Raw genomic sequence first — 57046 nt, 5'->3', positions numbered from 1 at the left:
TGCGACGCCGCCTGCACAGGGTCGGTCCCGCCGCCTGAGCGATCGCGGGCTCGCCGTGGCCTTCACCTCGCCCGCGCTGCTGCTGTTGCTCGCCATGTCGGTGTTCCCGTTGCTGTGGGCGTTGTACCTGTCTTTCACCGACTACTCGGCCACCCGCGGGGGGCCGGCCGAGTTCATCGGGTTCGGCAACTACACCGCCATCCTGGCTTCGGAGCAGGTCCACCAGAGGGCCTTGACGACGTTGATCTACGTGGTCGGCGCGGTCACCCTGCAGACCGTGCTCGGTTTCGCCATCGCCTACCTGATCTCACGGCGCACGCACGGGCGAGGACTGCTGACCACTCTGTTCCTGGTTCCGATGATGTTGTCGCCGGTCGTGGTCGGGTTGTTCTGGCGATTCATGCTCGACGCGCAATTCGGCGTGATCAACAGCATGCTCGGCTCGCTCGGCCTGGGGCAGGTGGAATGGCTCACCGGGCAGCGAACGGCACTGATTTCCCTGATCCTGGTCGACACCTGGCAGTGGACGCCGTTCATCATGCTCATCGCGCTCGCGGGCCTCACCGCGGTTCCCCAGTACTTGTACGAGGCCGCCTCGATCGATCGGGCGTCCGAGTGGTTCCGGTTCCGCACCATCACCCTTCCGCTGGTGTGGCCGCTGCTCCTCATCGCCGTGTTGTTCAGAGCCATCGAGGCCTTCCGGCTGTTCGACCTCGTCTACATCCTGACCAGCGGAGGCCCGGGGGTCTCCACCGAGACGTTGTCGTTCCACGTCTACAAGGTCGCGTTCCTGGGCTTCAACACCGGAACCGCCTCGGCGTACGGGATCCTGATGATCCTCGTCGTCATCGTCCTCACACAGCTCTACCTGCGCTACTTGAACAAGCTCAAGGAGGACTGATGGCAGTCTCCGTCGACGAGGCCGTGTCCACACGTCCTGCCCGGGATCGCACGTCCCCCGCGCGCCGCTTCGGCGGCCGGGGCCGCTCCGCGCTGGAGGTCGTGCTGCTGACCGTGCTGGCCGTCGTGATGCTCTTCCCGGTGCTGTGGATGATCGAGACGTCCATCAAGGAGAACCGGGACGTCTACGCCATCCCGGCCAAGTTCTTCGACTTCAAGGTCACCATGGACCATTTCAAGGACGTGTTCGTCGCCTCCGGCGGCGGTCCTTCGACCCTGTCCGTCTCGTTCCTCAACTCCGTCGTGGTCGCCGGGGCCTCCACGGCGCTGGCCACCGTGCTGGGGGTCCCGGCGGCCTGGGCCTACTCACGCTTCGCCATGAAGGCCAAGAAGGACCAACTGTTCTTCATCCTGTCCACGCGCTTCATGCCGCCTGTGGTGGTCGTGATCCCGATCTTCCTCATGTATCGCCAAGTCGGACTCATCGACACCAAGCTCGGCCTGATCCTCATCTACGCCGCGTTCAACGTCCCGTTCACGATCTGGATGATGAAGGGGTTCGTCGACGAGGTGCCCGCGGAGTACGAGGATGCCGCCATGCTCGACGGCTACACCCGCTTGCAGGCGTTCTGGCGATTCACCCTTCCCCTGCTCCTGCCCGGCATCGCCGCGACGGCGGTCTTCGCACTCATCTTCTCGTGGAACGAGTTCGTGTTCGCCATCTTCCTGACCTCCAGCGACACCGTGCGGACGGCCCCACCCGCCATCGCCGGCCTCATCGGTGGAACCACTGTGGACTGGGGCCTCGTGGCCGCCGCCTCCGTGGTGTTCGCCCTACCGGTGCTCGTCTTCGCCTACCTGGTGCGCAAGCACCTCGTCGCCGGTGTGACGCTCGGGGCGGTGCGACGCTGATGGCGGGGATCGAGGTGACCGCCCTGCACAAGCGCTACCCGGACGGGACGGTCGCAGTTGATCACGTGGACCTGTCCATCGGCGACGGCGAGCTGTTCGTGATGCTCGGCCCTTCGGGTTGCGGCAAGACGACCACGCTGCGGGCCATAGCCGGCCTGGAGAGGCAGACGACGGGCGACATCCGCATCGGCGACACGCTGGTCAACGACCTGCCGCCCGCCGAGCGCGACATCGCCATGGTGTTCCAGTTCTACGCTCTCTACCCGCATCTGAGAACCCGCGACAACCTGGCGTTCCCCCTGCGGGCCGAGGGACTGCCCAAGGCGGAGGTGCACGAGCGGGTCGACGAGGCCGCCCGGCTGATGCGGCTCGGTCCGCTCCTGGACCGGCGGCCGCGCCGGCTGTCCGGCGGGGAGCAGCAGCGCGTCGCGCTTGCTCGCGCCCTGGTACGACGACCGCGCGCATTCCTCATGGACGAACCTCTCACCAATCTGGACGCGGAGCTGAGGGCGGACATGCGCACGGAGATCAAGCACCTGCAGGGGGAGCTGGGGACGACGATGGTCTACGTCACCCACGACCAAGTCGAGGCGATGTCGCTCGGTCACAGAATCGCCATCCTCAACAAGGGCCGCGTCGAGCAGATCGGCACGCCGCTGGAAGTCTACGACCGCCCGGCGAGTCTCTTCTGCGCCGCATTCATCGGCTCCCCGCCGATGAACCTGATCGAGGTGGAGGTAGCCGACGGGAAGCTGCGCAGTCAGGGCGGACTGGTCCTCACGCCACCGCCAGGCCTGCCGCGCGACCGTCGCATGGTCGCAGGCGTCCGGCCGGAGGCGCTGGAAGTCACAGAACCAGGGGCGGAACGTTCGGTCCCGGCCCGCGTGGTCTCGGCGGAGTGGCTGGGCGACGAAATCATCTACGTGGTCGACCACGGAGGTCAGCGCGACGTACGGGTTCGGATGCCGCCGACTGTCCGTTTCGCCGCTGACGCACCGGTCGGGCTGCGGCACACCGGCGGGACCCCGGCGGTCTACGACGTGAGCACGGAAGAGCTGGTGGCCTGATGGGAACCGTGGCAGTGCATGGGCTGTGCAAGTCCTTCGGTAATGTCCAGGCCCTGGACGGGGTGACGCTGGACGTGCCGGACGGATCGTTCTTCGTCGTGCTCGGACCCTCCGGGGCAGGCAAGACGACGACCCTGCGAGCGATCGCCGGCCTTGAGAAGCTCGACGCCGGGTCGGTGCATCTGGACGGGAGGGACGCGACCGGTGACGCCCCGGCCGCACGCGACCTGGCCATGGTCTTCCAGAACTACGCCCTCTACCCGCGACACACGGCGTACGAGAACATCGCTTCGCCGCTGCGGGCACGCCGCTGTTCTTCGAGCGAGATCGCCGCTGCCGTCGAGCAGATGTCGAGCCTGCTGCACATCGAACGTCTGCTGCAGCGTCGTCCGGCGCAGTTGTCGGGCGGTGAGATGCAGCGTGTCGCCCTGGCCCGGGCGCTGGTCCGTCGCCCACGCGCGTTTCTCATGGACGAGCCGCTGACGAACCTCGACCTCAAGCTCCGCGTCGAGATGCGCACCGAGCTCACCCGCATCCACCGCAGCCTCGGAGCAACCTTCGTCTACGTGACCAACGACCAGGTCGAGGCCCTGTCCATGGCCGACCAGGTCGCGGTCCTCAAGGAGGGGAAGGTGCAACAGGTCGGAACGCCGACCGAGGTGTACGAGCGTCCAGCCAACCAGTGGGTCGCGGGATTCGTCGGGAGCCCGCCGATAAGCCTGCTCGCCTGCCACGCCGAGGGAGATCGTCTGGTCGGGGCGGAAGGCTGGACCCTGCCGCGGCCCCGCTGGACCACGGCTGAGGACGGTCGTCCGCTGCTGCTGGGCCTGCGCGCGGAGGACCTGTCCGTCGAGCAGCGTGGGGACGCGTCGTTGTCGGGTGAGCTCTACGGCCTTGAGCCGCTCGGTGACCGAACGGTGGTCGACGTCCGAGTGGGGACGGAGATCCTCAAGGTCAAGGCACGAACCACCGTTAACGGTACGCCGGGCGAGCGGCTGCTTGTCACGGTCGACCTGGACCGTGCGCACCTGTTCGATGCGGGCACCGGGCTGGCACTGTCCGAGGCCGGGAGGTAACCGCGCAGGGCGGCGACGTCAACATGCGCCGGCACGTGGCAAGCGAGCCTCGGCGGACTGTCACCGGTGAGCACGGGCCTGACGACGCTGAAGCAGCCATGGCCGCGAGAAGGCGATCGGTGGCGCGGGGCGTCGCCCTCCAGCCAGGGCCACGTTCGACCCGCTCGGCAACATCGAGCCCGACGAGGTCGAGTGACCCGTTTGTCGACGCGCGAGGCGCGATCGCTGAGGTCACGCCGGACATCACCAAGAACATCACAGGAGGCGACGCAATGAGTGACCCGATGAACGTCCTGGCCCCCGAGCACCGGCGGCTCCGGATCGGCGACGCCTGGCGCGAGGCCGCCGGCGGAGCCACCTTTGTCGTCGAGGACCCGGCCACCGGCAAGACCATCGCCGAGGTGGCGGACGCCGACGTCGTTGACGGGCTTGCCGCTCTGGACGTGGCGAGCAAGGCAATGGCGGAGTGGGCGGCGACCCCGCCGCGAAAACGGTCAGAGTTGCTGACCGCGACGTACCGGGCACTGACCGAGCGTTCCGAGGAGGTCGCCCGGCTGATAACGGTCGAGATGGGCAAGCCGCTCGCCGAGGCTCGGGGAGAGGTGGCCTACGGCGCCGAGTTCTTCCGTTGGTTCGCCGAGGAGGCGGTGCGCGTCGAGGGGCGCTACAACACCGCTCCCGCTGGTGGATATCGCATCCTCACCGTGCCGAAGCCGGTCGGACCGTGCGTCTTCGTGACGCCCTGGAACTTCCCGTTGGCCATGGGTGCCCGCAAGATCGCTCCTGCGCTGGCGGCGGGGTGCACGACCATCACCAAGCCGGCCGCCCAGACGCCACTCACCATGCTGTTCCTGGCCCGCATCATGGAGGAGGTCGGCGTTCCCCCGGGCGCCGTCAACGTCGTGACAACCAAGCGTGCCGGCGAGGTGGTCTCAGCACTGCTGGCCGACCGCCGGACCCGCAAGCTTTCGTTCACCGGGTCGACCGAAGTCGGGCGCGTGCTGCTACGACAGGCGGCGGACAACGTGCTGCGCACCTCCATGGAACTGGGCGGCAACGCGGCCTTGATCGTGTGTGCCGACGCGGACCTGGACGTCGCGCTCGACGGTGCCATGGTGGCCAAGATGCGTAACCTCGGGGAATCCTGCATCGCGGCCAACCGCATCTACGTCGAGGAGCCGGTGCGCGAGGAGTTCACGGCGCGCTTCGCCGAGCGGATGGGCGCGCTCTCGGTGGGCCATGGTCTCGACGACGGCGTGGACGTCGGGGCGTTGATCGACGAGGCCTCGGTCACGAAGATCGACGAGCTCGTCGCCGACGCGGTCAATCGCGGCGCCCGTGTCCTGGTGGGCGGCGAGCGTCCAGATGGGCCAGGCTACTTCTACCCGCCCACGGTCCTCGTCGACGTGCCCGAGGACGCGCGGATGCTGGAGGCGGAAATCTTCGGCCCGGTGGCGCCGATCATCTCGTTCACGTCCGACGACGAGGTAATGGCGAAGGCCAACGACACCGAGCACGGTCTGGTCGGATACGTCTTCACCCGTGACCTCCAGCGGGCGCTCCGGTTCACCGAGGGGCTGGAGACGGGGATGGTCGGCATCAACCGTGGTCTGATCTCGGACCCGTCAGCTCCGTTCGGAGGCGTGAAGCAGTCCGGGATCGGCAAGGAGGGATCGCACGAGGGCATCCTTGAGTACCTCGACGTCACCTACGCGGCGATCGACCTACCGTGACCGGCCTGCTGCTCCTGGTGCCCGCCGAGGATCACCGCGCCCTGTGCACACATGACCTGACCGGCCTCCACCCGTGGGGCGGGACCCGGGCCATGGCCGGTACGGATCCGCCGGCATCCGGGCACGACCGAGTCTGGGAGCCCGGCGCGCGCCTGCGCCACCCGGCAGCCAACCTTGCCGACGCCGTCCCGGTCTCGCAGGTGACCTACGTCCGCCCAGCAAATCACCGCCGACGTTCCAGAGAGGCACTGACATGCTTGAGACCGTCCGCGGACCACGCCAGCTGATAGTGGGCGAAGGGGTCGCGCAGAACATCCCACGAGTGGTGGCCGAGTGTGGCTCGCGAGTCCTCATCGTGACCGACCGGGTTATTCTGGGGCAGCCGGGCGTGGCCGAGATCGTGGCCGCCGTGCGGGAGAAGGTCGAAGTCGTCGGGGTGTTCGCCGACGCGACTCCGGACGTGCCACTCGCCGATGTCGCCCTGGCCGTCTCGGCCGCCGCAGAGGTGGACGCCGACGTAATCCTCGCCATCGGGGGTGGCACGGTGATCGACCTCGCCAAAATCGTCGGCGTCATCCGGTGCCACGGTGGGACGCCGCGCGACTTCTACGGCGAGTCGAAGGTGCCGGGGCCGACGATTCCTCTCGTCGCGGTCCCGACGACGTCAGGCACCGGCTCCGAGCTCACGCCCGTCTCGGTGCTGACCGACCCGGACCGCGAGCTGAAGGTGGGGGTCTCCAGCGTCCACATCGTGCCCGACTTCGCCATCGTCGACCCCGAGCTCACCTACACCTGCCCTGCGACCGTCACTGCCCACTCAGGCATCGACGCGTTCTGTCACGCGGTGGAGAGCTACACCGCGCGACCCCGGGCCCACGGACCGCGCGATCCGGTGGAGCAGGTCTTCCTCGGCCGCAACCCGATCACCGATCACTACGCGCTCCTGGCCGCGGAGCGGATCGCCCGCAGCTTGCCCCATGTCGTCAGGGACGGAGGCGACAAGGACGCGCGCGCGGACATGTCCTATGGGTCCATGCTGGCCGGGCTCGCATTTTCCCACGCAGGAAACGCGGCTCCGCACGCCCTCCAGTACCCCATCGGCGCAGCCACCCACACACCGCACGGCCTGGGCGTCGGGCTGCTGCTGCCCTACGCGCTGGACGCGGCCAGGGATGCCATCGGTGACCGGTTGGCCATCCTCGCCGGGGTGTGCGGGCTCGACGTGACCGACGCCTCGGATGCCGAGGCCGCGGATACGTTCCTCACCTGGCTCGACGGGCTCCTTGCCGACATCGGCATCCCTACTACCTTGGCGGACATTGGCGTGGCACGCGCCGACCTCCCACGCTTCGCGGAGATGGCCAGTGGTGTCACCCGCTTGATCCAGAACCATCCAGGCCCGACCGACACCGCCAGCCTGACCGCGATCCTCGAAGCGGCCTGGCTCGGGGACCGGACCCGACACGTCCTGACTCCGGAGCAGAGACAGTGACGGACCTTTCAACGAGCAACCATGGCGCGGATAACATCCCTTGACCAGTCCCGTTTTACGTCCGATTGACGAGCTGTCACCCCGGATGGTCTGTGGTCCGGGAGGGTTTGATGCGGTTCCCAATGGACCTGTGATGATCGTTCGGTAATGAGTGAATCCGCGATGGAGCCGCCGCGGACAGCTCGACGACCACGTCACGGCGCCTGGCCGGCAGATTGGCCAGGCGCCGCTGGTATCGTCGACCGCTTGCTCGTTTCCCGATCCGTCCGGCTCCCGGGCACCGAGCACACAGCACGCGCTCGGCACCGGAGGCGGTGACGGCCGTACCGCGGATCCGCGGTCATGTCGAGACGACCGTTAGATGGCCGTGCGCGACCATTGCTGGTTGGTGCCGGTGTTGCACGGATACTGCTTGAGGATCACGCCGTCGGCGGTCGAGGCGGCCGGTACGTCCACGCATTTGCCGCTGTGCCGTGCCCGGAGCTGGAAGTAGCCGCCGTTGGCGACCATCTGGAACTGCTGGTTCATGCCGCTGCCACAGGTGTACTGGATGAGCTCGGCACCGTCGGCGGTTGAAGCGCTCACCACATCGAGGCACTTTCCGCTGTGCTGGCTGACGATGCGCCAGTAGCCGCTGCCGGCGTCCTGGAACTGCCACTGCTGCCAGGCGTTGCCGTTGTAGGTGTACTGGCCGACACGCGCGCCGTTGTCGGTGTTCGGCTGCTGGACGTCCATGGCCTTGCCGCTGTGACGCACGTTGATCCGGTAGGTGGAGTCGCCGCCGCCGATGGTGTCGCCCCAGGCATATCGGATCCGGTCAGCGCCGGAGGTGTTGCGGACGGTCAAGTTGAGATTGGTGCCGCTGCCGCTCAGGGCGTACATCGAGTACCAGTCGTAGCCGATGTTGCCCGGCTTGCCGCCGAGGGCGGGCCAGTAGGTGCCGCCCATGTGGTTGTCACGCATGACCTGGGCCATGGCGCGGATGTGGCGCACGAAGTTGTCGGTGCTGTTCGCGTCGCCGTAGTTGAGGCCGGTCGACATCGGCGCGCCGAACTCGGTGGCGACCGCGCGGGAGGCGCAGTTGCCCAGACGCGTCTGAATGTGGCTTCGGAAGGCGTCGTAGGTCATCGCGCTGTAGAAGAAGGCGTAGTGGTGGAAGGACAGCAGCGTCGAGTTGAAGCGGCTGTCGTTGCAGATGTCCCGCAAGTCCTGGCTGTAGCCGGTGCCGCCGATGAGCACCCGGTTCGCGGGAGCCGAGTAGTGGTAGTCCAGCCAGTTGGCGGCGATGTTGCGCCATTCGGCCGAGCTATAGCCGTGCGGCTCGTTCATCGGCTCGAAGTAGACGTTGCTGTTGGAGCCGTACGTGTTGGTCACGCTGGACCACATCGAGTTCCACGCCGCCAGGTTGGTGATACGGCCGCCGGAGGCGGCGCCGTCCTCCCAGTAGGCGAGGATGACCTTCCAGCCGCGGGCCGTGGCGGCGTCGATGGCTCCGCGGTAGGCGTTCCACCAAGTGGTGTTGGCCACTGTGTGCGTGTTGATGGGCAGCCGGACGGTGTTGATCCCCATGGTGGAGGCCATGTCGTCGTAGAGGGCGTTGGCCTTGGCGCGTACTGTCGCGTTGCTGTCGGACTGGCTCAGGCCCTGCACGACAAGCGTGCCGGTGCTGAAGTTGTCACCCAGCACGGCCCAGTTCATGCCCCGGAATTGGCTGGTGGCGGCATTGGCCGGCGGCGTGGAGACCACGAGGCTCGCCGCCGTGGCGAGCGCGGTCGCCACCAGGGCGACCAGCAACCGGCGTAACGAACGGGTGCTCCGCGATGGTCCTGATGTCAGAGTCATGAATGTCCAATCACTAGACGGATCCGCGGTCATGTCGAGACGACCGTTAGATGGCCGTGCGCGACCATTGCTGGTTGGTGCCGGTGTTGCACGGATACTGCTTGAGGATCACGCCGTCGGCGGTCGAGGCGGCCGGTACGTCCACGCATTTGCCGCTGTGCCGTGCCCGGAGCTGGAAGTAGCCGCCGTTGGCGACCATCTGGAACTGCTGGTTAGTGCCGCTGCCACAGGTGTACTGGATGAGCTCGGCACCGTCGGCGGTTGAAGCGCTCACCACATCGAGGCACTTTCCGCTGTGCTGGCTGACGATGCGCCAGTAGCCGCTGCCGGCGTCCTGGAACTGCCACTGCTGCCAGGCGTTGCCGTTGTAGGTGTACTGGCCGACACGCGCGCCGTTGTCGGTGTAGCCGTCCGAGTTGAAGCTGATCTTCTGAGCCCGCGTGGTGCGCGTGGTGCCGCAGCCCTGGCCGGCCCCGCCGCGGCAAGGCTGAGCGGCCGCCGCGCCGTTGCCAGGCTCTTTCGTAAGAACATCGGGGTTCCTTTTCGGGGGAACTGCGCGGTCTTCGCAGAGAACTGTTAGCGCTAACATTGCACAGCACAAAAAGCCGAGCCGTGCATGAGTGTTATTGCCTTCATCGCCCGCGTCAAGAAGTGGTAATCCAGGAATCGTCATGTTAACGTTCGCGCAAATTTGCGACCCCCGTCACCCGGTAACCCTCCGCGACAGAGCCTGCACCATCCGTCCCGCGCTTCACCGCCCAGGAGGCCATCCGTGAACAGACAGCCGAAGGTCAGACGCTGGCTGGCCAAATTAAGCCTCGTGGCGCTCGCTGCCGCCGGCACCGCGGTGGCCGTCGCACCACCCGCACAGGCCGCCCCCGGCTACGTCTACACCACGTTCAAGGGAGACGCCGCCGCCGACCAGGAGCTCTGGGTCTACTCATCGAGCAACGGCACGAACTTCAGCGTGCTGGCCGACACCAACTACCGCGGCCCGACCGGCGTACTGCGCGACCCCAGCATCATCCAGCACAACGGGCTCTACTACATCGCCCACACCGTCCAGTCCTGGACCACGAACTCCACCCACTTCAACATCGCCTCCAGCCCCGACCTGATCAACTGGACGCACGTCACCAGCGTCAACTCCGGCGTCGCCAACACCCGATTCACCTGGGCCCCCGAGTTCTACGTCGAGGGCAGCACGGTGGGGCTCATCGTGAGCATCTCCCAGACGACCTGCTCCAACTGTTTCCGGCCCTACATCTTCACCGCCCAGAACAGTTCGCTGACCTCCTGGAGCGGGCCAGTACAGATGGGCGGCCTCGGCTACAACTACATCGACACCTACGTGGTGAAGTCAGGCAGCACCTACCACGCCTTCACCAAGAACGAAACGTCCAAGTACATCGAGCACTGGACCAGCACGAGCCTCACCAGCGGCTGGAGCAACCAGGGCCAGCTGTGGAGCTCGGGCTACGAGGGGCCCGCCGTGCTGCGGATGAGCGACGGCTCCTGGCGCATCTGGATCGACAAGTACACCAACGGCGGCATCTGGACGGCCACCAGCTCCAACCTGAACTCTTGGTCTGGCCTCAGCCAGATCACCTGCCCCGGCTGCCGCCACGGAACGATCCTGCCGGTAGCCGACGTGCCCAGCTCGGCGCCGGTCTACCGGATCAACGTGCGCCACAGTGGCAAGGCCATGGACGTCCAGCAGCCGAACACCGACAACGGCGCGCGTGTCGGCCAGTACACCTACAACGGCAACGCCTGGCAGCAGTGGCAGTTCCAGGACGCCGGCAGCGGCTACTGGCGCATCGTCAGCCAGCACAGCGGAAAGTGCCTCGATGTGGTGAGCGCTTCAACCGCCGACGGTGCCGAGCTCATCCAGTACACCTGTGGCAGCGGCACTAACCAGCAGTTCCAGATGGTCGCCAACGGCGGCTACTTCCAGCTCCGGGCACGGCACAGCGGCAAATGCGTGGACGTACCGGCCGCCTCGACCGCCGACGGCGTGATCCTCAAGCAGTATCCGTGCAACACCGGCACCAACCAGCAGTGGAGCCGCACCCAGGTCTGAGCCCTGACCGGCAAGCCGAGCGCTGCCGTCCTGCAGGGCCGCCCCAGCGCGGCGATCACCAGATCGAGGAACTCCTGGCCCGTCACGGCCGGTGCCGCCGGCAGGTGCCAGGCCTGGCCGTCGGCGCGTGTGTCGCGGCCGAGCGTCACCAGGCCCCTGGCGATGTCGGGCAGGCGGCCGAGCGTGTGAGGCTGGTCGAGCGCCCCGACCCAGCGGATGGGCTTGCCTGCCAGCGCCGCCGCGAACACCGCCGTGCCGGCGATGGTGTTGAGGCCGCCGGGACCGTGGTAGTCGGATGCCCCGCCCAACCAAAGCCGTCTATAACCTCTTCGGCGACAAGGCCGGTCTGCTGCGTGCGATGTTCCTGGAGGGATTCGACCGGCTCGCCGACGGCGCCCCGGAGGCCGACCTGACGGCGCTCGGACTCGCCTACCGGACCTCAGCCTTGGACAACCCGCATCTGTACCAGCTGATGTTCGGCCGCCCCATCGCCGAATTCCAGCCAGACCAAGCGGCCCTGGACCAGATCCAAGGCACGTTCGACACGCTGGTACGGGCCGTCACGAGATGCGTCGACGCGGGCCGGTTCGCCCCCGCCGACCCCCACGACATCGCCGTTCACCTCAACGCCCTGGTGCACGGCCTGGCCGGCCTTGAACTCCTCGGCTCGCTCGGCCCCCGCCCCCAGGCCGACCACCACTGGCGCCTCGCCCTGGAGGCGGCTTTCCGCGGCCATCGCGCCGCTGCCCCGTAGCCGCGGCACCGGTTGCCTCCACATCCTTCAAGTGCGAACAACGAAGGAGATCAAGGCGATGGCCGCAGACAAGCCACCTGCGCCACCAACTCCGACGCCCGGCGGCTGTTCCCCGGACGCCGGGCCGGCCAGCCCCTCAACCCCGTAACTACGCCCGAGCGGCCGGAGAAGCCGTCTCACCTCGCTTTACGCGAGCTCACCAACAGATCCACTCAACGTGGGTCTTGGGCTCATATGGGCTGGCCCCTGGAGGCATCTCTGGCGCCGCTTGCACCAGGTCCGATCCGAGGGTGACGGACGACATCAAAGGACTGTCTGGGCCGATGGGAGAGAGCCCATGTCGCGGATGATCCCGGCCAGGGCGCGGATGGGCTCGCTCTCCGCCTCGCTCCGCCACACCAGTGCGTACGGCAGCGGCTCCAGATCGGTGACCGGCAGATAGGCGATGTCCGGCCGTGACCAGTAGCGGGCGACGTGGGCAGGGAAGAGCACCACTAGCCCGTCCATGCTGGCGAGGGTCATTGCCTCTTCCGCATCTCGCACCACGGGGCCGCGCTCGATCTGACGGCCCCGCCGGGTGAGGCGCGGGGCGTAGGCGTCGTACCAGTAGCCGGGGCCGGTGTCGGCGTGCGGGTGCTGGAAGTCGGAGATCGTCTCCAGCGAGACCGACGAGCGCGGGGCGAGCTGGTGGTCGGCGGCGACGGCCAGCACGCGCTGCTCGGCGAACAGGACCGGCCCCACGGTGAGGTCGGGTTCGTCGATGGGGAGCCAGGTCACCAGGGCGTCAATGTCGCCGCGACGCAGCGCGGGAAAGGCTTGGCCCAGCTGTGTGCTGTGGATGCGCAGCTTCCACTGCGGGTGGCGGAGACGGAAGACGTCCCAGTAGGGGCGCAGGTCGTAGGCGTTGAGCGGCAGCATGCCGACGCGCAGCGTGCCGGTGATGCCCTGGGCGGCGAGCTGGGCGCGTTCCACGCTGTCCTTCAGCCCGGCGTAGAGGGGCCGGAGGTCGTCCTGGAGCTGCCGCCCGACCTGCGTCAGCCGGACCGTGCGGTTGTTGCGTTCGAACAGCGGAGCGCCGACCTGGCGTTCCTGCTTCTGGATCGCCTGGGTGACGCGGGCGGGCGACAGGCACAGCCGGGTGGCGGTGCGGCCGAAGTGCAGTTCCTCGGCCAGGGTCAGGAAGATCTCGATGTCCCGCAGTTCCACGCCTGACCTGCTCCGTTCACTCCTACTGAAGGTGATCTTTCGGGGTTTGTCGTTGTTCCGGGTGTTCACCGTACTTGATCCTCGATGCGTACCGATTCGGCTGGTCGAGGGAGCTTGCGGATGGACGTCCTTGTCTGCGGTGCCGGTGTCGCCGGCCCCGCGCTGGCGTACTGGCTGCTCCACCACGGGTTGACCCCGACCGTGGTGGAGCGTGCCCCGCGGGTGCGAACGGGCGGGTACGCGGCGGGTCTGCGCGGTGAGGCGCTGGACGTGTTGGACCGGATGGCCCTGCTGGACCAGGCTGAAGCTCTGGATCTTCGTCTGGGCGACACGGCGACGGCGGACGGTGACCTGGAGATCCTCAGGGACGACCTGGCCGGCCTGCTGTACCAGGCCACCCGCCGGGAGGTCGAGTACGTCTTCGGCGACTCGATCGCCACCCTGGAGCAGACCGCCGACGACGTACGGGTCACCTTCGACCGGGGCCGGGCGCGCCGCTTCGACCTGGTGGCCGGCGCCGACGGGCTGCACTCGCGCACCCGCTCGCTGGTCTTCGGGCCGCACGAGCGCTTCGTCCGGCACCTGGGCGTCTATACGGCAGTCTTCGGTCTACCCGGCCGTCTCGGAGCCGGTGCCCGGGTCCACCACGTACCGGGCAAGGCGGCCGAGGTGATCGGAACCCGCGACGGCGCCCGGACGCGTGCGGTCCTGCACTTCGCCTCCGGGCCGCTGGCCTACGACCGCGATGACGCCGGGCAGCACAAGCGCATCGTGGCCGAGCGGTTCGCCGGAGAAGGCCCGCCGGTCCGGCACCTGCTGGAGGAGATGTGGGAGGCGGAGGACCTCTTCTTCGAGGCGAACGCCCAGGTTGAGATGGACCGCTGGTTCTCGGGCCGGGTGGTGCTCCTCGGGGACGCCGGCTACTGCGCTGCCCCGGCCTCGGGTCGCGGTGCCTCCCAGGCATTGATCGGCGCGTACGTCCTGGCCGGCGAGCTGGCCGCCGGCGGCGACCACGCGCAGGCGTTCGCCGCGTACGAGCGGGAGATGCGCGGATTCGTCGCCGAGCACCAGCACATGGGGCGCGAAGGCACCGACCAGTTCTTCCTGGGCGCGCGTCCGGATCGCACGCCGGCGGCCCGCCCGCACCTCGTAAGGCTCAGGGACTACGTTCCGGGCTTCGCCGCGGAGCGGCCGTCACCGTGACGGACTCCTCCCTGACCTGGCGACAGCCCCGGTGATCAACTATGACGGCAAGGAGAAATGATCATGACAATGGGCAGAAGCGGCTTCTCTGAGCAAGGGCTGCGCAGGCTGCGTGAGGTCATGGCCCGCCACGTCGACTCCGGGAAGATCCCAGGCCTGGTCGCCTTGGTAAGCCGCGGCGAGGAGACGTACGTCGAGACGCTCGGCACGATGCGGCACGACGGCGGCGCGCCGATGCGGCGCGACACCATCTTCCGGATGGCCTCCACGTCCAAGCCCGTGTCGATCGCGGCGGCGGTGGTGCTGCTGGACGAGTGCCGGCTGCGGCTGGACGACGTGGTCGACCCGTGGCTGCCCGAGCTGGCCGGCCGCCGGGTGCTCACCCGCATCGACGCCGAGCTGGACGACACCGTGCCCGCCCGCCGCCCGATCACCGTCCGCGACGTGCTGACCTCCACCTTCGGTCTCGGCATGGACATGACCGCGCTGGGCACCCCGATCCTGAACGCCATCTTCGAGCGGGGCCTGACCCCGAACCTGCCGACCGAGGTGCCCGAGCAGGACGAGTGGATGCGCCGCCTGGGCGAGCTGCCGCTGATGTACCACCCCGGCGAGCAGTGGCAGTACCAGATCAGCAGCGACCTGGTCGGCGTGCTCGTCTCTCGGGTCACCGGCCAGACCTTCGAGGACTTCCTGCGCGAGCGCATCTTCGAGCCCCTCGGCATGACCGACACCGGCTTCCACGTGCCCGCCGACCAGATCGACCGGCTGCCCACCCTCTACGCGCCCGACCCCGCCACGGGCGAGTTCCTCGCCTGGGACGAGCCCAAGAACGGCCGCTGGAGCCGTCCCCCCGCCTTTCAGGGCGGCGGCGGAGGCCTGGTTTCCACCGCCGACGACTACCACGCCTACTTCCGGATGCTGCTCAACGGCGGCGTGCACAACGGCCGGCGCATCCTGTCCCGGCCGGCCGTGCAGCTGATGACCACCAACCGCCTCACCCCCGAGCAGAACGCCGCCCGCACCGCCCTGGCCACCAACGCCGTGCACATCTCCTTCGGCCAGGGCCAGCAGGGCGGCTGGGGCATGGGCATGGCGGTGCGCACCTACCGCGGCGACTACGCCCCGATCGGCCAGTTCGGCTGGGACGGCGGCAGCGGCACCTCCGCCTACGCCGACCCGGCCAACCAGCTCACCGGCATCCTGCTCTGCCAGCTCGGCTACACCGTCCCCAACCCGGCCCACCTGATGAACGACTTCTGGGCCACCGTCTACCAGGCCCTCGACAACTGATGCAAGGAGCTCGACGACCGATGCTAGGAGCAAGTGACATGCGTGTCTGGTTCATCACGGGTGCCTCCAGGGGACTGGGCAGGGCGTTCGCGGAGGCGGCCCTGAGCAGGGGAGATCGCGTCGTGGCCGCTGCCCGCGACGTGGCGCCGCTGGCGGACCTGAAGGCCCGCCACCCCGATACCCTGGCGTGCGTCCCGCTCGACGTCTCCGACCGCGCCGCGGTGCACGAGGGCGTGGAGCGGGCGGTGGCCGCGTTCGGCAGACTCGACCTCGTGGTCAACAACGCCGGCGCGATGTTGTACGGCATGGTCGAAGAGGCGACGGAGACCCAGATCCGCGCCCACTTCGACGTCAACGTCCTGGGCCAGATCTGGGTCACCCAGGCCGTGCTGCCCCACCTGCGCGCCCAGGGCTCGGGCCACATCCTCCTGGTGACGACGATGGGCACGGGCGGCGGGATGGCCTCGGCCGGCCTGTACGCGGCCGGTAAATCGGCCATCGACTCCCTCGGCCAGGCGCTGGCCATGGAGGTCGAGCCCTTCGGCATCAAGGTCACCATCGTCCAGCCGGGCGGCTACGACACCGGCCTGTTCACGACCGGCACGACGGCCACCACGTCCAACCCGGCGTACGACCCGCTGCGCGCGAAACTGGCCGAGATGTGGGGCGACGAGGCGGGGCCCGCTCCGAGCACGGCCGCGCCGGTCGTCATGCAACTCGTGGACCTGCCCCACCCGCCCCTGCGGCTGATCGTCGGCGGCCAGTCCTTCGACCTGGTTCAGCAGATGAACCAGGCCAGGACCGAGGAGTACCGCGCCTGGGAACACCTCAGCCGCCTGGCCCCCGGCTGACGGCTCCGTCCCGGTTCACGCGTCCCGGCGCAACGAACGACACGATCGAAAGGTCATTGATGATGAAGCACGGGAATGCCGACGTGATCATCGTGGGGGCCGGCCCGACCGGTCTCATGCTGGCCGCCGAACTGCGCCTGGCCGGAGTGCGGCCGCTGGTACTGGAACGGCAGCCGCGGCCCCGCGACACCCCCAAGGCCGGCGGCCTGGGCGGCCAGATCCTGGAACTGCTGCGCCACCGAGGTCTGCTGCGACGTCTCCAAGCCGCCTGCACCGGCCCGATGCCCGCTCCCCGGTTCCCGTTCGGCGGGGTGCACCTGGATTTCACCCACCTGCCGGATCCCCCGATGCACGCCCTGCCGCTGCCGCAGCACCTGCTGGAGCGGCTGCTCGGCGAACGCGCCGGCGAACTCGGCGTCGACCTCCGCCGCGGACACGAAGTGACCGCGGTGAACCAGGACGACGCCGCGGTCACCGTTGACGTGCGCGGCCCGAACGGCCCCTACCAAATGAGCGCCCGCTACCTCGTGGGGTGCGACGGCGCGCGCAGCCGCGTCCGCGACTGGGCCGGCATCCCGTTCCCCGGCACCACCTATCCCGAGGTCAACCGGCTGGCCCAGGTCACCCTGCCCGACACGGTCACCGTTCTCGGCAACGGCGATCTCGACGTCCCCGGCTTCGGCACCATCCGCGCCGGATTCACCCGCACCGACCAGGGCCTGCTCGGCGTCGGCTCCTCGCCCGGCACCCAGTCCGTCTCCCTCTACACCATCGAGGACGAGAGCACCGAATACGACGACGACGTCCCGATGACCCTGACCGAACTGCGGGACAGCATCCACCGCGTGCTCGGCGCCCACCTGCCCCTGGCCGGATCGAGCCGGCTGTCGCGCTTCACCTTCAAGGCCCGCCAGGCCGAACGGTACCGCGAAGGGCGGATCCTGCTGGCCGGTGACGCGGCGCACCTGTTCCCCGCCACCGGAGTGGCGCTCAACGCCGGCATGCTGGACGCGGTCAACCTGGCCTGGAAACTGGCCGCCGACCTCCACGGCACGGCCCCGGCCGGCTTGCTGGACACCTACCACGCCGAACGCCACCACGCCGGCGCCCGCACCATGCTGCACACCCGCGCCCAGGTGGCCTTGCGCCGCGGGCACGACGCGGCCGCTCAAGCGCTCCGGGAGGTCTTCACCGAACTGCTCGCCGACGAGCAGCCGCTGCTCCGCATGGGAGCCTTCGTCGCCGGCACCGACATCCGCTACCCGATGCCCGGCGCCGGCCATCATCCGCTGGCCGGCACTTTCGTCCCCGACCTCACCCTGTACACCGGTCAAGGCATCACCAGCGTCGCCGAGCTCATGCACACCGCCCGGCCCGTCCTGCTCGACCTGGCCGGCCGCCCAGAGCTCCGCCAGATCGCCCGGGACTGGCAGCATCTCCTCGACGTCCACACCGCCAAGACCGACGACCGACCGGCCGACGCACTGCTGATCCGCCCGGACGGCCACGTCGCCTGGGCCGCCGGCCTCGACGACTCCGCGGACAGCGCCACGCCCCCGCTGCGTGCGGCACTCTCCGCCTGGTTCGGAACGCCGTCAGGCATCTGAGAGAGACATGACAAGCAGACTCACCGAGTTGACCATCGACTGCCACGATCCAGAGAGACTCGCGGCCTTTGGTGCGGACGTCGTCCTCGACTCCCAGAACATGTGCGCGGAGTCGCCGTACCTCGACATCGTGGCGGCGATCGGCGGCTACGTCCGCTGGTGTAACGCCCGGGCCGAAGATCGGCTTCGCCACCAGCTCACCCATCCGAAGCCGGATCAGTTGCCCGGCCAAGGTTGCGTGACGGGCCACTGGTTGGTTACGAGATGGTCAGCCGGATGGCCAGGGACGGGCAGATGCCGGCGGCCTCACGAATGTCCTCCTGCAGCCCTGGTTGCGGGCTGTCGTGGAGGAGCGTGACGATGCCGTCCTCGTCACGCTGGTCGAACGTGTCAGGGGCGATAAGGACGCATTGTCCCGAGCCGATGCATGCGTCTTGATCGACGGTGACCTTCATATGTTCTCTCCTTCTCGGATTCACCAGGTGACGGGCAGTTCGCGGACGCCGTAGAAGACGGCGTGGTGTTTGAACGTCAGGCGTTCCAGCGGCACGGCCAGGGCCAGCGTCGGGATACGCCGGTAGAGGGTGCCGACCCTGCGCTCGGTGCTGGCCGCGTACGTCGATCACTACAACGGTCACCGGCCGCACCAATCCCGCACGCAGCGGCCACCCGATCACGACGAGCGGACCGTCGTACCGCTGGAAGGCCGGATCGAACGCCGAAAGGTGCTCGACGAGTTGATCAACGAGTACCATCGAGCCGCGTAGCTGCTCCGGAGAACGCCCAGCTCAAGCCCTATGCAATGAATTGTGAAGCGGTACAGGGCGAAGCTCGCAGGTGCGAAGAGATATTTCCTGCCTGGTCCCAGAACTTTGCCTGCGCCCCTGTTGTCGGTTGATGGCGTCAGGCGTTGCCTGGCACTTGATGGCAAAACCGATCAAGAAAGGGCAGGACAATGAGACATCATCAAGATCGCGTCCTGGTGTACAAGCGGTGCGGATGCGTCGATGCGACCCCCGGCAAGCAACTCGGCCGGCGCTGCATGCACCTGGACGATGACGAACACGGCAGTCGGTACTTCGCGGTGCAGGTGCGCGGTCCGGCCGGACGTCGCGAGCGGTTCCGGCGTGGTGGGTTCGCCACCCCTGAGCAGGCCCACCACGCGGGTGGTGAGGCGATCGTCGCCGATCAGGACAGTGGGCCGGGTGCGGGATACACGGTGGCGCGATGGCTGCGCTGCTGGCTGCAGACGCAGCAAGGACTTCGGCCCAGCACCCGCGAAGGCTACGCCGATCACATACATCGCCGCCAACCCGGCACGCATGATCCGGCTGCCCACATCCTCTCGACCGTATCCGCAGGTGTGGACCGACCGGCGAGTGGCGGCCTGGCGGCGCGAGGGCGAACACCCGACGGTGGCGGTGTGGACCGCCGACCAACTGGCCGAGTTCCTCGCCTTCGCCCGACACGATCGGCTGTACCTGCTGTGGCAGTTGATCGCGCTGCGCGGGCTACGCCGTGGAGAGGCGACCGGGCTACGCTGGATCGACCTGGACCTGGACCGGCGGGAACTGGCCGTCAGCCGGGACGTGACCGCCTCGGCGGGCTGATCCACGAGTACGCGCAGGTCGCATAGGGCGGCCGAGTTCTTGGCACCCACACGGCCGTGATCAGTTCAGCAACGAGTGATGAACAGCCCCGCTTGATCCTTCGCTACGTCACGGCTTCACCTCCTGCTCTGCTGGGCACACGAAAGCCGGAGGCTACTCGAGCCCAGTCATTCGACTGATGAACCGCCCCCGCCGGACCTCCAAGCTTGGAAGGCGAAGGGCCAACGCCCATGCCCCAGTGGCCGATGGCCACCTGCACCCGATTCGATGCGACAAGCAGGAGAGCGATGAGCGACTTTCAGACGATCGCCGACCGCGTTGAGATCGAAGCACTGCGCGGCGAGTTCACCGACGGAACGATGATGCGCGATTACGACCACATCGCATCTTTGTTCACCCCGGACGGTGCACTGCGGATGCCCAACATCCCGGCCGAACTGATCGGTCAGGAGGCGATCCGCGCCTATGGCCGGAACGTGCCGGAGTTCGTGGAATTCCTCGTACAGAACACCCACCCAGGCACCATCCAGATCAACGGCGACACCGCTACCGGCCGGGCATACATATCAGAGATCGGACGCGCCTTCGACGGCCGCTCCTCAATGATGTACGCCATCTACCACGACCGCTACCAGCGCACCCCGGATGGCTGGAAATTCGCCGAACGCCTCTACGAAGTCCGCTACGAGGACATCTCACCACTGACCGGCTCGGGTTCCTCACCCCGACCACCCAAAGCACCGACCGACTCGCCGCCCGGCGACAACCCCCGACCGAAAAACGACGGTGACCCCGGCCACACCACAACACTCCGACACCTGAAATCCGGTTGAGATCCGGCAGGGATCCGGTCCACCGCGCCCCGGCATTCACCTGCCCGCGGTCGCTCCCGCAAACAGGATCATCAACGGCCGGAACAGACATCACGGACTGTGCCGACATCGATGCCGATCACCTCCGCGGCTTCCACACCAACGACGCTCACAATCCGGCGAGGGGACACCGAAATGAACATCGCTCTTTGGGTGGTTGCGGGACTGCTCGCCGCAGTCTCCCTGGCCAGCGGCGCCAGGAAGCTGATCCAGCCTGCGGAGAAGCTGGCTGCCTCCGGCTATGGATGGATCGAAGACTTCAGCGGCAACACGGTCAAGGCCATCGGCACCCTCGAGATCCTGGGTGCGGTGGGCCTGATTCTGCCCGCCGTGCTTGGCATCGCACCGGTTTTGGTGCCACTGGCTGCGGTCGGCCTGGCGTTGCTCATGGTCGGCGCGATCATCACGCACCTCCGCCGTCACGAGAGCCAGGCAATCGTACTGCCCATGATCCTGCTCGCTCTGTCAGTCTTTGTGGCGTCGGGCCGCTTCGGCCTTGAGCCTTTCACCGGGTGACCCCGCGTGACCTCTGGCCCGGAACGCGGTCAGGATGCCCACTGGTTCACATTCGGACGGTGCGGGCGGTGGAGGTCAGTGGTGGCGGGTCTTCCCGGCGTCGGTCCCTGCACAGCGATCAGATCGCACACCCCGATCAGCGGCCGGGGCCGTGCGGCCAATCCTCCAGAGCCGCACCAGTTGCAGAATCGTGACAGCCACACCCGGCACCCTGGGCGATCACAAGCCTACGAACGCCGCGATCAACCCATGAAGGAAGGTAGGAAGTCGTGACCGACGCCGTACGGCTCGCCCGGGAACACACCGCTCGGCTGGATTTGTTGATCAACAGTGGTGCACCTGCACGGCGGACACAGCCCGGCGGCCTCCGACGGATACCCCACCGACCTGGTCTTGCCCCAGGGCTGGCCGGACGCCGCCCACGACGGGCACGACGGCCGCGGCGGGCCCGGTCCCGGTCAAGGCGGGCGCGACCCGCGGGCGGTGCCGGCCAGGCTGAGGCGGGACTACGCCTACCTGATGAACCAGCGGCCGGCGCTGTTGTGGTATCACGACCACCGGATGGACTTCACCGGCCCGGCGATCTGGCGGGGCCTGGCCGGGCTGCAGATCGTCCGCGACGACGCCGAGGAGGCTCTCGGCCCGCCCGCCGGGCCGCGCGAGCTCCCGCTCGTGCTCGCCGACCGGGCGTTCGCCGCCGACGGGAGCCTCGACTACCCCGCCCTCGACCCCGCCCCCGGGTCTGCGCTCGGGCCTGCGCTCGGGTCTGTGCTGCGGGAGCGGCCGGGCGTTCGCGAGCCCTATCTCGCCGGCGTCCTGGGGGACGTGATCTTGGTGAACGGCGCGCCGTGGCCGGTGCACGAGGTCGACGCGGCCCGCTACCGGCTGCGGCTGCTGAACGCCTCCAACGCCCGCCGCTGCCGCACGACGTGGGCCTCAAGGACACCATCTCACTGCGCCCGGGCGAATCAGCAGAGATCATCACCCGCTTCGACGGCTACCGAGGCCGCTATCTCTTCCACTGCCACAACATCGAACACGAGGACATGGGAATGATGGCCAACCTCGAAATCATCTGACACCTGGGAGCTGCGCTATCCCTGGCGCGCCACGGCTTCAAGGCAAGGGTCGACTTGACCGAGGCCGTGGAGCCCGCGTCAGTTGTTCGCCGCTCACGTTCAGGTCATCGCGGGCGGCGGGGCCAAGCCCCGCAGTGGGGCAGGGGCATCATCGACGCCGAAAGCGTGGCCACGGTGCTCACCTCTACCTCCTCCAGCTCTTTCGCCGGTTCGGGTTCGAATCCCAGCGCCTGCAAATGATCAAGTTACGATCCCAGCCGTAGGTTAATACTGACCAGTAGAACCAAATTGGTCAGTATGTGCTACGGTGGCAGTGAACACGGCAAGGAAGGGAGTCGTCATGAAGGAATCAGCGAGGCGCCCCCGTGCACTGGTGGTCGGACTCGGGATCGCGGGCATCGCCACCGCACTCCGGTTACACCAGGTGGGGTGGGAGCCGGTGATCGTGGAGCGGGCTCCCGCGCGGCGCTCGAACGGATACTTCATCTTGCTGTGGGGTACCGGGGTCGCTTCCGCGCGACGGCTGGGAGTGCTGGACGCAATCGGCGACCGGAACGCCGAGCGGATGGCCGTCTACGAGGTGAATCGGGCCGGGCGCCGCACCCCCGGCATGAACCTGACGGAACTCCCGGGCGTGGTCACGTCGCCCCGGAGGGTCCTGCGCGGCGACGTGGAAGAGGCGCTATTCGCCGCACTGCCGGACGATGTGGAGATCCGCTACTCCACCGTGCCCACCCACATCACCCAGAGCGACTCCGCAGCCGAGGTCACCCTGCACAGCGTCGCCTCCGGTGACACCGTTTCCGAGTGCTTCGACCTGGTGGTGGGCGCCGACGGGATGCGCTCAACCGTGCGCAGGCTTGCCTTCGGCCCCCAGCAGGACCTGCATCCGCTGAACTACATGATCGGCGTTACCACCCTCGATGCGCCGATCGAGGGCCTCGGCCTGCACGAGGGCTTGGTCCTGGCCGAGCCGGGCCGCTCGGCATGGACCTTCCCGTTCGCCGACCACGCGCCGAGCCTGCTGTTCTCCTACCACACTGACGACATCGACGCCGAGTTCACCCGCCCGGCGATCGAATCCATCCGCGCCGCCTTCGGCCCTGAGCCTCCCGGAGCCCTACTGGAGGACCTCTTCGCGCGGTTCGAACGAGCCCCGGAGCACCTGTTCGACTCGGTGCACCAGGTCAAGTTGCCGCACTGGCATCACGGCCGAGTCGTCCTGGTCGGCGACTCCGCTTGGTGCGTAACCCTCTACGCCGGCATGGGCGCCTCCAGCGCCATCGCCGGAAGCGAACTGCTCGGCACCATGCTGCGGCGCCACACCGACGATCTGCCCGGCGCGCTGCGCGCGTGGGAGGGCCGGATGCGGCCGTTCATCCAGACTGAGCAGGACGGCGCGCTGTCCATGCGGAGGATCTTCACACCCGGCGACCGCAAGGAGCAGATCATGCGCACCGCGATGATCCGCCTCAGGCGGCGGCCGCTGCTGAGGCAGGCCATGGGCAAGATAATGAAGGGCCCAGATCTCGCGAACAAGCAGTTCGACGTCGCCGCCGCATGACCAAGCCACAAGCACTGGTGAGCACGAGGAACACGAGAAAGAGGGACATCGCCGTGAGCCAGCTGATCGAGCACCACTCGCGCAAGGCCGCCCGCATTCTGGACAGCACGCGCGAGCTGGTGCTCGACCACGGGGTGCGTAAAGTCACCGTCAGCGAGATCGCTCGCGCGGCAGGGGTCGGCAAGGGCACCGTCTATCTGTATTGGCCGACCAAGGAAGACCTCATCCTCGGGTTGCTCGCCCGCGAACTGCTGACCCTCTTGGACGAGGCCATCGGCCACATCGCCGCCGACTCCGCCGCCGTGCGGCCGCGCCGCCTGGCTCCGCTGCTGCTCCGTACCGGGCGGGATCTTCCGCTGGCGCGTCGCCTCTTCAGCGGCGACACAGACCTGTTTCGGCTGCTCACCCAGCAGGCCGGCGACCGTGATCTGTTCGACCGCACCCGGCCCAGCGCCCTATCCGAAGCGGTCATGCCGATCCTGCACCGGCACGGGTTGATCCGCTCCGACTGGCCGCTGCCCGACCAGGCATACGCCGCGCACGCAGTCGTGACCGGATTCGGCATCGTCATGTCCGACCCAGCAGCCACCCCGGCCGCCCATGCCCCCGACGAGGTCCTCGCCGACACTATGGCCCTGCTGGTCGAGCCCCCCGTCGCACCCAGCGACGCAGCGGTCGCCGCAGCCGCCGAGGACGCCCTCGCCATTTTCCGCGAAACGAGGGACGCCGTACTGGAACTCATCGAGCGCAGTCAGGCCACCGCGAAATGACCGATGCCCCTTCCTGTGCCGGGCATCATCTTTTCCGGAACCAGCCCCGCACAGAAGTTCGCCTGGCACACCGGAATCGCCGGTGAACGCGTCAGCCTGGAACGAGCTGTCCGCCGGCCAGGAGTTCGTCGCAGTCGCCGACAACACCGGGCAAGCCCGTTGGACAAGAGATCATCACGGGCCCGGCAATGCCTGGGCGCAGAATAATCACATTCCCGTGCCGCAGGGTTTTGTTGCCTTTCCGAGAGCTACCCAGTTACGCAGCAGATGCCGGATTGACCCAAAGGATCATAGCGTCCATCGAACAAAGCAATGCTGATCCTGGCAACGAAGAGGAGGCTGATCATGGCGAGGTGCCCTGCCCGATCCGCTCGGAGGTGGAAGCAGTGACACAGGCGGATCGCGATGATTTCGTGACCTATGACGAGTTCAAAGGGCCGGACCTGGACCCCGCTCTGTGGAGGACGGTCAGCCTGCCGGTCCCAACGGGCGGCGAGCATACCGCGCAGGATCCGAACACAGAGGTGGCCGTCGGTGGTGGTGTGGTGCGGGTGAGGATCCCCCGCTTTTCGGTGTCGAGCGACACGTTCCAACCCGCCGACAGTGCCAAGTACTTCAAGCTCACGACGCGGCAGTTCGAGCTGCCGCCAGATCGCCCGGTCACGTTCACTACCGACTTGGCGGTCAAGAACATCGGCGGGGACCCTGGCGACTATCGGCTGGGCATGGCCGACTTCCAGGTCACCGACCTCAGGTCCGTGTTCAGCATCGCGGGGACCGCTACCCGCGTGTTCGCGATGCACGAGCACCTCATGGGAACGGACGATCCGTTCGTGCACGTAGCCGAGTCGCCGTATGAGGACTTCGACGAAGACTTCACCCGGCTGCGGGAGTGCGAGATCACATTCGATCGGGCCGGCTCGACCGTGGTATGGCGGGTGGATGGTCACCAGGTGTACAAGATCTACGGCACCGCCATCCCCGAGCGCATGGCCGTCGCGATCGGGATCTGGACGCAGCTGCCGATCCGGGACGGTCGCAGCCGTTCGCTCCGTGGGCAGGGCCTCGAGGCACGCTGGGGCCGATTCCGGGTACGCGGGGCCGATGCCTGAGACACCCCGCCTAGAACCCGAGAAAGAACACAACGGCGACGACCGGAAGCCCGGGTTCGATCAGGCCGGCTACCGCCTTACGCCCTGACCTTCCTAATCTCTGGGCAGAAGCATGCGGATGAGTTCGGTCCGGGAGGCCACGCCGAGCTTGGGATACGCGTTGTAGAGGTGATAGCCGACGGTCCGCGGGCTGACGAACAACCGGGCGCCGATGTCCCGGTTGGACAGCCCCTTCGCGGCCAGCCGCACGACGTTGAGCTCCTGCGGGGTGAGGCGGTCGAGGAGATCCGGGGCGGCAGCTTGGGCCTGGCGCGCCTCGCCCGCCGCCCGTAGCTCTGCGCCGGCCCGCTCGGCCCATGGTTTGGCCCGGAGCCGTTCAAAGATTTCCAGGGCCGAGTGCAGTGGCTCACGCGCGTCGTTGCGGCGCCGGTCCCGTCGCAGCCACGTCCCATAAAGCAACTCGGTGCGCGCCCGCTCGAACGGCTGCGCCCGGTCCTCTCGATGCAGTTGTACGGCTCGCGCGTACAAACGTCCGGCCTCGGCACCATCGGCCAGAAGAGCCCGGCAGCGCAGCTCCATGGCCTCGGCACAGGGGCGGCCGGCGACCTCGGCCCAGGTACCGAAGCGGGCGGCGGCGTTTTTCGCCAGGTCCCGCCGACCGGCATGCACCGCCGCTTCGACCTGGTTGACCAGCGTATTCGTCAGACATATGGCGGGATCGTGCAGTGTCTCCGCCATCCGATGCACCACGGCCTCGTATCGGCCGAGTCCCAGGTCGAGCAGGTCCATCGCGTACCGGGACTCAATACCGCGCTCGGTCGGCTCGCCGGCGAGCACATCACCGATCGCCTCCCGGCAGCCGGCCTCGTCCCCTTCGATCGCCGCCACGCACGCCAGCAGCCCCGACAGATGTGCCGCGAAGTGTGGCCGATCGGTATCCTCAGCGATCTTGAGGCCTTCTTCGGATGTGGCCCGCGCATCGCGGTGCCGCCCAAGAAAGAGGTGACCTCGGCCAAGGTGCAGACAAACCCGTGGCAGCAGCCCGATCATCCCAGTCGACCGGCAATGATCGAGGAGTTGTGTCAGCCCCGCCACCGCGTTCTCGAGGTCGCCGGCCCAAAGCGTCCAGTACAGCGTGCTCTGCCGTTGCCAGATCGGACGATCGCTACTGTCGCCGATCTCATGGAGCAGGATGCGCACGGGGTTCTGCGGTTCCTCGGCACCCATGCCACTCACGGCCTCCGTGACCCGGCCGAAATGCCCATCAGCGACCGGTGAGGAACAGTTGATGACATCGCGTACCTCGCGATCCCTATCAGTGGTCCACGCCGCCGCCATCGCCTCCAGAAGCATGAAGACACTGTCATGGGGCGATTGCTTGCCCAGCTCCATCGCCGCTTCGGCCAGTTCGACAACGGGAGGAGGCCTTTCCTGCTCGTGGGCGATGAATACCCGCAGCCACGCGAGCTGCGCCCGGGCCCGTGGGTCTGAAACGTGCGGACCCGCCTGCTCGGCGAGGTCGGTGGCGAGCGCACCCTGACCGGCGAAGCCCGCAGTCCGCGCGGCGGCGACCAGCCGCATGGCGCGTCTTCCCGGGTCTGGGGTGAGCTGGGCGGCGCGCTGATAGGCGGCGGCGACCTCGGCGTAGCCGCCGCGCGACCGCGCGGCCTCGGCCGTTCGCTCCAGCTCCGCGGCCACAGTCTCGTCGGGCTCGGTCGTCGCGGCGGCCAGATGCCACGCGCGGCGAGCCAGATCTTCTCCGAGTAGGTCGGCGAGCGTCCGATGCACGGCGAGTTGTTGCGAGAACGTCGCCACCCGATAGGCGGCCGCCCGAATCAAGGGATGGGTGAAAACCAGACGCCCCGCATTCACCCGTACCAGCCGATCGCGTTCGGCCGCCTCCAGGTCAGCCACGCCGGCACCGAGCCGCTCGCCGGCACGCAACACCAGCCCCAGGTCACCGCCTTCGTCCGCAGCGGCGATCAGCAACAATTGCCGAGTCCTTTCCGGAAGGACCTGAATGCGGTCGCCGAAGGACTCCTCTACGCGGCTCGCCACCGACTGGGTGCCAGTGGCGAACGAGACCGCCGGCGCCTCACCCGCCCGTTGCTCCGGCGTCATCGCGGCGGGCAGCTCACGCAACGCCAGCGGATTCCCCTGAGCCTCCGCAAGAACACGATCCCGCACATGCGGAGCAAGGTCCCTGGCGTGCTCCGCCAGCACGGCCGCGCCAGCCGTACGATCAAGGGCGGAAAGCCGCAGCTCCGGCAGGCCCGGCGTAGTGAACCGATGCCCATCCCGGGCCGTCAGCACCACCGCGATCGGCTCGGCCTCCAACCGGCGCGCGGCGAACAACAACGCATCCACCGAGGCACGATCCAGCCAATGCGTATCATCCACAGCGACCAGCATCGGCCGCTCCTCGGCCACCTCACTCAACAACGACAGCGTGGCCAGCCCCGCCAGAAACCGATCCCCCGCCGGGGCGACCGCCAGCCCAAACGCCCCCCGCAACACCGCCGCCTGCGGACCCGGCAACACCCCCAACCGATCAACAAATCCACCCAGCAACATATGTAGCCCGGCGAACGCCAACGCCGCCTCCGCCTCGACGCCCACGCTGCGCAACACCCGCATGTCGGCCGCTTGGTCGACCGCATACTCCAGCAGCGCCGACTTCCCGATTCCAGCCTCACCACGCACCACCAGCACGCCGCTACAGCCGGAACGGGCACCTGACAGAAGATCATCTATGGCGGCCTGCTCTGCCGACCTTCCATGCAGCACGTGCCGATTCTCCCGCAAAGGCCCCATCCAGGACGACCTGGTCATGCGACGTGAGGTGCCCCGAACCTTCCGGACTCGGACTCAAGTCACGGGCAAGTCTGCACGTCGTTGGGTGTGCAGACCACCTCGCGCATCCGCGCACGGGACTTTAGAGCCTGACGAAGCTGCAATGATCTTGGTTGTGTACTCGAGTTGCGACCGTTGCAGGCCGACCAGGGCAAAGTTGACCAAGGTTACATGCCTGACTGACTGACTGAGATGTCCCGCGTCGGAGTGCTCGTAGATGCTGCGGCTCGGCTCGTCACAGGCACTGTGGGCCGGTCAGTGCCAAGCAGTTCCAGCGGTTCCGCGATTTGCTGTGCCAAGTCCAGCAGGTGGCGCAGGCGCAAGGTGTCGGGTGCCAAAGCGGTGATCAGGAGGGCGGGACCGGTCAAAGGGGTCAGTACGGCTTGGCCGGTCGCCGGGTCGTCGCCGAACAGGCGGGCGTGGGGCGGGTCCAGTTCGGGGCCGACGATGAGGATCTGGCCGAGGGCGCGGTGACCGGCCGCGATGGCGGGGCCGTCCCAGCCGGGCGCGCCCGGCCCGTATCTCGTGTGCTGGTCCAGCAGGGGGCGTCCGTCACGGTGGACGGTGAGGCGGGTGGTCAGCCGGCCCGGCGGCTCGCCGGCTCGGCCGAGCACAGTTTCCTCGCGGAAGTGTAGTCGGGCGGTCGGGGCCAGATCGATGGTGCAGCTTTGGCGCAGATTGCTGCGGGCGGCGGAGATGAGCGGCTGGGGCAGCCAGTGCAGGCTGGCGTGCTCGGCGGCGGTCAGGTGTACGTCGTAGGTGGAGTGGGCGGTGGTGGGGCCGCGCAGCGCGATAGTGGCGGCGGCTGTGGTGAGGTGCAGGTGAGCGCCAGGTTCGGCGATGGCTTCGATGCGCAGCCGGTCCCCGCCGAGCGGGGCGCTCATGGTTCCGACGATGCAGACTCGCGCCTGATCACCGTGTGCCCGTGTACGGCGCAGGTCGAAGGGGCCGTCGCCGGCGAGCACGGGCAGGACGGTGGTGCCGTCGGTACGGTTGGCGCGGATGCGGGCGGTGGCGTGCAACCCCGGCGTGGGCGGGGCGGGCGCAGAGGTCATGCGACGGGTGTGGTCCAGTCGGCGTGGCGGGCGCGGACCCAGTCGGCCACGGGGGTGATGCCTCCTGTGGCTTTGACGGCGGTCAGCACGGTGGGCAAGTCCCCTCGCTGGACCTTGGCGTCGCGGGCCATGCTCACCAGGTCGGCGCCGACGTGCGGGGCGAGGTCGGTCTTGTTGATGACGAGCAGGTCGCTGGTGGTGACGCCCGGGCCGCCCTTGCGGGGAATGTCGTCGCCACCGGCGACGTCGATGACGAAGATCTGCGCGTCGACGAGGCCCTTGGAGAAGGTGGCGGTGAGGTTGTCACCACCGGATTCGATGAGGATCACGTCGAGGGGCCCGAGGTGTTCTTCCAGGTCCTCGGCGGCTTCGAGGTTGGCGGAGATGTCGTCGCGGATGGCGGTGTGCGGGCAGGCGCCGGTCTGCACGGCGGTGATGCGGCCGGCCGGCAGGACGGCCTCACGCAGCAGGAACTCGGCGTCCTCGCGGGTGTAGATGTCGTTGGTCACCACTGCCAGGGACAGCTGGTCACGTAGCGCTCGGCACAGGGCGGCAACGGTGGCGGTCTTGCCGGAGCCGACCGGCCCGCCCAGGCCGATGCGCAAGGCGCGACGGCCGCCGTCAGCAGACCGGCGGGAGGAGCCGCCGGGGCCGTGCGGAGAACCTTCGGGGAGAGCATTGTCGTGGTGCAGGTGCATGACTGGCTCCAGGAGAAGGAGGAGTGGTCAGGAGGCGAACAGGCGGGCTGGGCGAAGGGCATGTCGTTCGGCGATGATGTCGAGCAGCGGCGCGGAGTCGGCCGGTAGTACGGCTGGCCCGTCCGTGTGGACGCGCTGCGCCGCCTCGGTTGCGGCAGTTGCGACGTGGTCGATCTCGGGGCCCAGCCGGGCGAGGACGGCGGTGATGTCGAAGGGGTCCAGCCTGAGCAGGCGTACGGTCGCCGTGGCCGGCCCGCTGATGCTCTCGTACGCGGCCACGTAGGCGGCGTCCAGTGGGGCCAGCCCGGCGCAGCGAGCGGCCAGGCCGAGGACCACCGGCTGATGGGCGCCGCGCGGCCGGGCAGTGGCGAGGGCGTCGAGCGCGGTGCATGGCCAAGCGGCCCGGACGGCCCGCAGCAGTTGCCGGCCGAGCTTGCGCGAGGCGTTGCGTAGCGCGGGAGCCGCGGTGCGGGCGTCGGCCGCTTCCTCCAGCAGGAGCGGGTCGTATCCGGTGGCGGCTGTGGCGGCGAGCCCGGCCGCGACCAGGCCGCTGGTGTGCAGCCGGCCGCGGCAGAACTGCTCCAGGCTCGCCACGTCCCGCACACAACCAGCGGTGACGGCCTCCTCAGCTCCGCCGGAATGGGCATGGCCTCCGGCGGGGAAACGGCCGTCGGCCAGGATCAGCAGGGCAGCGCGGCTCATGAAACGTAGCTCACCTTCCGTTCGAACGGGCCGTGGCGGTCAGAACAGGAAGTAGCGCTGGGCCATGGGCAGCGTGTCGGCGAAGCTTTGGCCGTCGATCAGTTGATCGTCGATCTCGGTCGTGACGTCCTTGGCCTTCGCGCCACCGATCACCACCTCGAAGGTGTCGGGGTCGATGTCGATGTCGGGACAGGCGTTGTTCTCCCGCATGTCGGCCTTGAACACCTTGCGGGTGTCGCGGATGGCCCGGAAGGGCTTCCGCACCTGGACCCTGTCGGCCAGCCCGGACTGGATGGCCTGCTCGGTGACGAAATTGACCGCGTTGGCCCCCGGCGCCCGTCCCATAGCACCCCACATGGGCCGGGGCAGGATCGGCTGCGGGGTGGTGATGGAGGCGTTGGCGTCGCCCACCTGCGCGTAGGCGATCTGTCCGCCCTTGATGACCCGGTGCGGTTTGACACCGAAGAACTTCGGTTCCCACAGCACCAGGTCGGCCAGTTTGCCCACCTCGACCGAGCCGACCTCGTGATCTATGCCGTGTGCGATGGCCGGGTTGATGGTGTATTTGGCGACGTAACGGCGGGCGCGGTGATTGTCGGCCCCGTTGTCGCCGTCCAAGGGGCCACGGCGGGCCTTCATCACGTGCGCGGTCTGCCACGTCCGTACGATCATCTCGCCGATGCGGCCCATCGCCTGGGCGTCCGACGACATGATCGAGATAGCGCCGAGGTCGTGCAGCACGTCCTCCGCGGCCATCGTGGAGGGCCGGATCCGAGACTCGGCGAAGGCCAGGTCCTCTTCCACCAGCGGGTTAAGGTGGTGGCAGACCATCACCATGTCGATGTGCTCCTTGACCGTGTTGACGGTGAAGGGGCGAGTGGGGTTGGTGGAGGCGGGCAGCACGTTCGGCAGCCCGGCCATGGTGATCATGTCGGGCGCGTGGCCGCCCCCGGCGCCCTCGACGTGGAAGATGTGGATCGGATGGTCGCCGATGGCCTCGATGGTGTCGGCGACGGCGCCGGCCTCGTTCAGCGAGTCGGCGTGCAGGGCCAACTGCACGCCGGTCGCCCGGCACACCTCCAGGCACCGGCGCAACACCGCCGGGGTGGCTCCCCAGTCCTCGTGGATCTTGAATCCGAGTACGCCCGCCTCGACCTGGTTATAAAGGGATTCGGTGGACATGGTGCTGCCCTTGCCGAGTAGTCCGATGTTGACCGGGAAAGCGTCCAGAGCCTCGAACAGCCGCGCCACATGCCAGGCCCCGGGCGTGACGGTGGTGGCGGTGCTGCCCTCAGCGGGGCCGGTGCCGCCGCCGATCAGGGTGGTGACCCCGGCGGCCAGCGCCTCGTGCACCTGCTCGGGACAGATGAAGTGCACGTGGGTGTCGATGCCCCCGGCGGTCAGGATCTTGCCGTTGCCCGCGATGACTTCGGTCTCCGGGCCGATCAGGAAATCGGTCGCCAGGGTATGTCCGTCGTGCAGCCGGTCCATGGTCTCGTCGTTGTAGGCCTTGCCGAGCGCGACGATGCGGCCGTCCCTGATGCCCACGTCGGCCTTGACCACGCCCCAATGGTCGAGGATCACCACGCCGGTGATCACCGTGTCGGGCGGCTGCGGCGCGCCGAACCTCGCGCTGTCGCGCGGCGCGCAGGACTGGCCCATCGACTCGCGGATCACCTTGCCCCCGCCGAAGATGACCTCGTTGCCGCTGCGGCCGGGCCCGCCGGCCCAGTCCTCGGTGATCTCGATACGCAAGTCGGTGTCGGCCAGCCGAATCCGGTCGCCGAGCGTGGGTCCGTACCGGTCGGCGTACTGGACGCGAGTCAGGGGCAGATCGATGGGCAGGGTCTCCGGGCCTTGACCGCACGCCGGTGACGCCGCTTCTGCGTCGGGCCCGGCGGAGGCTTGCGCCGGCTGCTCTGCCGAGGTGTCCGTCAGCGGGTCATCCATCGAGCTGCCCTCCAACCTGACCGCGCAGTCCCTCGACGATGCGCTTGCCTTCGATGGGCACCAGCGTCACCGTCCGGGTGCATTGGGGCTCGAAGCGGACGGAACTGCCGGCGGGAACGTGCAGCCGCTTGCCGTAGGCGGCGGCGCGGTCGAAATCGAGGCGGGAATTGGCCTCGTAAAAGTGGTAGTGGGAGCCCACCTGGACGGGACGGTCGTCGGTGTTGGTGACCGTCACCGTGCTGAGCTCGCGGCCCTCGTTGTACGCCACCTGTCCTGCGCCTTCGGGATGGTCGATCTTCCCTGGATGGACCAGCGCTGCGGGTTCGGTCCCTGCCTCGGCTCCATCCTTCGGCTGTGCCTGCGGCTCGGCGAACGGGTGGCGAATGGTGACCAGCTTGGTGCCGTCGGGGAACGTCGCCTCGATCTGGAGGTCGGAAATCATCTCGGGCACGCCGTCCATGACGTCGTCACGGGAGAGGATCTTGGCTTCCGCTGACATGAGTTCGTGGACCGACTTGCCGTCCCGTGCCGCCTCGAGCACGTGCGCTGTGATGAGCGCGACCGCCTCGGGATAGTTGAGCAGAACACCTCGTTCTTTACGTCTCCGGGCCACGTCCGCGGCCACATGGATCATCAGACGTTCCTGTTCGTGAGGAGTCAGGTGCACCCCACCACCTCGCCTTCGCTCTGTCCCCGACGGCGTCATGCCTTCGCGGGGCTCGTCGACGGCGCAGATCACCAGGCATCGTCGGCTTCAGAACCCGTCACCGCCGACTGTCGGAGCCATGAGAAGTTTCCCTCACCGACGCGGGAGCAGGCTGGTGCCAGGAGACTCTGGTGATCACCACCTTGTTACCTACAAAACAGTAGTTGGGCAATTACTGATAGTTGCATGGCGCTGTGGTGAGCCGCGCATCACTTCCGTCACGGTATTCACGTCCCCCGGCTATAGCCGGGATGGACAGGGCGGAGCGTGCCGACGCCTGCTGGAGGTAATGCCGTCGGCACGCCAGCTTGAGGTATCCGGCTTCCAGTCGGTCAGTCGCACGGCTCGCGTTGAGTCCTACAGGAGGTCGACAAGACGGTCTCAGATGATCACTGCTCAGCAACGCGAACCGAATCGCTTCGATCCTGTCGTCGGCCCACCGTATGCCGGACGTGTGCCGAAGAGCATCGGGCGAGCATGAATTCGGCCGTCTTCGTCTCGCATCAGACGTTCAAGGGCCGAGAAACCGCATGTGAGATGGGGTGTGGAGTGGTAGGGCGCCCGGGGCTCGAACCCGGAACCTACGGATTAAAAGTCCGCAGCTCTGCCAATTGAGCTAACGCCCCTAGCTACAGCAAGGGTACAAAGATTACCGTCCTGCCCGCGACGCCTCCATCATCGGTAGGCGGCCAGCCCGGTCAGCGCTTCCCCCAGCACCAGCGTATGGATCTCCTGTGTCCCTTCGTACGTCAGCACACTCTCCAGGTTGTTCATGTGCCTGATCACAGGGTACTCCAGGGTGATCCCGTTCCCGCCCAGGATGGATCGGGCCTGGCGGGCGATGTCGAGGGCGGCGCGTACGTTGGCCAGCTTGCCGAAGCTGATCTGCCGGGGTTCGAGGCGGCCCGCGTCCTTCAGTTCGCCCAGGTGCAGGGCGGTGAGCTGGGCCTGGGCGGCGCCCACGTACATCCAGGCGAGTTTCTCCTGCGTCAGCTGGAACGCGCCGATCGGCTTGTCGAACTGGACGCGGGTCTTCGCGTAGTCGACGGCCGCCTCGAGGCAGGCGCGGGCGGCGCCGACGACGCCCCAGACGATGCCGTAGCGGGCTTCCGAGAGGCACGACAGCGGGCCCTTGAGGCCGGTGACTCCGGGCAGGGCGGCGGAGGCGGGCAGGCGGAGGTCGTCGAAGTAGAGGGAGGAGGTGACGGAGGCTCTCAGGGAAAGTTTCTTGTGGATCTCGGGGGCGGTGAAGCCGGGGGTGGAGGTGGGGACGACGAAGCCGCGGACGCCTTCGTCGGTCTGGGCCCAGATCACGGCGACGTCGGCGATCGAGCCGTTGGTGATCCACATCTTGGAGCCGTTGAGGATCCAGTCGGATCCGTCTTTTTTGGCGTACGTGCGCATGTTGGCGGGGTCGGAGCCGTGGTCCGGTTCGGTCAGGCCGAAGCAGCCGATCGCCTCGCCGGCGGCCATCCGGGGCAGCCACTCCTCTTTCTGCTCTTCCGAGCCGTATCGCCAGATCGGGAACATCGCCAGCGAACCCTGGACGGACACGAACGATCGGAGCCCGGAGTCGCCCGCTTCCAGCTCCCGGCAGGCCACGCCGTACGACACCGCGTCCGTGCCGGCGCAGCCGTAACCCTCCAGGTGCATGCCGAGCACGCCCAGCGAACCGAGCGCGGGCGCGAGTTCGCGCGCGGGGAAGGCGGCCTCCTCGAACCAGTCGCCCACGTGCGGCAGGACGCGGTCGGACACGAAGGACTTGACCGTGTCGCGAATCAGCCGCTGATCTGCGTTGAGCTGGTCGTCCAGGCGCAGCAGGTCGTCCATCGCAGAGGTCCTCTCGTCGCGTAAGGGACTACCAGGGTTCTACCAGGGAGAATCCGGATGTGCTAACACCGGCCCCCAGGGCAGTCTTGAGGCATGAGCGATTACGACAACGTCAAGAAGCTGCGCAGGACTCACAAAGGCCGGATCGTCGCGGGTGTCTGCGCGGGCGTCGGCGAGTACGTCGGGATCGACGCCAACATGGTACGGATCGCGCTGGCGATCGCGACGCTGTTCGGCGGGCTGGGCGTCGGCGTGTACGTGATCGGCTGGCTCCTCATCCCCGACGAGCAGGCCGAGACCTCGATCGTCCAGGACCTGGTCAACAAGCAGCAGAGCCGGAGTACGCACACCGACTGGAACAGCGGCGAGCACAAGCCCCAGCCGTGATCATGACGGCGCGCGGGCCTTCCCACGAGACTCGGTCCAGACCATGGCGAGCACGGCGGCGCTGACCACCCCGGTCACCCCGGCCAGCGCGACCACCGGCTCAGGGCCGAGTCTCTCCGCCGCGAACCCGCCGACCAGGATCCCGATCCCCTGTACGGCCATCAACCCCGACTGGACGAGGCCGAACGCCTGGGCACGCCGTTCGGCCGGTACGTTCTGGACGAAAGCGGCGTTGGCCGCGAGCTGGTACGCCCCGCCGATCCCCGACAACACCCATGCCGCGAGCACCACGGCCAGCGGGGGGCGCAGCGCGGTCACGATCAGGGGTGCGCAGCTGAGCATGGCCATCCACCCCATGAGCCGCAGCCGCCGCGGCGGAGACACGAACCTGCTGAACAGGAACGCCCCCACGACGGTCCCGGCCGGCATGGCGGCCATCAGCAGCCCGGTGATCACCGGAATCGGCAGGGTTCCGGTGTGGAGCGTGGCCGCGTACGGCGCGGCGAGGCCCTCCGGCAGGATGTAGAAGCCGCACAACCAGGCGAGCAGGACGATCGTCCGCAGTTTCTTCGACCCGAACACGAGCCGGGCTCCGGCCACGGTCATGGTCCACATGGACGGTTTGCCGCCCTCACCGTGGGCGGCGGGGCGGCGGTGCACGCCGGAGGCCAGGATCAACGCGGATCCGAGGAACGTCGCGGCGTCGAGGGCGAGCGCGCGGTAGGGGCCCATGGCCGCGATCACCGCTCCGCCGGCCGCGAAACCGAGCATCTGGACGGCCTGGTTCGTCATGTTCTGCAGGGCCGAGCCGATGACGTACATGTCGCCTTCGAGCACCTCGGGCAGCAGCGCCGCCCGCGCCGCCGAGAACGGCGCGCTGAGCAGAACCACGAGGAACACCAGTGCGCACAGCGCCCAGAACGGCATGCCGGGCACGGCCATCCCGGCCACCAGTGCGGCCCTGATCAGGTCGCAGGTCAGCATGACGCCTCTGCGCGCGAACCGGTCGGCCAGGCCTGCCAGCAGCGGCCCGCCCACGATCGAGGGCAGGTAGGTCAGCGCGTAGACGGCGGCGGTGGCCAGCGCCGATTGGGTGCGGTTGTAGACGAGCACTGCGAGCGCGACCTGGGCGAGCTGGTCACCGAGGAGCGAAAGGCCCTGGCCGTACCAGAGTGCCCGGAATTCTTTGATCGCGATGACTTCGCGGTAGGTGACTTGTCGTCCTTCGGCACGCCGATGTCGTCCTGGCAGTTGTCGCGCCCGCATGGCCCCCATTGGACTCCGCTGTGCCTGACTCACTGTGTTCGGTATGTCACCTAAGGTTGCCGAACACAAAGGCAAGCCGCAACCCAAAGAAGTCAACCGGAAGCAAAGGGTTACCAGCCGAGCTCGTGAAGCCGCGCGTCGTCGATGCCGAAGTGGTGCCCGATCTCATGGATGACCGTGATGCGTACTTCGTCGATCACGTCCTCTTCCGTAGCGCAGATCTGGCATATCGCATTGCGGTAGATCTCGATGCGGTCGGGAAGAACGGCCGAGTACCAGTCGCCACGTTCCGTCAGGGGGATCCCGGTGTACAGGCCGAGCAGGTTGGGCTCTGGTGGATCGTCGACGACCGTGACGACGACGTTGCTCATGGTGCGTGCGAGGTCTGAGGGGATCGTGTCCAATGCCTCGGCCACGAGTTCCTCGAACTTCTCCCGGGTTACCTCGATCACACTTGCCATTGTGCCCCGCCTGTCGGGTATGCAAGAAACGGTATGAAGTTCGTCCACTGGTCAAAGGCAGCCATCCGGTCGAGGGCCTCGAAAGCCGTCGCGGTGCTCTTCGTCGCCGCTGTGGGCGCCTGGCTCGGCATCTTCTTCAGTGGCACCGTGCGCGCCGAGATCGGTCCCGTGGAAACGGGCATGTCGCTGCGGCCGGCGTGGAGCGGCGAGACGGTCGTGGACGCCAGCCCGCTCGGCACCCTCACGTTCCGTACGCACGCGGCGCCGCTCAGGTTGCGCATCACCCTCGAGAACATCGACCAGGACCGCGCCCGCGCCCTCCTCGAGGACCCCCGGCTGGCCGACCGCCTGCCGGCGCTGATCGAGGCCGACCTGCTGGACGGCGTGCGCGCGCTGGTCATCCGCTCCCTGCTGTGCGCGGGCGCGGGGGCGCTGGTGGCGGTCCTGATGGTGTTCAGGAGGCCTCGCGTGGCGCTCGTGGGGCTGCTGTCGGCCTCCGTGGCGCTCGCCTGCACGGGAGCGCTCGCCGCGCTCACCTTCCGCCCGAACTCGCTCGTCGAGCCGCGCTACTCGGGCCTGGTCGCCGCGGCGCCGTCCCTGGTGGGCAGCGCCGAGTCGATTGTGACGCGTTTCGAGTCGTACCGGTCGCAGCTCACGAAACTGGTGACGAACGTCTCCAAGCTCTACGACACGGTCTCGACCCTGCCGTTGTACGACGCCGACCCGAAAACCATTCGAGTCCTCCACGTCTCGGACATCCATATCAATCCCATCGCCTGGAACGTCATCCGGTCGCTCAAAGACCAGTTCGCCGTGGACATGATCATCGATACGGGCGACATCTCGGACCACGGCACCAAGGCCGAGAACAAGTTCGTCAACGAGATCGGCCGGCTCGGGCTCCCGTACGTTTTCGTCCGCGGCAACCACGACTCGATGACCACCCAGAAGGCGGTCGCGAAGCAGAAGAACGCCATCGTCCTGGACGACAAGTCCAAAACCGTCGAAGGGCTGACCATCTACGGTCTGGGCGATCCCCGCTTCACTCCGGACAAATCCGTGCCCATCTCCGCGAAGCCCGGCACACTCGACGAATATGCCCGCTCCCACCTCCCCAACGTCGGCGAGCCGGACCTGATCGCCGTACACGACCCCGATGTGGCCGAAGGCTTCTCCGGAGCCGCCCCCATGATCCTGGCCGGCCACACCCACGACCGCAGGACCAAGATGTTCCGCTCCGGCACCCGCATGCTCGTCCAGGGCTCCACGGGAGGGGCCGGCCTGCGCGCGCTCGAACACGCCCAGCCGACCCCGGTCCAGGCCTCGGTTCTGTACTTCGACAAGGAGACGAAGCGCCTGCAAGCCTGGGACGACATCACCCTCGGCGGGCTGGGGGAGCAGTCGGTCTACATCCAACGTCACGTGGAGGCCGACCCAGACCGTATGATTTCTCCAGAGCCAACGAACGCCCCGTCGCCAACGGGATCCGTCACTGACTCGCAGACGCCGACCGCCGGTTCGCCGCTTTGGCATCAGGGGCAATCGTCCCCTATGCTTCAGAGGTCTCCGACGGAAGGCGACAGGGAATCCTGAGCCCCCATCGTCTAGCGGCCTAGGACACCGCCCTTTCAAGGCGGCGGCACGGGTTCGAATCCCGTTGGGGGCACAGCGAGCGCCTGGCAACACCGGAAAACGGCTGGTCGAGGATCACCGGAAAGCTGGTAAGCTAAGCGAGCGCAAACAGCAAGAAACGCAAGGTCCTGTAGAGCAGTTTGGAGTGCTCGCCACCCTGTCAAGGTGGAGGTCGCGGGTTCAAGTCCCGTCAGGACCGCTCTGGGTCAGGTAGCTCAGTTGGTACGAGCGTCCGCCTGAAAAGCGGAAGGTCGGCGGTTCGACCCCGCCCCTGACCACATCAAATGACCAGCCAAGATGCCCCGAACGGATCACTGTTCGGGGCTTTTTGATTCCGGTGACAGCAACAGTGACGGCAACGTCAGCTGGCAGAGGACGTGCGGCGGTATGTTCTCGAGCCGTTCGATCAACCTTTCAAACCGACTCGAAGCCTTCGTCACTCAGCGCGTCAAACCCATGCTCCATGCGGAGTGTCCGGGGTAAAGGTGTTCGAGAGGTGACGTCTGAGAGATCGACGCTGACTGGCCGGTTTGTCGGTGGCGGGCTCTACGCTCGCCGCTATGAGTGCCCATGCAGAGACCGTCCGGGCGGAAGTAGACGTCGAGGACTGTAGCACTGTCTTCCTGATGGACGGGGACTGGGACGGCGACGACGTGTGCGACGTGGAGCAGTCCGTCGCGCTCATCACGGTGCGGAAGGCCGTGGCCGAGCTGTCTATCTTTTACCAGCACGGCGACGGCATCCCCTTCACGGTGACCATCGCCGACCACGACCCGGGCGCTGACCTTGACGGATACGAGGAGATCGTGGAGATCGACTTCATATCGTCGACCGGCGAGGTCCTCCTGATCGGATGGTGCATGGACTGGGACGACTCGGCGGTGCGCCGCCTTCCCCCACTACCCGCCGGTCCGGGCCTTCACCGGCTGCGCTACCACGTCTGGAGCACGCTCATGGAGCGGCCGGATTTCGACGGCAACCACCACTACCTACAGATCTGGCCCGCACAGCCGTCCCCGCCCGTCGTCGTCAAGCAGGGCGAATGGATCGCTCACGATAACGACGCCGTCACCTGAGGCCCGTGGCCGGGTGCGACATGCCCTGAATTCCGGGGCAGGAAATTTGCGAAAAGTGCACCACAAAGAGTGAAGCGCCCGGACGTAGGCCGTCAGGGCGCGCAATTTCAGGAACCCTCAGCTGAGGGCATCCCCCAGCGCCTCCGCGACCTGCCGGGCCAGCACCGATACTCCTGGCAGCAGGCGCGCACCCCGAACCCGGGAACGCGCCTGCGGTGGGACGTCTGCGGCGGGCCGCCGCCTTCGGGGATGGCCAGGTTGAACGCCACGCTGGCCTGAACCGCCGCCTTCGACGGTCAGTGTCCCTGCCGTCCCTACTGTCCCTAAGTTTGCTGCAACCAGCACTAACGCAGTCCAGGACAAGGGACAGACCTTCTGGGGGGTGTCCCTGTTGTCTCCATGAGACGGTGACGACCTCAACAGCCGCACCCAAGCCGCGATCCCAGGGGAGCGAACTATGCTCCGATCAGTCAATGGTGCTTCGCACGCCCTTCTGAGCGCGCTGCGCGCGGAAGACCGGCTGTAACACCTTGGAGGACCCCCCGTGTTACAGCAGGTTCGGCCCTGGTAGGCCGCCCCAGGAAGGACGCCCGCCAGACAGGCGATCACGACTGATGGTGGTGCGCCATCTTCCGCCCGATACCAGGGCCAGGGCGCGTGCTCACCTCCTGCTCCCACCAGCAAACTCGCCGGCCTTTCGTCTTGGGAGGGTTGCAGCTTCAGCCAGGAGAGTCGCTAGGTTCCCTCGCCGCCGCTCCGTCTCGTCGTGGTGCAGTCACGCATGTCCGAATCCGTGTCAAGACGCTGAGGATGTTGCCGAGTCGCTCTGTTATGGCGTCCTTGAGTGCTCTTGTCACGCTCCAATGCTGACGTTTGGATCTAGGGGTGATCTTCTGCGGTGCGTCACAAGCAGCGGGTTTCGGATGTGTCGCCCATATTGCCGCCTGTCCTGCCCAGTTCATTCCTGTCTGGGCGCGCGGTCATCAGCCTGCGCCGTCCTCCAAGAGAAGGAGTCGCGACCTTGACCATGCTGACCTACACCCTCATCACCGACCCGGCGCCCCTGGCGGCGTCAGCGGCCGGGCGGCCGTCCACGGGGACGGTGTACCTGCTCGTAACGAACACCGGGCAGCAGGCGGTGCTCTGGTCCACGATCAAGGTGGAGGTGCCCGTCGGCAACGGCGCTGGCGACCTCACCTCGGCCTTTAACAAGATCAAGCCCAAGGGCGAGTACAACGGCACCCAACCGGTGAACGTCCAGCGGCAGGGCTCCAACGCCTTCCAGGCCACCGCCCCTGGCGGCACAATGAGTTTCGCCTCCGGCGACTACATGGTGCTGACGCTGGAGAACGTCACCGTCGCCGCCACCGCCGGACTGGCCGTGCTGAAGGTGACTGAGAACACCGGCAGAACCATGCCCAAGCCCAAGACCAAGAGCCTGCCCACCAGGTCCGCGCGGGTGGCGCTGGTGAAGACCGCTCCGAAGGAGCTTCCGGTGCCGCGCGACTTCCGTCCGGACAAGGCCATGGTCGACGCCGGTGAAAAGCTCACACTGCGCTGGGAGGGGGCGGCCGGCTTCGGCTACGAGATCATGTACCCGGGCGCGCCGCAGCCCGTACCCGTCTCCGGGGGCAAATGGTCACCGCCCGACGCGCCGAAGCGGGCTACCACCTACATCCTCATCGCCACCGACCCCAAGACTCAACAGCAGCACTTCCTCACCACGACCGTTCAGGTGCGCAATCCCATCCTGGAAGCTCTCACCGCCATCGAGGGTGTCACCACCCCGTGCGTACAGGGGGCGACCGAGGGGGACGGAGCCTTCACCTTCTCCAAGGGCGCGATGCATGTGCGGCGCGAATTCGGCTCCCATGAAGGCGGGGTGCTGTACGCCGGCGGCATCAGAACCGAGTACGTGAGCGGGCCCGATGACGCCGACGGAGACATCACCTTCCTCCCGGGCGAGGTGAAGGTCTGGCGCAATCGCGGCTCCAATGACCCGGGCGCCCTGGGCGCCGGTGAGGCCAATGTCAGCGGCATCGCCACCGTCGGCGGCATCGCCACCGGGTACGTGAAGGGGCTTAATGACAGCCACGGAATCATCACCTTCCTTCCGGGCGTGGTGCAAGTCGGGAGCGCACTCGCCTCCCGGGACCGGGGCATCCTGTACGTCGGCGGCATCAGAACCGAGTACGTGAGCGGGCCCAATGACGCCGACGGAGACATCACCTTCCTCACAGGCGGGGTGAAAGTCTGGACCGCACGCGGCTCCGGTTTCCCGGGCAACCTGTACGCCAGCATGGCTGAACTCTGGTGCATCTACACCGAATGGGTGGGAGGAAGAAGCAACGACAACGGACGGATCAGCTTCCCTGAGGAAGGGATACAGGTCAGCCGGGGAAACGGAGCGTATGGAATCGTGTCCGCCTACGAGTACCGCCGCTGTCAATAGTGAGGGGGCACAGAAAGGGTGCGCAGCACCTTAGATGTCCTAACGACCAGCGGACGAGCCGTCGCCAGCAGACGATTGCGGCGGCGAGGGTCATGAACGCCTCGTGGATGTCGTCGCGTACCTCCCAGCGGATGCGCAGGCGGCGGAACCAGTGCAGGGGCGCGATCGTGCGTTCGACGATCCAGCGGAGGATGCCCGGCCGGAGCCGTGCGGGGTGCCGCGGCGGGCGATGATGGGTTTCATGCCGGTGCGCCAGACCAGGCGGCGGTACTTGTCGTGGCCGTTGCCGCGGTCGGCGTACAGGGGCGTGCGAAGCTCCTCTTTGGTGGAGTGGCTGCGTGACAAACTGAGTGACAACCGCGGCAGACGATCACGGACGTTGACGGACGCTTGCGGATGGTCGGGGCCTGGTCAGCGCTGTCATGAGCCTGGCGGGAACGGGTGCTCGGCTTGCCTGAAAAGCGGAAGGTCGGCGGTTCGACCCCGCCCCTGACCACCTCATAAGACCAGCTGAACGCCCCGAACAGATCACTGTTCGGGGCGTTTGACGTTCGGTGACGACCTCTCTGCCAACGCTTCTTGAGACAGAGTGACTAGGTTCACCTGAGTGATGAGGGTGAGAAAGTAAGGATCTCAGGCCGACCACGCAGCTCGGCAGATCGTCCATGATGGGACGGTGGGCTCGGCCTCTAAGAACGAGCCGGCCGTGAACAGGACGACGAACGAGGCTCGGATCGTACCGGGCGCGATCGGCGTCATGGCGCTCGTCAGGAGCCGCAGGGGCCACTGGGCAGCTATGCAGGGTCGGGTTGACGATCTTGGTGATGGCGCGTGACCTACCCCTGGCCAGCGAGAACGCACGCGTGGTGCCCGGACGCCGGGGGCTGCGCCGCCCCGAGGGGCGCGGCATGACTTCGTTGCTTCGGGGAACGGATCGGGCATGAACGTACTGGTCATCGGCGCCGGCATCGGCGGGCTCTCGACAGCGCTCAGCCTGCACGCCGCAGGGATCGACTGCACGATCGTGGAGGCGGTGCCGGATCTGCGGCCGCTGGGGGTCGGCATAAATCTGCAGCCGCACGCGGTGCGGGAGTTGGTGGAGCTCGGTCTCGGTGAGGCGTTGGAAGAGACCGGGATACCGACGAACAACCTCATCTACACCAACCGGCATGGCGATGTGGTTCTCACGCTGCCGCGCGGGCGGAACGCGGGATACCACTGGCCGCAATATTCCATTCACCGTGGCCGTCTGCAGATGGTCCTTCTCGAGGCGGTGCTGCAGCGGCTAGGACCGGATGCGGTGAACCTCGGATGGGCCTTCGACGACTTCGAACACGGGGTGGACCGCGCCGGTGAGGGGCCGGTGGAGGTACGGCTGCGGGAGGTGGCCACCGGCCGGACGGTGGTGCGGGTGGCGGATGTGCTGGTCGGAGCCGACGGCGTGCATTCAACGGTCAGGGCGCGGATGCACCCGCACGGCGACCCGCTGCGGTGGAGCGGAATCACGATGTGGCGGGGGATCACGGAGCTGGAGTCATGCCTGGACGGGGCGTCCATGGTGGTCGCCGGGGCCGACGACGCGGCCAAGATCGTGGCCTATCCGATATGCGCGCAGACCCGCGCTCGGGGGCGGGCGCTGGTGAACTGGGTGGCCGAGGTGCGGGTGGCCGAGCCGGGGCCGGCGGTGACCAAGGCGGATTGGCGGCGCGAGGGGCGGCTTGATGACGTGCTCCCGCATTTCGCCGGGTGGCGGCTGCCTTTCCTGGACGTGCCGACGCTGATCGCCGGCGCCGGTCGAGTTCTGGAATACCCGATGGTGGACAGAGATCCGCTGCCCTTCTGGGGCGTCGGATGCGTGACGCTGCTGGGCGATGCGGCGCACCCGGTGTATCCGGTCGGTTCCAACGGCGGTTCGCAGGCGGTTCTGGATGCGCGGTTCCTGGCCCTGGCGCTCGCGAACGCCGGCGATCCGGTCAAGGGCCTGGCCGGCTACGAAAGCGAGCGCCGGCCGGTGACCAGCGAGCTCGTTCTGGCCAGTCGGCGGTTCCCGGTGGATGAAACCGTCAAGCTTGTCGAACAACGTGCGCCCGGCGGTTTCTCCGACATCAGGGAGGTTCTCACGGCGCAGGAGCTGTCCAGGATGGCGGACGCTCAGAAGCTGGTCGCCGACATGGACGTCAAGACGCTCAACGAACGCCCGTCCTGGACCGTGCCCCAGTGAGAGTGTCACAGGCGGGAGCTTCGAGATCATGAGCTTCTCGGCGCCCCAGTGATCACCTGAGGAGATCGTGCCTGACCTGTCAGCATTGCCGATCAATGCCGCCGCCTGCCGCTGGAGTGCGGAGCCGGCCCTACGGATCAACCACCAGGGGCAGGTCGCGGGGTCCAGCTTTCCAACGGGAGATCGTCCGGGGCGGTCAGGGACGTGGCGCGCTGGTCGAAGAACAGGCGGGCGACCAGGTCGCCCCGGGAGCCGGTGCCGGACTTGGCGAAAATCGATTTCAGGTGGTCCTGAACGGTGTAAGCTGCCATGTGCAGCCGGTTGGCGATCTGCCGGGTCGGCAGGCCTTGCGCGACGAGTTCGGTGACGCGTTTCTCCCGCTCCGTCAGGCCGTACATGTCGGCCAGCAAAGGGGCCATCTCGGCTGGTCGGGCCGCCTCGAGCAGCACCGCGACCGGCGCCGGCGGTCCTTCTCCCAGCAGGGACGCCCGGACGATCAGCCAACGGCCCGTACGGGTGCGGACGCGCGCCCTGGCCAGCCCGATGCCGGCGACCTGTGTCCTCCCGTCGGCGATGGCACGAGCCTGGCCGGCGACGGAGCGGATCACGAGCGGCAGCCTGGTGCCGGCTCGCTCGCCGATGCCGAGTTCGTCGACCCAGTGTTCGGCCTCCCGATTGGCAAGGTCGACACCGTCGTCGGGATCCAGCACGAGCATCCCGGTGTCAGGGCGGTCTGCACAGGCGTCATCCAGCAGGAGCGCCCGGCGCAGTCCGTCGGAGATCAACCCGGTCAGCGACGAAAGGAGCCGGACCTCGGGCAGCGAGAAGTGCGGGCTGCCCGTCTCGCGGAACACGGTGAGAGCGCCCCACGTACCGGTGCCGCTGGAGAGGACGACCCGAAGCTCATCGGCATAGCCCCCGGGATGCCGGACCTCGCGCTGACGACGGCTGAGGTCGAGATCGCCTGCGGTGGCCTCGCTCAGGCTCGCCGCCGCTGTGCGGGCGCGCGCCATGTCGACCCACTTGGTGTAATCCGGTTCGCGTAACTCGATGTCGACGAGCCGGCTGATCGAATCCGCGGTCAGCCCGTTCTCGACGAACTCCGCGGTCGGCAGCATGGTGGCCGGGTCCATGGTCATCAGGCAGGTGCCCGCCGACGGCACCGCGTCATCCAGGGCGTCGCTCACCGCGCGCCAGTAGTGCTCCACGGACATGCCGCGATGAACCAGTCGTACGAGGTCGTCGCGGACCCGTCCGCGCATCGCCTGGTCGTAGACCATGGTCCAGCGTAGCCGGACCCCCAGAAATATGGGATACCCCGAAACGCCGCGGTCGAGGAAAGCTGATCGCGTGAGCGGGAGGAGTCACGATGGAGATCTTGCACGTCGGGCTGCTGGTGGCGGACCTCGAACGATCGCCGGCGTTCCACGGGGCCGCCGGGAGTGTGCCCCGGACGCCGATCATCATGCTCGACCTGCCGGACGAGAGGGGTGCCTGCGATGACTGACGCGCCGCTCCGTCTGTACATGGCCATGTCCGTCGACGGTTTCATCGCCGGACCGGACGACCGGGAGGGCCAGGAACTCGGGCGCGGTGGTGGGCGGCTGTTCAACTGGCTCGACGAGCGGAGATCCGCAGGGGTCAACGGGCAGGTGTACCGCGAGGCCATGGCTACCGGCGCCGTGATCTCGGGACGCCGTACGTTCGAGCTGGCGGGCAGGTGGCAAGGCGATCACCACGACGGCGTGCCGATCCACGTGCTGACCCACCACGTCGACGAGGGTGACGTGCCACCTGGCAGCGCGAAGTTCTACACCGACGTCAACGTGTGCGCCGACGAGGCCAGGGAGGCCTCGCGTGACCGTGCGGTACTGGTGCACGGCGCGGGTGCCGCGCAGGCGTTGCTGGCGGCCGGTCAACTCGACGAGCTGGAGCTGCACCTTGTCCCCGTGCTGCTGGGAGGTGGCCGCCGGCTGTTCGAGGAGACGGGCCTCGGTCACATCGAGCTGGAGCCGGTCCGCCGGCTCGAAGGTCGCAACGCCACGCACTTGAGATACCGCATAGTCCGCTGAGGAGGAGATCCAGTGATGAAGGCCGCTCTTGATGAGGTTCCCGCAGGGACCTGGACCATCGATCCGATGCACAGCACGGTCGGGTTCTCGGTCCGTCATCTGATGGGCAAGGTGCGCGGAACCTTCGAGGAGTTCACCGGTTCCGTGACCACCGCCGAACGGCCGAGCGACTGCTCCGCGACCGCCACGGTCGCCATGAGCTCGGTGAACACCGGGGTCCGGATGCGTGACGACGACCTACGGTCCGCCAACTTCTTCGACATCGACCGGTTTCCCCATATGGTCTTCGAAGGTACCGGCCTGACCGTGGATGACGGACTCTTCGAACTCCGCGGAAAGCTGACGATCCGCGGCATCACGCGTGACATCGCCATGGGGGTCGAGTTTCTCGGCTTCGATGAGACCGGACTGCAGGGCGAGCAGCGGATCGGCTTCTCGGCGACGACGACGATCCGCCGCTCCGATTTCGGCGTGGGCGCCGCGGGGGAGGGTGAGAAGGTCGTCGTCGGCGACAAGGTCACCGTCCTGCTCGACATCCAGGCCGTACGCTGAATCACGGTCTGACGTCGCCAGGCACGCCTTCCCCGTACGGTGGATCTAGAGCGAGAGTGCCGTGACGAGGATCAGCAGGAGCAGGAGCGCCAGCCCGCCGCCCGCGACCACCAGCAGGGCGATCATGCAGCCCTGCCCGTTCCACGGTTGGGGGGCGGGGCCGAGGGCGCCCCGGGCGTAGGCCCACACGGGGGCGCGGTATTCGATCTCGAACGCCATCCCCGGCTGGAGCCAGAGCGTGAAGTCCGCGGGGCCGATCTGCGCGGGGAGCAGGTAGGGCAGGTGGACGTGAAGGTGATATTGGCCGGGAGGAAGCGGGATCACGTTGCGGCCCCACCGGCCCAGCATCGGCCGGCCGTTCAGGATGATCTTGGGGGTGATCATGGCGAGCATGAAGCCCATCCAGTGCCGCTTCACGTCGAGGACGAGCTGCGCCTGACCGCCTGGAGGGCCTGCCGGAGGGCCCCCTTGAGGCACTCCATGAGGGGTGGGCGGAGGTGGCTGGTTCCACGGGTGGTGCGGGCCGGGCGGATGCATGGCGGTCATGCTAGTGCCCTCCGGCCCCGCCATGATCTCCCGGCGTCACAGCGGCCCGGACGTGCAGACCGCTCCGTTGAGCTTGAAGACGGAGGGCAGCACGTTCGGGCCGCTGTAGTCGCCGACGAAGCCGATCGAGGCCGACGCGCCGGTGGCGAGCGCGCCGGCGCCGGGTTCGTTGACGACCTTGACCTCCCGCCCGTCCTCCGTCCAGACCCCGCCCCAGCCGCTGCCCAGGCTCTGCCACGACCGGGGCCAGGAGAAGGTCAGGGTCCAGCCGTTCACGGGGGCGCCGTTGTTGGTGATGTCGATGGCGCCGACGTAGCCGCTGGCCCAGTCGGACTGGACGCTCAGCCGCGCCGTGCAGGAGCCGGTGGCGGGCGTCGTGGTCGTGAACGTCAGCGGCGGCGAGGACCAGGACAGGCCGCCGCCGCTGTCGCGGGCGATCACGTTGACCGTGTAGCGGGTGCCCGGTTCGAGGTTGTCCACGGTGTACGACGTGCCGCCGGTCTCGCCGAGCTGCTCGGTGACGGCGCCGTGCCGGCGGTGCAGCTCGTACTTGGCGATCGGGCGCGAACCGGCCGTGGCGCGCGGCCAGGTGATCGTGGCTGTGGTGGCGGTCACGGCGGAGGCGGCGGGCTGCCCGGGTGCGCCGGGGAGGCCGGACTCGGGTGTCTCCGGGTGCAGGACGAGCGTGGTCAGCGAGAGGGGCGGGAGGGTCTGGGCGGTGGCGCTGCCCGTGGTCGTGGTGGTGATGGACGTGGCGCCGTTGGTGTGGGTCAGCACGGTGGGCGGCCCGGCGGCGGGCGTGTAGCCCTCGTAGTCGATGGTCACGGGGTGGGACGTGCCGGACGAGGTGTTGATCAGCAGGACGGCGAGGTCGCCGCCGGGCCGGCGGACGGCGTGCGCGGTGACGGCGGGCTCGTCGGTCGCGGCGCTGACGAACTGGTCGCCGGGCCGGGCGAACGCGCTCATCATCCGCAGCGCGTGGTAGGGCGCGAAGGGCGTGTTCAGCGGCGGCTCGCAGAAGCTCCCGTCGGCGGTGCACGACGCGCTCGACAGCAGGCCGAAGTCGCCGTAGTCGGTGTGCCCCTCGACCTCGGTGACGGCGCCGATGCCGTTGCGGACGTTCCACCAGTCGACAGAGAACACCCCGTTCGCCAGCAGCGTCGCGTAGGAGTCGGCGGCGGCCAGCGCGCCGGGCTGGGTGTTGGTGCCGTTGCTGTTCGAGCCGGTGTTGAACTCGGTCATGGCGATGCCGATCCGGCCCGCGTCCGGCCCCGCGTGCCGGGCGATCTGCTCGCGGGTGAGCTGGATCATGTCGGGTACGTGGCCCGCCCGGTCGAGGGCGCCGGGATACCAGTGCAGGACCACGAAGTCGATCTTGGATCCGGCGGCCGACAGGACGACCTCGTTCCAGCTGCCGGCGTCGCCCTCGGCCACGATCGCGTCGGGCCAGTTGGCGGGCGTGGTCAGCACCGCGCCGATCTTGATGTCCGGGTCGACGGCCTTCATCGCGTCGGAGTAGGCGACGACGTGGCGGGCGTACTCGGCCGGGCTCTTGTCGGGGTGGTCGTCGGCCTCCCATGCGGCGCCGTAGTGGCCGTTACCGTAGATCTCGTTGCCGATCTCCCAGTACGTGATGCCGTAGCCCTTGGTGACGTTGGCGTGCCGTACCCAGGCCGCGGCCTCCTCCGCCGTTCCCGTGCCGTAGTTGGCGGTCACCATCGCCTGGGCGCCGGTGCGCCGTACGCCGCGCATGAAGGTGTCGAAGTCGGTGTCGGGCGCGACGTAGCCGCCCGGGGCGGTGTGGTCGGCCCAGTGGTAGATGTCGGAGTAGGAGCCGCCGGGATAGCGCAGCAGTTTCACGCCCGCGTCATCGAGCAGGTCGGCGGTCTCGTCGGAGCCCAGGTGGGTGTCCCAGATGGCATGGTTGGCGCCGATGCCCGTCTCGGGGACGGTGGCGAGGGCGGCGCGCGCGTTGACGGTCACCTCGGCCGGTGCGGCGCCGGCGTACGCGGCGGGGGTGTTGAGCGCGGTCAGCGTCAGCAGGAGCGCGGACGCGGCCCGCAGCAGGGTGGTCGGCATCGGTGCACCTCGCCCGTGGACAGTGGTCATCACTCGACGCCTCCTCCTGACCAGGAGGCAGCATGATCATGAGCGGCGGGCGGCGGGCTCGTCAACCGGCCATGAAACTTTCACCGCGCGGCTGCACCATATGTGCGCATATGTGCCCTTTGGTGTGCATGTCATCATGGGGGACATGCTGGAGGTTGCCGGGCTGGGCGAGGTGGAGGAGCGGGCGTACCGGTTACTCGTACGGGCCGGCGAGGCGGATCTGACCGGGCTGGCCGAGGAACTGGACCTCACGCGGGAGGCCGCGGCCGCCGCGCTGGCGTCCATGGCGGGCATGGGGCTCGTCCGCGAGGTCGCGGGCAGCGCAGGGCGCAGGTTCGCGCCGGTCGCGCCCGAGATCGCGCTCGGGCCGCGGCTCGTACGGCAGCAGGAGACGATCGACTGGGCCCGGCAGGCGGTCGACCAGCTCGCCGAGGAATACCGCGCGAGCCTGCGCCGCAGCGACGCCGACCGGCTGATCGAGGTGCTGCCGAGCCGGGCCGCGCTGCGCGAGCAGGTACGCCACCTCCAGGACAGCGCCCGCGAGGAGGTCATGTACTTCTGCCGGGCCGGGCATGTCGTGATGCCGTCCACGGACAACACCGAGGAGCTCGAGGCGCTCGGCCGCGGCGTGGCCTACCGGGTCATCTACGAGCGGGCCCTGCTGGAGGAGCCCGGCATGGTGGCCAACGTGGCGTTCGGCATCCAGCTGGGCGAGCAGGCGCGGGCCGTGCGCTTCCTGCCCGTGCGGATGATGATCGCCGACCGGTCCACCGCGCTGCTCCCCCTGGTGCAGTACGCCGGCCGGACCACCGAGCCGACCGCCGCCCTCGTGCGCGGGAGCAGCCTGCTGGAGGCGCTGATCGCGTTGTTCGAGGCCCAGTGGGAGCGGGCCACGCCGATCAGGTTCCTGGAGGACGGGCAGGTCACCGACACCGCCCCCGGCTGCCCCCTGGACGCCGACGAGCTCTACCTGCTCTCCTTGCTGGTCGCCGGGGTGCCGGAGAAGTCGATCGCCAGCCAGCTCGGGCTCAGCCTGCGTACGGTGCAGCGCCGCGTCTACCACCTGATGCGGCTCGCGGGCGCGCAGACCAGGATGCAACTGGCCTGGCATGCGGCCCGCGAGCGCTGGTTGTGACTACTTCACCCCGTACGCCCGGGTGACGGTCTGCTCGAACCGCTCGCCCGAGGCGCCTGTCGCGACGACCCGTAGCGACACCCCGGTGCCGGTCTTGCGATGCGAGACGAGCGCCTGGTAGCGGCCCTGCCCGAGGTGGAGCAGCGGCAGCTTGCGCCAGGTCCTGCCGTCGTCGTACGACATCTCCGCGGTCAGCTTCCTCGCGTCCCGCGCGGTGAAGCCCAGCGCGACCGGCAGCGTACGGTGCACCTTCCCTTCCAGGTCGGCGGGCACGTCGTAGTCCACGCCGAGCAGCGGCAGCCGCTGCTCGTCCGCCGGCCGGGCGGACCTGAACGTCCAGGAGCTCTCGGTGGCCGTGGCGTAGCGCCACTCCTCCGAGGTCCGGGTCGTGGACAGCTCCAGGCGGTACTCGGCGTCACCCTCCACGGCGGCGATGTCGCCCCGCAGGTTCTTGCGCTCCTCCACCAGCTCGCCGTCGCGGTAGACGCGGGCCGCGGTGGTGTCCTTGTCGTTGCTGTCGCCCGCGTAGCCGTAGTGGCCGTCGGCGTCCACGAACTCGGGCACCCGCACCGACAGGACGTCACCCGTCCGGGTGGCGGCCGTCACGGCCGGGCGTACGACCGGGGCGAACCACCGCTCCTCAGCGATCTCGCCCGCCCGGTACGTCCTCGGCTGGTCGGTCAGGCCGCCGCGCAGCCGGTTCATCGACTCCCAGGTGAGCGTGTGCTGGACCACGTGCTGCCACTGGGTGTCGCCCGAGCTGACGTACTCGGCCCTGCGCAGCGGGGTGCGCACCACGCGCTGCGTCTCCATCTGCAGGTTCAGGTCGTACGTCTGCCACGGCCGCCAGCCGAACCGCTGGTCCTTGCCGTACGAGCCGCCGCCCGACTCGTGGTAGCCGGCGTCGACCCTGGCGGTGTTGCGCCAGTTCACCTCGTGCACGATCCGCTCGGGCACCCGGCCGGAGGAGACCTGCATGACCTCGTACAGGTAGGGGGTCGCGAACTGGCCGGTCACGTCGAGCACGGCATGGCCGGCGCGCGTCCTGTCCAGCAGCGCCTGGCCGCGGTCGTGCGTGATCAGCAGCGTGGGCAGCGGGTCGCGGTCGCCTGCCGGCGTCCACGGTTGCCACATGGCCCGGCCGTCGGGCCCGACCACCACCACCGCCGCCGCGCCGGCCGCGGCGATGTCCTTCAGCCTGCTCGTCCAGTCGCCGAACGACGCGCTGGTGATGACGACCGCCTTGCCCTTGACGTCGATCCCGCTCACGTCGCCCGAGCCGCCGTCGACCAGCGGCCAGCGCTTCCTGCCGTCGATCTCCGGCGAGCGGATCGCGGGGCGGACCACCAGCGCGTCGCGGCCCAGGCGGGCGCTCACCCTGGGCGCGGCCAGCTGCCAGCGCGAGGAGAACTCGAAGGTGCCGTTGCGCACCGGCGCGGTGGGGGTGACCGCGAGCCCGTCGACCGAGGGGAAGTTCATCGAGGCCAGGGTGATCGTGCGGGAGCCGTACGTGCGGTGGGTGAAGTAGGTGGAGATGCCCTCCTGCATCACCTCCTGCGAGGTCCTGATCTCGATGGGCACGGCGGTCCTGGCGTCGAGCACGACCTCCATGTCCGACGTGACCGGCAGTTCGGGGTTGACGACGAGGGAGTCGACGGGCAGCTCGTCGTTCGTCTCACCCATGATCGCCTGCATGTGGTAGGTGCCCTCCGGCACCTCCACCGTCCAGCCCTCGTGCTCGCGCAGGATGTAGCCGAGGGCGTCGTCCCTGGCGGCGGCGCCGTACATGGTGATCAGGGGCACGCGGGCGGGGCTGCCGTCCCGCTCGACGCCGGTGAAGTGCACCTTGTGCATCTTGCCGCGCCGGGTCAGCGCGAGCGTGGTGTGCGCGGCCACGGAGCCGTCCGCCGTCGTGGCGGTGACGTAACCGACATGCCTGCCGTGCACCAGCTTGGTGAGGTCCACGGTGGTCTCGACGGTCGCGCTCGCCCCGGCGCCCACGGTGAGGGTCGTCGCCGACAGGTTCACGGCCCCCTCGCCGGGGGCGTCGCCGTCCAGGTTGCTCAGGGTGGCGGCGACCGTCAGCGAGACGGGCTCCTGGCCGGTGTTGGTGTAGGTGACGGTGCCGCCGGGGGTGCCGGTGCCGCCGTCCTCGTGCACACCCATGCTGAGCGACGCGGTGGCCGAGACCGCCTGCCGCACGGCGCGGGCCACGTCGAGGCGGCCGCCGCCCTGCTCGTACGGCGTCTGCCCCTCGACGGTCTTCGCCGTGGACACCAGGGCGTCCTTGAGCTGCCCGGCCTTCCACTCCGGGTGGCGCTGGGCCAGCACCGCCGCCGCGCCCGCCACGTGCGGCGTGGCCATCGACGTGCCCGACAACGTCGTGTACCGGTCGTCGACCGGCGTGCCCAGCCCGGTGCCCGCCGCCCGCGCGGCGACGATGTCCACGCCCGGGGCGGTGATGTCCGGCTTGAGCGCCTCGTCCAGGCGCGGGCCGCGGCTGGAGAACGGCGCCAGCGCGTCGTTCCCGTCGACCGCGCCGACGGTCAGCGCGGAGGTGGCGGCCCCTGGCGAGCCCACCGAGTAGTCGTCGCCGTCGTTGCCCGCGGCGATGACGAACAGGCTGCCGGTTTCCTCCGTCAGCACGTCCACCGCCTTGCTGAGCGGGTCGGTGCCGTCGGTGGGGCCGCCGCCGAGGCTCATGTTGACGATGTCGGCGCCGCTCTCCCTCGCGGCCCACTCCATGCCCGCGAGCACCTGCGACTCGGCGCCCCTGCCGTTGGCGTCCAGCACCTTGCCGATGACCAGCTCGGCGCCGGGCGCGACGCCCTTGCGCAGCCCGCCGGACGCCTCGCCGGTGCCCGCGACCGTGGCGGCGACGTGGGTGCCGTGGCCGTGCTCGTCCTTGGCCGAGGGGTCGTCGGTGAAGTTGCGGGTCTCGGTGACCCTGGCCGCGACGTCGGGGTGGGCCTCGTCGATCCCGGTGTCCAGGACGGCGACCTTCACCCCCTTGCCGTCGTACCCGTCCTGCCAGGCCTGCGGCGCTCCCACCTGCGGGACGCTGTGCTCCAGCGACGCGGTGACCTTCCCGTCGAGCCAGATCTTGGCCAGCCCGTCGCGCAGCCGCGGCTCGCCTCCGCGAGCTCCGGCGCGCTCGGCTCCCCAGAGCACGGGCAGCGCGTCCTTATCCGCCCGCAGGGTGCGCGCGTTGACGCTCTTCAGCGTGACGGCCTGCTTGTTCTCCTTGTACGCCAGGATCAGCGGCAGGACGTCGCTGCTCTCGTCGTCGTACCCCTGCTCGATCAGGTCGCTGACCGAGAACAGCCGCTGGTCCATGAGCCCCTGCGAGAGGTAGGGGACCATGTCGGCGGGGGTGACCACGAGGTCGCCGTTCTCCTCCTTGGTGAAGAACCTGACGTCCTCGCGGCCCTTGCCGGGCTGCACGGTCGCCGCGTGCTTGCCGCCCGCGAACTCCTGGACCGTCACCACGTCACCGGTGATCAACGTCACCCGGTGCGGGTCCGAGCCGACCGCCTGCTCGGGAGCCGCCGCGTGCGCGGGCACCGGTACGGCAATCATCGCCAGGCCCGCGCCGACGGCGGCGAGGCGGGTGATCCATCGCATGAACGAACCGATCTGTCTGTGGGGGTGACCCAGGTTTCAGTCGTTCAAGAGAATGGAGCATCGCGCCTGTTCGCAGGGCATGTACCAGGTGAGCAAACAACGACATGTCGCCATAACGACACCCGAAGGGGTCAGGCGCACTCGGTGTTGCGCGGCGGGAGCCTGCGCGTGGTGACGTACGCGCTGACGTGGTCGATGACGCAGGCGTTCGCCATCGCGGCGAAGAGGTTGTGCCCCGGGCCGTCAAACTTGATCATCCGGCTGCCCTTGACCTGCTCGACCACCCGTGACGTCGGCGCGTAGTCCAGCCACGTCCCGGCCCCCAGCATCGGCGGCAGCTTCCTGCTGGAGTCGGCGGGCGACATCGAGGTGGTGGCGTGCGCGGGTGACGGGCGTGCGGCCGTGCTCGCCGCCCGGCGCCTGCACGTGGACGTGGCGCTGCTCGACATCGCGATGCCGGTGCTCGACGGGCTGGCCGCGGCGGCGGAATTGGGGGAGACGCGGGTGGTGATGCTGACCGCGTTCGGCGACGAGGAGAACGTACGGCTGGCGCTCCAGCGGAACGTTTCCGGATTTATCCTCAAAAATTGTGAGCCGGCGGAATTGATTAGGGCTGTCCGTGCCGCGCACGCGGGACAGGCGTACCTCTCGCCCGAGGTGACGCGGCACGTGCTCGGCATGGTCGCGTTCGACGCGGGCGAGCGCGGTCGCGACGCCGAGCGGCGGCTGTCCGCGCTCACCCCGCGCGAGCTCGACGTGCTCCGGCAGGTGGCGGAAGGGTTGTCCAACGCCGAGGTCGGCAGGCGCGTCCACATGAGCGAGGCGACGGTCAAGACCTACGTGAGCCGCATCCTGACCAAGCTCGGCTGCGCGAACCGCGTCCAGGCGGCGCTGCTGCTCCGCGACGCCGCCCCTTGATGTTTTCATCTGCCGAACAGCCCTTTCGGCAATTTCGAGAGGCCTTTCCGGCAAGCTTTCTTTTCGCCGGGGTAAGCGCGGAAAAAGGCCGGCCACGCGTCCATCGCGCCTCGGGCCGAACCTGCTCCTCGCGTTGTGGCGAATCTGGCAGAGTTCACCCATGGCCTTCGATCACAATGATCATTATCACGGGATGCTCCTCCGCCTGGTCCCCCGTGAGAGCCGCACCGCGCTCGACGTCGGATGCGGCACAGGACGCTTCGCGCGGCGGCTCACGGAGCTGGGCGTGGAGGTCGACGCCGTCGATCCGTCGGCGCGCGTGATCGAAACCGCCGTCGCGGCGTCGCGGGATCGTGGCGGGCCGCGTTTCCGCTGCGCCGACATCACGGAGACGACGCTGCCCAAAGACCACTACGACTACATCTCGTGCCTGGCGAGCATCCACCACGTGCCGTTCGGCACCGTCGCCACGCTGCGCGACGCGCTCGCCCCCGGCGGCGTGCTGGCCATTCTGGGCTGCTACCGCGAGTCGACCCTCGCCGACCTGGCCTGGAGCCTGGCCGCCGTCCCGGTGAACGCGGCGGCCAGGCTCGCCATGGCCGGCCGGGGCGAGCCGTCCCCCGCGCCGGTCGCGCAGCCCCGGATGACGCTGGCGGAGATCCGGCAGGAGGCGGGCGTCCTGCTGCCCGGTTTCCGCCTGCGACGGCTGCTGTTCTGGAGATATCTGCTCGCCTACCGCAAACCCTGACGCACGTCCGCCGACCCAGGACACCCCTCACACGCGCAGGACGGTGACCTGGCGGCCGGACGGGGTGGTGGTCTGCTCGAAGCCGCCTCGTTCCTTCCAGGGTGGGGCTTCGGGGCGGCGGTCGAAGATGACCAGGACGCCGGTGGGCAGGGTGAGGCGGTCGAGGTAACGGTCGAGCTGGGCCAGGCCCTCGGGCTCGGGGTCGTCCGCGCCGGGTCGCCAGACCTTGAGTTCCATGGCTTCGCGTTGCATCAGATGTTTACCGTCGGGGCCGGGGTAGGGCCAGCGTACGAGTACGTCGAGACGTTTGGTGCCGGCGGCGTATTCGCGGTCGAGGTGGCCGCCGCCGTTGACCAGGCGGTGCAGGAAGGCCATGAGGATGATCTGGCAGGCGGCCTCGTGGTAGCCCTCCTGCTGGATGAGGACCTCGCCGTGCTCGCGCCAGAACACGACGAACTCCTCCAGCAGGCGTGGCAGGTCGAACCGGCCGTCGGGGAGCACGAAGCTGTGC

At 68.3% G+C, this 57046-nt stretch carries 51 protein-coding genes, 5 tRNA genes and 1 pseudogene (2 of these 57 running past the window's edge); 35 read left to right on the top strand and 22 right to left on the bottom strand.

Annotation, left to right across the window (positions count from 1 at the left end):
* The 6 genes from ABGA98_RS18540 to ABGA98_RS18515 all read left to right on the top strand — a co-directional run.
* Positions 1-901: the 3' portion of a sugar ABC transporter permease gene (locus ABGA98_RS18540; RefSeq protein ID WP_347619566.1), read on the top strand. Its footprint begins 50 nt before the window's first position; the window shows 901 of its 951 coding nt (coding positions 51-951); its start codon lies off the left edge, out of view; the stop codon is at positions 899-901.
* A complete protein-coding gene (locus ABGA98_RS18535) occupies positions 901-1812 on the top strand; it encodes a carbohydrate ABC transporter permease (protein WP_347619565.1) in 912 nt (303 codons plus the stop codon). Before ABGA98_RS18540 ends, ABGA98_RS18535 begins: the two co-directional genes overlap by 1 nt.
* Complete coding sequence (locus ABGA98_RS18530) at positions 1812-2879, top strand: ATP-binding cassette domain-containing protein (RefSeq protein ID WP_347619564.1); 1068 nt, start codon at positions 1812-1814, stop codon at positions 2877-2879. Before ABGA98_RS18535 ends, ABGA98_RS18530 begins: the two co-directional genes overlap by 1 nt.
* A gap of 62 nt (positions 2880-2941) precedes the next feature.
* Positions 2942-3955 (top strand): ABC transporter ATP-binding protein, encoded by a 1014-nt coding sequence (locus ABGA98_RS18525; protein ID WP_347619563.1) that lies wholly within the window; start codon positions 2942-2944, stop codon positions 3953-3955.
* A 272-nt stretch (positions 3956-4227) separates the two neighbouring features.
* Positions 4228-5688 (top strand): NAD-dependent succinate-semialdehyde dehydrogenase, encoded by a 1461-nt coding sequence (locus ABGA98_RS18520; RefSeq protein ID WP_347619562.1) that lies wholly within the window; start codon positions 4228-4230, stop codon positions 5686-5688.
* A gap of 253 nt (positions 5689-5941) precedes the next feature.
* Positions 5942-7180: an iron-containing alcohol dehydrogenase gene (locus ABGA98_RS18515; protein WP_347619561.1), complete on the top strand. Its 1239-nt coding sequence runs from the start codon at positions 5942-5944 to the stop codon at positions 7178-7180.
* Positions 7181-7537: 357 nt separating this feature from the next.
* On the opposite strand, the gene ABGA98_RS18510 is transcribed toward ABGA98_RS18515, so the two are convergent.
* Positions 7538-8974, bottom strand: coding sequence for an RICIN domain-containing protein (locus ABGA98_RS18510; protein ID WP_347619560.1), 1437 nt, complete (start codon positions 8972-8974; stop codon positions 7538-7540).
* Positions 8975-9068: 94 nt separating this feature from the next.
* On the bottom strand, positions 9069-9695 hold the full coding sequence (locus tag ABGA98_RS18505; protein ID WP_347619559.1) for an RICIN domain-containing protein: 627 nt from the start codon (positions 9693-9695) through the stop codon (positions 9069-9071).
* A gap of 99 nt (positions 9696-9794) precedes the next feature.
* Here ABGA98_RS18505 and ABGA98_RS18500 point away from each other — a divergent pair, with 99 nt between their 5' ends.
* Positions 9795-11105, top strand: a complete 1311-nt coding sequence (locus ABGA98_RS18500; RefSeq protein ID WP_347619558.1) for an RICIN domain-containing protein — start codon at positions 9795-9797, stop codon at positions 11103-11105.
* A gap of 295 nt (positions 11106-11400) precedes the next feature.
* Positions 11401-11859: a TetR-like C-terminal domain-containing protein gene (locus tag ABGA98_RS18495; RefSeq protein WP_347619557.1), complete on the top strand. Its 459-nt coding sequence runs from the start codon at positions 11401-11403 to the stop codon at positions 11857-11859.
* 303 nt (positions 11860-12162) lie between these two features.
* Here the strand turns inward: ABGA98_RS18495 and ABGA98_RS18490 are convergent, their stop codons facing one another.
* Positions 12163-13065 (bottom strand): LysR family transcriptional regulator, encoded by a 903-nt coding sequence (locus tag ABGA98_RS18490; RefSeq protein WP_347619556.1) that lies wholly within the window; start codon positions 13063-13065, stop codon positions 12163-12165.
* A 120-nt stretch (positions 13066-13185) separates the two neighbouring features.
* On the opposite strand from ABGA98_RS18490, the gene ABGA98_RS18485 reads away from it, so the two are divergent.
* The 4 genes from ABGA98_RS18485 (at position 13186) to ABGA98_RS18470 (ending at position 18019) form a co-directional block, all read left to right on the top strand.
* Positions 13186-14268, top strand: coding sequence for an FAD-dependent monooxygenase (locus ABGA98_RS18485; RefSeq protein ID WP_347619555.1), 1083 nt, complete (start codon positions 13186-13188; stop codon positions 14266-14268).
* Positions 14269-14331: 63 nt separating this feature from the next.
* Positions 14332-15561 (top strand): serine hydrolase domain-containing protein, encoded by a 1230-nt coding sequence (locus ABGA98_RS18480; RefSeq protein WP_347619554.1) that lies wholly within the window; start codon positions 14332-14334, stop codon positions 15559-15561.
* Positions 15562-15599: 38 nt separating this feature from the next.
* Entirely contained in the window at positions 15600-16412 is an 813-nt protein-coding gene (locus tag ABGA98_RS18475) for an SDR family NAD(P)-dependent oxidoreductase (RefSeq protein ID WP_347619553.1), read from the top strand.
* Between the two features lie 62 nt (positions 16413-16474).
* Positions 16475-18019: an FAD-dependent monooxygenase gene (locus tag ABGA98_RS18470; protein WP_347619552.1), complete on the top strand. Its 1545-nt coding sequence runs from the start codon at positions 16475-16477 to the stop codon at positions 18017-18019.
* Positions 18020-18276: 257 nt separating this feature from the next.
* On the opposite strand, the gene ABGA98_RS18465 is transcribed toward ABGA98_RS18470, so the two are convergent.
* The gene (locus ABGA98_RS18465; RefSeq protein WP_347619551.1) at positions 18277-18474 is read right to left on the bottom strand and encodes a ferredoxin; all 198 of its coding nucleotides are present in this window, start codon (positions 18472-18474) and stop codon (positions 18277-18279) included.
* Positions 18475-18603: 129 nt separating this feature from the next.
* Between ABGA98_RS18465 and ABGA98_RS18460 the strand changes: the two genes are divergently transcribed.
* Complete coding sequence (locus ABGA98_RS18460) at positions 18604-18786, top strand: hypothetical protein (RefSeq protein WP_347619550.1); 183 nt, start codon at positions 18604-18606, stop codon at positions 18784-18786.
* Between the two features lie 170 nt (positions 18787-18956).
* Here ABGA98_RS18460 and ABGA98_RS18455 read toward each other — a convergent pair whose 3' ends face one another.
* The gene (locus ABGA98_RS18455; protein ID WP_347619549.1) at positions 18957-19358 is read right to left on the bottom strand and encodes a hypothetical protein; all 402 of its coding nucleotides are present in this window, start codon (positions 19356-19358) and stop codon (positions 18957-18959) included.
* Positions 19359-19380: 22 nt separating this feature from the next.
* On the opposite strand from ABGA98_RS18455, the gene ABGA98_RS18450 reads away from it, so the two are divergent.
* The 7 genes from ABGA98_RS18450 (at position 19381) to ABGA98_RS18420 (ending at position 25542) form a co-directional block, all read left to right on the top strand.
* Positions 19381-19629 carry a hypothetical protein gene (locus tag ABGA98_RS18450; protein ID WP_347619548.1) on the top strand — a complete coding sequence of 83 codons (249 nt, stop codon included), beginning with the start codon at positions 19381-19383 and terminating at the stop codon, positions 19627-19629.
* A gap of 287 nt (positions 19630-19916) precedes the next feature.
* Positions 19917-20462 carry a nuclear transport factor 2 family protein gene (locus tag ABGA98_RS18445; protein ID WP_347619547.1) on the top strand — a complete coding sequence of 182 codons (546 nt, stop codon included), beginning with the start codon at positions 19917-19919 and terminating at the stop codon, positions 20460-20462.
* 174 nt (positions 20463-20636) lie between these two features.
* Positions 20637-21017, top strand: coding sequence for a DoxX family protein (locus ABGA98_RS18440; protein WP_347619546.1), 381 nt, complete (start codon positions 20637-20639; stop codon positions 21015-21017).
* A 269-nt stretch (positions 21018-21286) separates the two neighbouring features.
* The gene (locus tag ABGA98_RS18435; RefSeq protein ID WP_347619545.1) at positions 21287-22096 is read left to right on the top strand and encodes a multicopper oxidase domain-containing protein; all 810 of its coding nucleotides are present in this window, start codon (positions 21287-21289) and stop codon (positions 22094-22096) included.
* A 340-nt stretch (positions 22097-22436) separates the two neighbouring features.
* Positions 22437-23660 (top strand): FAD-dependent monooxygenase, encoded by a 1224-nt coding sequence (locus tag ABGA98_RS18430; RefSeq protein WP_347619544.1) that lies wholly within the window; start codon positions 22437-22439, stop codon positions 23658-23660.
* A gap of 53 nt (positions 23661-23713) precedes the next feature.
* The gene (locus ABGA98_RS18425; RefSeq protein ID WP_347619543.1) at positions 23714-24430 is read left to right on the top strand and encodes a helix-turn-helix domain-containing protein; all 717 of its coding nucleotides are present in this window, start codon (positions 23714-23716) and stop codon (positions 24428-24430) included.
* 275 nt (positions 24431-24705) lie between these two features.
* Positions 24706-25542, top strand: a complete 837-nt coding sequence (locus ABGA98_RS18420) for a DUF6081 family protein (protein WP_347619542.1) — start codon at positions 24706-24708, stop codon at positions 25540-25542.
* A gap of 93 nt (positions 25543-25635) precedes the next feature.
* On the opposite strand, the gene ABGA98_RS18415 is transcribed toward ABGA98_RS18420, so the two are convergent.
* From ABGA98_RS18415 to ABGA98_RS18380, 8 genes are all read right to left on the bottom strand, one after another.
* Entirely contained in the window at positions 25636-28356 is a 2721-nt protein-coding gene (locus tag ABGA98_RS18415) for a LuxR C-terminal-related transcriptional regulator (protein WP_347619979.1), read from the bottom strand.
* A 206-nt stretch (positions 28357-28562) separates the two neighbouring features.
* Positions 28563-29450 (bottom strand): urease accessory protein UreD, encoded by an 888-nt coding sequence (locus ABGA98_RS18410; RefSeq protein ID WP_347619541.1) that lies wholly within the window; start codon positions 29448-29450, stop codon positions 28563-28565.
* On the bottom strand, positions 29447-30148 hold the full coding sequence (gene ureG, locus ABGA98_RS18405) for an urease accessory protein UreG (RefSeq protein ID WP_347619540.1): 702 nt from the start codon (positions 30146-30148) through the stop codon (positions 29447-29449). The genes ABGA98_RS18410 and ureG overlap by 4 nt, the downstream gene beginning before the upstream one ends.
* 27 nt (positions 30149-30175) lie before the next feature.
* A complete protein-coding gene (locus tag ABGA98_RS18400) occupies positions 30176-30850 on the bottom strand; it encodes an urease accessory UreF family protein (RefSeq protein ID WP_347619539.1) in 675 nt (224 codons plus the stop codon).
* A 39-nt stretch (positions 30851-30889) separates the two neighbouring features.
* On the bottom strand, positions 30890-32677 hold the full coding sequence (locus ABGA98_RS18395; protein ID WP_347619978.1) for an urease subunit alpha: 1788 nt from the start codon (positions 32675-32677) through the stop codon (positions 30890-30892).
* A gap of 115 nt (positions 32678-32792) precedes the next feature.
* Positions 32793-33506, bottom strand: coding sequence for an urease subunit gamma (locus ABGA98_RS18390; RefSeq protein WP_347619977.1), 714 nt, complete (start codon positions 33504-33506; stop codon positions 32793-32795).
* Between the two features lie 550 nt (positions 33507-34056).
* Positions 34057-34132, bottom strand: a tRNA-Lys gene (locus ABGA98_RS18385).
* A gap of 49 nt (positions 34133-34181) precedes the next feature.
* Positions 34182-35336 carry an acyl-CoA dehydrogenase family protein gene (locus ABGA98_RS18380; RefSeq protein ID WP_347619538.1) on the bottom strand — a complete coding sequence of 385 codons (1155 nt, stop codon included), beginning with the start codon at positions 35334-35336 and terminating at the stop codon, positions 34182-34184.
* Between the two features lie 93 nt (positions 35337-35429).
* Between ABGA98_RS18380 and ABGA98_RS18375 the strand changes: the two genes are divergently transcribed.
* Positions 35430-35723: a PspC domain-containing protein gene (locus ABGA98_RS18375; RefSeq protein ID WP_347619537.1), complete on the top strand. Its 294-nt coding sequence runs from the start codon at positions 35430-35432 to the stop codon at positions 35721-35723.
* Here the strand turns inward: ABGA98_RS18375 and ABGA98_RS18370 are convergent, their stop codons facing one another.
* Both ABGA98_RS18370 and ABGA98_RS18365 read right to left on the bottom strand, forming a co-directional pair.
* Entirely contained in the window at positions 35724-36989 is a 1266-nt protein-coding gene (locus tag ABGA98_RS18370; RefSeq protein ID WP_347619536.1) for an MFS transporter, read from the bottom strand.
* Between the two features lie 110 nt (positions 36990-37099).
* Positions 37100-37441, bottom strand: coding sequence for a metallopeptidase family protein (locus ABGA98_RS18365; RefSeq protein ID WP_347619535.1), 342 nt, complete (start codon positions 37439-37441; stop codon positions 37100-37102).
* A gap of 42 nt (positions 37442-37483) precedes the next feature.
* Here ABGA98_RS18365 and ABGA98_RS18360 point away from each other — a divergent pair, with 42 nt between their 5' ends.
* The 6 genes from ABGA98_RS18360 (at position 37484) to ABGA98_RS18335 (ending at position 42610) form a co-directional block, all read left to right on the top strand.
* Positions 37484-39043, top strand: coding sequence for a metallophosphoesterase (locus ABGA98_RS18360; protein ID WP_347619534.1), 1560 nt, complete (start codon positions 37484-37486; stop codon positions 39041-39043).
* Positions 39044-39116, top strand: a tRNA-Glu gene (locus tag ABGA98_RS18355). It begins immediately after the preceding gene.
* A 90-nt stretch (positions 39117-39206) separates the two neighbouring features.
* Positions 39207-39281 (top strand) — tRNA-Asp (locus tag ABGA98_RS18350).
* 5 nt (positions 39282-39286) lie between these two features.
* Positions 39287-39360: transfer RNA gene (locus ABGA98_RS18345), tRNA-Phe, on the top strand.
* Positions 39361-39642: 282 nt separating this feature from the next.
* Complete coding sequence (locus ABGA98_RS18340; RefSeq protein ID WP_347619533.1) at positions 39643-40158, top strand: hypothetical protein; 516 nt, start codon at positions 39643-39645, stop codon at positions 40156-40158.
* 1021 nt (positions 40159-41179) lie between these two features.
* Entirely contained in the window at positions 41180-42610 is a 1431-nt protein-coding gene (locus ABGA98_RS18335) for a hypothetical protein (protein WP_347619532.1), read from the top strand.
* Between the two features lie 67 nt (positions 42611-42677).
* Here ABGA98_RS18335 and ABGA98_RS18330 read toward each other — a convergent pair.
* A pseudogene (locus tag ABGA98_RS18330) lies at positions 42678-42797 on the bottom strand (IS5/IS1182 family transposase); the annotation flags it as partial.
* A 238-nt stretch (positions 42798-43035) separates the two neighbouring features.
* On the opposite strand from ABGA98_RS18330, the gene ABGA98_RS18325 reads away from it, so the two are divergent.
* Positions 43036-43106, top strand: a tRNA-Phe gene (locus ABGA98_RS18325).
* 444 nt (positions 43107-43550) lie between these two features.
* Positions 43551-44831 carry a flavin-dependent oxidoreductase gene (locus ABGA98_RS18320; protein WP_347619531.1) on the top strand — a complete coding sequence of 427 codons (1281 nt, stop codon included), beginning with the start codon at positions 43551-43553 and terminating at the stop codon, positions 44829-44831.
* A 137-nt stretch (positions 44832-44968) separates the two neighbouring features.
* On the opposite strand, the gene ABGA98_RS18315 is transcribed toward ABGA98_RS18320, so the two are convergent.
* Positions 44969-46018, bottom strand: coding sequence for a helix-turn-helix transcriptional regulator (locus ABGA98_RS18315; RefSeq protein ID WP_347619530.1), 1050 nt, complete (start codon positions 46016-46018; stop codon positions 44969-44971).
* A 182-nt stretch (positions 46019-46200) separates the two neighbouring features.
* On the opposite strand from ABGA98_RS18315, the gene ABGA98_RS18310 reads away from it, so the two are divergent.
* Genes ABGA98_RS18310 through ABGA98_RS18300 form a run of 3 tightly spaced genes read left to right on the top strand, consistent with a single transcriptional unit; the run spans position 46201 to position 47455 of the window.
* Entirely contained in the window at positions 46201-46338 is a 138-nt protein-coding gene (locus ABGA98_RS18310; protein ID WP_347619529.1) for a hypothetical protein, read from the top strand.
* Positions 46331-46903, top strand: coding sequence for a dihydrofolate reductase family protein (locus tag ABGA98_RS18305; RefSeq protein WP_347619528.1), 573 nt, complete (start codon positions 46331-46333; stop codon positions 46901-46903). The genes ABGA98_RS18310 and ABGA98_RS18305 overlap by 8 nt, the downstream gene beginning before the upstream one ends.
* 15 nt (positions 46904-46918) lie before the next feature.
* The gene (locus ABGA98_RS18300; protein ID WP_347619527.1) at positions 46919-47455 is read left to right on the top strand and encodes a YceI family protein; all 537 of its coding nucleotides are present in this window, start codon (positions 46919-46921) and stop codon (positions 47453-47455) included.
* A gap of 45 nt (positions 47456-47500) precedes the next feature.
* Here ABGA98_RS18300 and ABGA98_RS18295 read toward each other — a convergent pair whose 3' ends face one another.
* Positions 47501-47872 carry a hypothetical protein gene (locus ABGA98_RS18295; protein WP_347619526.1) on the bottom strand — a complete coding sequence of 124 codons (372 nt, stop codon included), beginning with the start codon at positions 47870-47872 and terminating at the stop codon, positions 47501-47503.
* Between the two features lie 165 nt (positions 47873-48037).
* Positions 48038-50080: a cellulose binding domain-containing protein gene (locus tag ABGA98_RS18290; RefSeq protein ID WP_347619525.1), complete on the bottom strand. Its 2043-nt coding sequence runs from the start codon at positions 50078-50080 to the stop codon at positions 48038-48040.
* A 175-nt stretch (positions 50081-50255) separates the two neighbouring features.
* On the opposite strand from ABGA98_RS18290, the gene ABGA98_RS18285 reads away from it, so the two are divergent.
* On the top strand, positions 50256-51245 hold the full coding sequence (locus ABGA98_RS18285) for a helix-turn-helix domain-containing protein (RefSeq protein ID WP_347619524.1): 990 nt from the start codon (positions 50256-50258) through the stop codon (positions 51243-51245).
* On the opposite strand, the gene ABGA98_RS18280 is transcribed toward ABGA98_RS18285, so the two are convergent.
* Both ABGA98_RS18280 and ABGA98_RS18275 read right to left on the bottom strand, forming a co-directional pair.
* Positions 51246-54869 (bottom strand): S8 family peptidase, encoded by a 3624-nt coding sequence (locus ABGA98_RS18280; RefSeq protein WP_347619523.1) that lies wholly within the window; start codon positions 54867-54869, stop codon positions 51246-51248. It lies immediately after the preceding gene.
* Between the two features lie 131 nt (positions 54870-55000).
* Positions 55001-55234 (bottom strand): alpha/beta hydrolase, encoded by a 234-nt coding sequence (locus ABGA98_RS18275; RefSeq protein WP_347619522.1) that lies wholly within the window; start codon positions 55232-55234, stop codon positions 55001-55003.
* A 7-nt stretch (positions 55235-55241) separates the two neighbouring features.
* Between ABGA98_RS18275 and ABGA98_RS18270 the strand changes: the two genes are divergently transcribed.
* Complete coding sequence (locus tag ABGA98_RS18270) at positions 55242-55787, top strand: response regulator transcription factor (RefSeq protein ID WP_347619521.1); 546 nt, start codon at positions 55242-55244, stop codon at positions 55785-55787.
* Positions 55788-55980: 193 nt separating this feature from the next.
* Positions 55981-56535, top strand: coding sequence for a class I SAM-dependent methyltransferase (locus ABGA98_RS18265; RefSeq protein ID WP_347619520.1), 555 nt, complete (start codon positions 55981-55983; stop codon positions 56533-56535).
* Between the two features lie 27 nt (positions 56536-56562).
* Here ABGA98_RS18265 and ABGA98_RS18260 read toward each other — a convergent pair whose 3' ends face one another.
* Positions 56563-57046: the final stretch of an AAA family ATPase gene (locus ABGA98_RS18260; RefSeq protein ID WP_347619519.1), read on the bottom strand. The gene runs 1115 nt beyond the window's last position; the window shows 484 of its 1599 coding nt (coding positions 1116-1599); the start codon falls outside the window, past its right edge; its stop codon occupies positions 56563-56565.

Source organism: Nonomuraea sp. B1E8, from assembly GCF_039871515.1.
Taxonomy (GTDB): Bacteria; Actinomycetota; Actinomycetes; order Streptosporangiales; family Streptosporangiaceae; genus Nonomuraea.
Note: the sequence above shows the minus strand (reverse complement) of the source record. Positions and strands in the feature narration are given on the sequence as shown.

Excerpts from the sequence above, each read along its gene's own strand:
- ABGA98_RS18535 (WP_347619565.1), top strand. The coding sequence starts at position 901 with ATGGCAGTCTCCGTCGACGAGGCCGTGTCCACACGTCCTGCCCGGGAT.
- ABGA98_RS18530 (WP_347619564.1), top strand. The coding sequence starts at position 1,812 with ATGGCGGGGATCGAGGTGACCGCCCTGCACAAGCGCTACCCGGACGGG.
- ABGA98_RS18520 (WP_347619562.1), top strand. The coding sequence starts at position 4,228 with ATGAGTGACCCGATGAACGTCCTGGCCCCCGAGCACCGGCGGCTCCGG.
- ABGA98_RS18515 (WP_347619561.1), top strand. The coding sequence starts at position 5,942 with ATGCTTGAGACCGTCCGCGGACCACGCCAGCTGATAGTGGGCGAAGGG.
- ABGA98_RS18505 (WP_347619559.1), bottom strand. The coding sequence starts at position 9,695 with ATGACGATTCCTGGATTACCACTTCTTGACGCGGGCGATGAAGGCAAT.
- ABGA98_RS18495 (WP_347619557.1), top strand. The coding sequence starts at position 11,401 with ATGCCCCGCCCAACCAAAGCCGTCTATAACCTCTTCGGCGACAAGGCC.
- ABGA98_RS18485 (WP_347619555.1), top strand. The coding sequence starts at position 13,186 with ATGGACGTCCTTGTCTGCGGTGCCGGTGTCGCCGGCCCCGCGCTGGCG.
- ABGA98_RS18480 (WP_347619554.1), top strand. The coding sequence starts at position 14,332 with ATGACAATGGGCAGAAGCGGCTTCTCTGAGCAAGGGCTGCGCAGGCTG.
- ABGA98_RS18475 (WP_347619553.1), top strand. The coding sequence starts at position 15,600 with ATGCGTGTCTGGTTCATCACGGGTGCCTCCAGGGGACTGGGCAGGGCG.
- ABGA98_RS18470 (WP_347619552.1), top strand. The coding sequence starts at position 16,475 with ATGAAGCACGGGAATGCCGACGTGATCATCGTGGGGGCCGGCCCGACC.
- ABGA98_RS18465 (WP_347619551.1), bottom strand. The coding sequence starts at position 18,474 with ATGAAGGTCACCGTCGATCAAGACGCATGCATCGGCTCGGGACAATGC.
- ABGA98_RS18445 (WP_347619547.1), top strand. The coding sequence starts at position 19,917 with ATGAGCGACTTTCAGACGATCGCCGACCGCGTTGAGATCGAAGCACTG.
- ABGA98_RS18440 (WP_347619546.1), top strand. The coding sequence starts at position 20,637 with ATGAACATCGCTCTTTGGGTGGTTGCGGGACTGCTCGCCGCAGTCTCC.
- ABGA98_RS18430 (WP_347619544.1), top strand. The coding sequence starts at position 22,437 with ATGAAGGAATCAGCGAGGCGCCCCCGTGCACTGGTGGTCGGACTCGGG.
- ABGA98_RS18415 (WP_347619979.1), bottom strand. The coding sequence starts at position 28,356 with ATGGGGCCTTTGCGGGAGAATCGGCACGTGCTGCATGGAAGGTCGGCA.
- ABGA98_RS18410 (WP_347619541.1), bottom strand. The coding sequence starts at position 29,450 with ATGACCTCTGCGCCCGCCCCGCCCACGCCGGGGTTGCACGCCACCGCC.
- ureG (WP_347619540.1), bottom strand. The coding sequence starts at position 30,148 with ATGCACCTGCACCACGACAATGCTCTCCCCGAAGGTTCTCCGCACGGC.
- ABGA98_RS18400 (WP_347619539.1), bottom strand. The coding sequence starts at position 30,850 with ATGAGCCGCGCTGCCCTGCTGATCCTGGCCGACGGCCGTTTCCCCGCC.
- ABGA98_RS18390 (WP_347619977.1), bottom strand. The coding sequence starts at position 33,506 with ATGACGCCGTCGGGGACAGAGCGAAGGCGAGGTGGTGGGGTGCACCTG.
- ABGA98_RS18380 (WP_347619538.1), bottom strand. The coding sequence starts at position 35,336 with ATGGACGACCTGCTGCGCCTGGACGACCAGCTCAACGCAGATCAGCGG.
- ABGA98_RS18375 (WP_347619537.1), top strand. The coding sequence starts at position 35,430 with ATGAGCGATTACGACAACGTCAAGAAGCTGCGCAGGACTCACAAAGGC.
- ABGA98_RS18370 (WP_347619536.1), bottom strand. The coding sequence starts at position 36,989 with ATGCGGGCGCGACAACTGCCAGGACGACATCGGCGTGCCGAAGGACGA.
- ABGA98_RS18360 (WP_347619534.1), top strand. The coding sequence starts at position 37,484 with ATGAAGTTCGTCCACTGGTCAAAGGCAGCCATCCGGTCGAGGGCCTCG.
- ABGA98_RS18340 (WP_347619533.1), top strand. The coding sequence starts at position 39,643 with ATGAGTGCCCATGCAGAGACCGTCCGGGCGGAAGTAGACGTCGAGGAC.
- ABGA98_RS18320 (WP_347619531.1), top strand. The coding sequence starts at position 43,551 with ATGAACGTACTGGTCATCGGCGCCGGCATCGGCGGGCTCTCGACAGCG.
- ABGA98_RS18310 (WP_347619529.1), top strand. The coding sequence starts at position 46,201 with ATGGAGATCTTGCACGTCGGGCTGCTGGTGGCGGACCTCGAACGATCG.
- ABGA98_RS18305 (WP_347619528.1), top strand. The coding sequence starts at position 46,331 with ATGACTGACGCGCCGCTCCGTCTGTACATGGCCATGTCCGTCGACGGT.
- ABGA98_RS18300 (WP_347619527.1), top strand. The coding sequence starts at position 46,919 with ATGAAGGCCGCTCTTGATGAGGTTCCCGCAGGGACCTGGACCATCGAT.
- ABGA98_RS18290 (WP_347619525.1), bottom strand. The coding sequence starts at position 50,080 with ATGCCGACCACCCTGCTGCGGGCCGCGTCCGCGCTCCTGCTGACGCTG.
- ABGA98_RS18285 (WP_347619524.1), top strand. The coding sequence starts at position 50,256 with ATGCTGGAGGTTGCCGGGCTGGGCGAGGTGGAGGAGCGGGCGTACCGG.
- ABGA98_RS18280 (WP_347619523.1), bottom strand. The coding sequence starts at position 54,869 with ATGCGATGGATCACCCGCCTCGCCGCCGTCGGCGCGGGCCTGGCGATG.
- ABGA98_RS18275 (WP_347619522.1), bottom strand. The coding sequence starts at position 55,234 with ATGTCGCCCGCCGACTCCAGCAGGAAGCTGCCGCCGATGCTGGGGGCC.
- ABGA98_RS18265 (WP_347619520.1), top strand. The coding sequence starts at position 55,981 with ATGCTCCTCCGCCTGGTCCCCCGTGAGAGCCGCACCGCGCTCGACGTC.